At 71.8% G+C, this 57,271-nt stretch carries 49 protein-coding genes, 1 tRNA gene and 1 pseudogene (1 of these 51 cut by a window edge); 23 read left to right on the top strand and 28 right to left on the bottom strand.

Annotated features, from left to right (window positions below):
* The 5 genes from ACWFR1_RS25000 to ACWFR1_RS24980 form a co-directional block, all read right to left on the bottom strand.
* Positions 1-372: the 5' portion of a 3-keto-5-aminohexanoate cleavage protein gene (locus ACWFR1_RS25000; RefSeq protein WP_453554714.1), read on the bottom strand. The gene continues 267 nt to the left of window position 1, outside the view; the window shows 372 of its 639 coding nt (coding positions 1-372); the start codon lies at positions 370-372; its stop codon lies beyond the left edge, outside the window.
* A 119-nt stretch (positions 373-491) separates the two neighbouring features.
* Entirely contained in the window at positions 492-1,109 is a 618-nt protein-coding gene (locus ACWFR1_RS24995) for a hypothetical protein (RefSeq protein ID WP_453554712.1), read from the bottom strand.
* A gap of 146 nt (positions 1,110-1,255) precedes the next feature.
* On the bottom strand, positions 1,256-2,536 hold the full coding sequence (locus tag ACWFR1_RS24990; RefSeq protein WP_453554764.1) for a serine-threonine protein kinase: 1,281 nt from the start codon (positions 2,534-2,536) through the stop codon (positions 1,256-1,258).
* A gap of 142 nt (positions 2,537-2,678) precedes the next feature.
* Positions 2,679-4,034 (bottom strand): erythromycin esterase family protein, encoded by a 1,356-nt coding sequence (locus ACWFR1_RS24985; protein WP_453554710.1) that lies wholly within the window; start codon positions 4,032-4,034, stop codon positions 2,679-2,681.
* Positions 4,035-4,108: 74 nt separating this feature from the next.
* Positions 4,109-5,368: an exo-beta-N-acetylmuramidase NamZ family protein gene (locus tag ACWFR1_RS24980; RefSeq protein ID WP_453554708.1), complete on the bottom strand. Its 1,260-nt coding sequence runs from the start codon at positions 5,366-5,368 to the stop codon at positions 4,109-4,111.
* Between the two features lie 241 nt (positions 5,369-5,609).
* Between ACWFR1_RS24980 and ACWFR1_RS24975 the strand changes: the two genes are divergently transcribed.
* Positions 5,610-6,347, top strand: a complete 738-nt coding sequence (locus ACWFR1_RS24975) for an SDR family oxidoreductase (protein ID WP_453554762.1) — start codon at positions 5,610-5,612, stop codon at positions 6,345-6,347.
* 84 nt (positions 6,348-6,431) lie between these two features.
* Positions 6,432-7,025: a TetR/AcrR family transcriptional regulator gene (locus ACWFR1_RS24970; RefSeq protein ID WP_453554706.1), complete on the top strand. Its 594-nt coding sequence runs from the start codon at positions 6,432-6,434 to the stop codon at positions 7,023-7,025.
* 37 nt (positions 7,026-7,062) lie between these two features.
* On the opposite strand, the gene ACWFR1_RS24965 is transcribed toward ACWFR1_RS24970, so the two are convergent.
* On the bottom strand, positions 7,063-8,277 hold the full coding sequence (locus tag ACWFR1_RS24965) for an acyl-CoA dehydrogenase family protein (RefSeq protein ID WP_453554704.1): 1,215 nt from the start codon (positions 8,275-8,277) through the stop codon (positions 7,063-7,065).
* Positions 8,278-8,283: 6 nt separating this feature from the next.
* A complete protein-coding gene (locus tag ACWFR1_RS24960; protein ID WP_453554702.1) occupies positions 8,284-9,306 on the bottom strand; it encodes a phosphotransferase family protein in 1,023 nt (340 codons plus the stop codon).
* Between the two features lie 131 nt (positions 9,307-9,437).
* Here ACWFR1_RS24960 and ACWFR1_RS24955 point away from each other — a divergent pair, with 131 nt between their 5' ends.
* A complete protein-coding gene (locus ACWFR1_RS24955) occupies positions 9,438-10,751 on the top strand; it encodes a glucarate dehydratase family protein (protein ID WP_453554700.1) in 1,314 nt (437 codons plus the stop codon).
* Between the two features lie 52 nt (positions 10,752-10,803).
* Here the strand turns inward: ACWFR1_RS24955 and ACWFR1_RS24950 are convergent, their stop codons facing one another.
* The 6 genes from ACWFR1_RS24950 to ACWFR1_RS24925 form a co-directional block, all read right to left on the bottom strand.
* Entirely contained in the window at positions 10,804-11,715 is a 912-nt protein-coding gene (locus ACWFR1_RS24950) for an MBL fold metallo-hydrolase (RefSeq protein WP_453554698.1), read from the bottom strand.
* A 115-nt stretch (positions 11,716-11,830) separates the two neighbouring features.
* The gene (locus tag ACWFR1_RS24945) at positions 11,831-12,172 is read right to left on the bottom strand and encodes a DUF202 domain-containing protein (RefSeq protein ID WP_453554696.1); all 342 of its coding nucleotides are present in this window, start codon (positions 12,170-12,172) and stop codon (positions 11,831-11,833) included.
* Entirely contained in the window at positions 12,169-12,564 is a 396-nt protein-coding gene (locus ACWFR1_RS24940) for a YidH family protein (RefSeq protein WP_453554694.1), read from the bottom strand. The genes ACWFR1_RS24945 and ACWFR1_RS24940 overlap by 4 nt, the downstream gene beginning before the upstream one ends.
* A 9-nt stretch (positions 12,565-12,573) precedes the next feature.
* The gene (locus ACWFR1_RS24935) at positions 12,574-13,086 is read right to left on the bottom strand and encodes an NUDIX domain-containing protein (protein WP_453554692.1); all 513 of its coding nucleotides are present in this window, start codon (positions 13,084-13,086) and stop codon (positions 12,574-12,576) included.
* A gap of 27 nt (positions 13,087-13,113) precedes the next feature.
* A complete protein-coding gene (locus ACWFR1_RS24930; protein WP_453554690.1) occupies positions 13,114-13,878 on the bottom strand; it encodes a glucose 1-dehydrogenase in 765 nt (254 codons plus the stop codon).
* 38 nt (positions 13,879-13,916) lie between these two features.
* The gene (locus ACWFR1_RS24925) at positions 13,917-14,546 is read right to left on the bottom strand and encodes a TetR/AcrR family transcriptional regulator (protein WP_453554689.1); all 630 of its coding nucleotides are present in this window, start codon (positions 14,544-14,546) and stop codon (positions 13,917-13,919) included.
* A gap of 163 nt (positions 14,547-14,709) precedes the next feature.
* On the opposite strand from ACWFR1_RS24925, the gene ACWFR1_RS24920 reads away from it, so the two are divergent.
* Complete coding sequence (locus tag ACWFR1_RS24920) at positions 14,710-16,365, top strand: FAD-binding dehydrogenase (RefSeq protein ID WP_453554687.1); 1,656 nt, start codon at positions 14,710-14,712, stop codon at positions 16,363-16,365.
* A 16-nt stretch (positions 16,366-16,381) separates the two neighbouring features.
* Here the strand turns inward: ACWFR1_RS24920 and ACWFR1_RS24915 are convergent, their stop codons facing one another.
* The 3 genes from ACWFR1_RS24915 to ACWFR1_RS24905 all read right to left on the bottom strand — a co-directional run bounded on the left by ACWFR1_RS24915 (position 16,382) and on the right by ACWFR1_RS24905 (position 18,860).
* Entirely contained in the window at positions 16,382-16,813 is a 432-nt protein-coding gene (locus tag ACWFR1_RS24915) for an ASCH domain-containing protein (RefSeq protein ID WP_453554685.1), read from the bottom strand.
* Between the two features lie 62 nt (positions 16,814-16,875).
* The gene (locus ACWFR1_RS24910) at positions 16,876-18,273 is read right to left on the bottom strand and encodes a GntP family permease (RefSeq protein ID WP_453554683.1); all 1,398 of its coding nucleotides are present in this window, start codon (positions 18,271-18,273) and stop codon (positions 16,876-16,878) included.
* Between the two features lie 56 nt (positions 18,274-18,329).
* A complete protein-coding gene (locus ACWFR1_RS24905) occupies positions 18,330-18,860 on the bottom strand; it encodes a gluconokinase (protein WP_453554681.1) in 531 nt (176 codons plus the stop codon).
* 147 nt (positions 18,861-19,007) lie between these two features.
* Between ACWFR1_RS24905 and ACWFR1_RS24900 the strand changes: the two genes are divergently transcribed.
* The 4 genes from ACWFR1_RS24900 (at position 19,008) to ACWFR1_RS24885 (ending at position 23,201) form a co-directional block, all read left to right on the top strand.
* Positions 19,008-19,709, top strand: coding sequence for a FadR/GntR family transcriptional regulator (locus ACWFR1_RS24900; protein ID WP_453554679.1), 702 nt, complete (start codon positions 19,008-19,010; stop codon positions 19,707-19,709).
* A 193-nt stretch (positions 19,710-19,902) separates the two neighbouring features.
* Positions 19,903-21,363: an amino acid permease gene (locus ACWFR1_RS24895; protein WP_453554677.1), complete on the top strand. Its 1,461-nt coding sequence runs from the start codon at positions 19,903-19,905 to the stop codon at positions 21,361-21,363.
* 123 nt (positions 21,364-21,486) lie between these two features.
* On the top strand, positions 21,487-22,572 hold the full coding sequence (locus ACWFR1_RS24890) for an S-(hydroxymethyl)mycothiol dehydrogenase (protein ID WP_453554675.1): 1,086 nt from the start codon (positions 21,487-21,489) through the stop codon (positions 22,570-22,572).
* Positions 22,572-23,201, top strand: coding sequence for an MBL fold metallo-hydrolase (locus ACWFR1_RS24885; RefSeq protein WP_453554673.1), 630 nt, complete (start codon positions 22,572-22,574; stop codon positions 23,199-23,201). Before ACWFR1_RS24890 ends, ACWFR1_RS24885 begins: the two co-directional genes overlap by 1 nt.
* On the opposite strand, the gene ACWFR1_RS24880 is transcribed toward ACWFR1_RS24885, so the two are convergent.
* Together ACWFR1_RS24880 and ACWFR1_RS24875 are read right to left on the bottom strand one after the other, a co-directional pair.
* Positions 23,185-24,111 carry a pseudouridine synthase gene (locus ACWFR1_RS24880; RefSeq protein WP_453554671.1) on the bottom strand — a complete coding sequence of 309 codons (927 nt, stop codon included), beginning with the start codon at positions 24,109-24,111 and terminating at the stop codon, positions 23,185-23,187. The genes ACWFR1_RS24885 and ACWFR1_RS24880 overlap by 17 nt on opposite strands.
* A 52-nt stretch (positions 24,112-24,163) precedes the next feature.
* Positions 24,164-24,251 (bottom strand) — tRNA-Leu (locus ACWFR1_RS24875).
* 207 nt (positions 24,252-24,458) lie between these two features.
* Here ACWFR1_RS24875 and ACWFR1_RS24870 point away from each other — a divergent pair.
* From ACWFR1_RS24870 to ACWFR1_RS24860, 3 genes are all read left to right on the top strand, one after another.
* A complete protein-coding gene (locus ACWFR1_RS24870; protein WP_453554669.1) occupies positions 24,459-25,784 on the top strand; it encodes a M20/M25/M40 family metallo-hydrolase in 1,326 nt (441 codons plus the stop codon).
* Positions 25,785-25,913: 129 nt separating this feature from the next.
* The gene (gene chpH / locus ACWFR1_RS24865; protein ID WP_030218232.1) at positions 25,914-26,147 is read left to right on the top strand and encodes a chaplin ChpH; all 234 of its coding nucleotides are present in this window, start codon (positions 25,914-25,916) and stop codon (positions 26,145-26,147) included.
* A gap of 153 nt (positions 26,148-26,300) precedes the next feature.
* Positions 26,301-27,152: a chaplin gene (locus tag ACWFR1_RS24860; RefSeq protein WP_453554667.1), complete on the top strand. Its 852-nt coding sequence runs from the start codon at positions 26,301-26,303 to the stop codon at positions 27,150-27,152.
* A gap of 61 nt (positions 27,153-27,213) precedes the next feature.
* On the opposite strand, the gene ACWFR1_RS24855 is transcribed toward ACWFR1_RS24860, so the two are convergent.
* The gene (locus ACWFR1_RS24855; RefSeq protein ID WP_453554665.1) at positions 27,214-27,402 is read right to left on the bottom strand and encodes a DUF5703 family protein; all 189 of its coding nucleotides are present in this window, start codon (positions 27,400-27,402) and stop codon (positions 27,214-27,216) included.
* A gap of 47 nt (positions 27,403-27,449) precedes the next feature.
* On the opposite strand from ACWFR1_RS24855, the gene ACWFR1_RS24850 reads away from it, so the two are divergent.
* Complete coding sequence (locus ACWFR1_RS24850) at positions 27,450-28,133, top strand: hypothetical protein (RefSeq protein WP_453554663.1); 684 nt, start codon at positions 27,450-27,452, stop codon at positions 28,131-28,133.
* A gap of 66 nt (positions 28,134-28,199) precedes the next feature.
* Here ACWFR1_RS24850 and ACWFR1_RS24845 read toward each other — a convergent pair whose 3' ends face one another.
* Positions 28,200-30,506, bottom strand: a complete 2,307-nt coding sequence (locus ACWFR1_RS24845) for a helix-hairpin-helix domain-containing protein (protein ID WP_453554661.1) — start codon at positions 30,504-30,506, stop codon at positions 28,200-28,202.
* Complete coding sequence (locus tag ACWFR1_RS24840) at positions 30,503-31,480, bottom strand: aldo/keto reductase (RefSeq protein WP_453554659.1); 978 nt, start codon at positions 31,478-31,480, stop codon at positions 30,503-30,505. Before ACWFR1_RS24840 ends, ACWFR1_RS24845 begins: the two co-directional genes overlap by 4 nt.
* Before the next feature lie 129 nt (positions 31,481-31,609).
* On the opposite strand from ACWFR1_RS24840, the gene ACWFR1_RS24835 reads away from it, so the two are divergent.
* Positions 31,610-32,659, top strand: coding sequence for an LLM class F420-dependent oxidoreductase (locus ACWFR1_RS24835; RefSeq protein WP_453554657.1), 1,050 nt, complete (start codon positions 31,610-31,612; stop codon positions 32,657-32,659).
* 312 nt (positions 32,660-32,971) lie between these two features.
* A complete protein-coding gene (locus tag ACWFR1_RS24830; RefSeq protein WP_453554655.1) occupies positions 32,972-33,757 on the top strand; it encodes a ferritin-like domain-containing protein in 786 nt (261 codons plus the stop codon).
* A 16-nt stretch (positions 33,758-33,773) separates the two neighbouring features.
* Here ACWFR1_RS24830 and ACWFR1_RS24825 read toward each other — a convergent pair whose 3' ends face one another.
* Positions 33,774-34,766, bottom strand: coding sequence for a magnesium and cobalt transport protein CorA (locus tag ACWFR1_RS24825; RefSeq protein WP_453554760.1), 993 nt, complete (start codon positions 34,764-34,766; stop codon positions 33,774-33,776).
* 51 nt (positions 34,767-34,817) lie between these two features.
* On the opposite strand from ACWFR1_RS24825, the gene ACWFR1_RS24820 reads away from it, so the two are divergent.
* The 5 genes from ACWFR1_RS24820 to ACWFR1_RS24800 all read left to right on the top strand — a co-directional run bounded on the left by ACWFR1_RS24820 (position 34,818) and on the right by ACWFR1_RS24800 (position 41,704).
* Positions 34,818-35,507, top strand: a complete 690-nt coding sequence (locus ACWFR1_RS24820; protein ID WP_453554653.1) for a histidine phosphatase family protein — start codon at positions 34,818-34,820, stop codon at positions 35,505-35,507.
* Between the two features lie 67 nt (positions 35,508-35,574).
* A complete protein-coding gene (locus ACWFR1_RS24815; RefSeq protein ID WP_453554651.1) occupies positions 35,575-36,165 on the top strand; it encodes a DUF3090 domain-containing protein in 591 nt (196 codons plus the stop codon).
* Positions 36,129-36,968 carry an SCO1664 family protein gene (locus ACWFR1_RS24810; protein ID WP_453554758.1) on the top strand — a complete coding sequence of 280 codons (840 nt, stop codon included), beginning with the start codon at positions 36,129-36,131 and terminating at the stop codon, positions 36,966-36,968. The genes ACWFR1_RS24815 and ACWFR1_RS24810 overlap by 37 nt, the downstream gene beginning before the upstream one ends.
* A gap of 325 nt (positions 36,969-37,293) precedes the next feature.
* Entirely contained in the window at positions 37,294-38,523 is a 1,230-nt protein-coding gene (mshC, locus tag ACWFR1_RS24805) for a cysteine--1-D-myo-inosityl 2-amino-2-deoxy-alpha-D-glucopyranoside ligase (RefSeq protein WP_453554649.1), read from the top strand.
* Between the two features lie 115 nt (positions 38,524-38,638).
* Entirely contained in the window at positions 38,639-41,704 is a 3,066-nt protein-coding gene (locus tag ACWFR1_RS24800) for an NPCBM/NEW2 domain-containing protein (protein WP_453554647.1), read from the top strand.
* 104 nt (positions 41,705-41,808) lie between these two features.
* Here ACWFR1_RS24800 and ACWFR1_RS24795 read toward each other — a convergent pair whose 3' ends face one another.
* The 6 genes and pseudogenes from ACWFR1_RS24795 to ACWFR1_RS24770 form a co-directional block, all read right to left on the bottom strand.
* A complete protein-coding gene (locus ACWFR1_RS24795; protein WP_453554645.1) occupies positions 41,809-42,906 on the bottom strand; it encodes a PAC2 family protein in 1,098 nt (365 codons plus the stop codon).
* A gap of 141 nt (positions 42,907-43,047) precedes the next feature.
* A pseudogene (locus tag ACWFR1_RS24790) lies at positions 43,048-43,758 on the bottom strand (LLM class flavin-dependent oxidoreductase).
* 100 nt (positions 43,759-43,858) lie between these two features.
* Positions 43,859-45,463, bottom strand: a complete 1,605-nt coding sequence (locus ACWFR1_RS24785; RefSeq protein WP_453554643.1) for an FAD-dependent oxidoreductase — start codon at positions 45,461-45,463, stop codon at positions 43,859-43,861.
* Positions 45,464-45,468: 5 nt separating this feature from the next.
* Positions 45,469-46,995 carry a glycerol kinase GlpK gene (gene glpK / locus ACWFR1_RS24780; RefSeq protein WP_453554641.1) on the bottom strand — a complete coding sequence of 509 codons (1,527 nt, stop codon included), beginning with the start codon at positions 46,993-46,995 and terminating at the stop codon, positions 45,469-45,471.
* A gap of 34 nt (positions 46,996-47,029) precedes the next feature.
* Positions 47,030-47,788 carry an MIP/aquaporin family protein gene (locus tag ACWFR1_RS24775; protein WP_453554639.1) on the bottom strand — a complete coding sequence of 253 codons (759 nt, stop codon included), beginning with the start codon at positions 47,786-47,788 and terminating at the stop codon, positions 47,030-47,032.
* Between the two features lie 377 nt (positions 47,789-48,165).
* Positions 48,166-48,930, bottom strand: a complete 765-nt coding sequence (locus ACWFR1_RS24770) for an IclR family transcriptional regulator (RefSeq protein WP_453554637.1) — start codon at positions 48,928-48,930, stop codon at positions 48,166-48,168.
* A 243-nt stretch (positions 48,931-49,173) separates the two neighbouring features.
* On the opposite strand from ACWFR1_RS24770, the gene metH reads away from it, so the two are divergent.
* From metH to ACWFR1_RS24750, 4 genes are all read left to right on the top strand, one after another.
* Positions 49,174-52,686 (top strand): methionine synthase, encoded by a 3,513-nt coding sequence (metH, locus tag ACWFR1_RS24765; protein WP_453554635.1) that lies wholly within the window; start codon positions 49,174-49,176, stop codon positions 52,684-52,686.
* 141 nt (positions 52,687-52,827) lie between these two features.
* Complete coding sequence (locus tag ACWFR1_RS24760) at positions 52,828-53,526, top strand: HAD family hydrolase (RefSeq protein WP_453554633.1); 699 nt, start codon at positions 52,828-52,830, stop codon at positions 53,524-53,526.
* A 461-nt stretch (positions 53,527-53,987) separates the two neighbouring features.
* The gene (locus tag ACWFR1_RS24755; RefSeq protein WP_453554631.1) at positions 53,988-55,577 is read left to right on the top strand and encodes an ABC transporter substrate-binding protein; all 1,590 of its coding nucleotides are present in this window, start codon (positions 53,988-53,990) and stop codon (positions 55,575-55,577) included.
* A gap of 80 nt (positions 55,578-55,657) precedes the next feature.
* Positions 55,658-57,238, top strand: a complete 1,581-nt coding sequence (locus tag ACWFR1_RS24750) for an ABC transporter substrate-binding protein (RefSeq protein WP_453554629.1) — start codon at positions 55,658-55,660, stop codon at positions 57,236-57,238.
* The last annotated feature ends 33 nt before the right edge of the window (positions 57,239-57,271 follow it).

Here is a 57,271-nt window from a genome sequence, read left to right as displayed (position 1 = left end):
CGCCAGGGGCGAGCGTGCGAACCGCGCCGGCCCGGCCGTGCCCGACCGCACCCCGGCCTCCACGCCGACGCCGTGCTCCAGGAGCGCCGCCGCCACGTCCTCCGCGCCCGGCTCGTGCCAGTCGACCGAGGCGTAGTCGGGCGGTTCCGGCAGGACGGCCCAGGACCGCACCCGCTCCACCCGCCGCCCGGGGTCGGGCTCGGCGGGCGCGCTCGCCGACACCCCCACCGGTACGGCGACGGCCGCCCGGACCGCTGTCAGGACCGGGGCGAGCACCCGCGGCGAGAGGGACTCCGCACCACAGGGCGTCCTCGGGTGCACGGACACGTCCCGAGCGCCGGCCGCCACCGCCAGGGCAGCGGCCTCGGCCATCGACTCCGGCGACCTCGGCACCCCGGCGGCCTCCCAGGCGGCCTCCCCGGCCCCCCGTGACCCGTTGAGGCACACCTGAAGCGCGGGAGGCGCCCCAGGCCGGCCGACCCCGCCCGGCCTCACGCCGCCGGAGCCAGCGGCCGCCGCAGCTCCCCACGGGCGCGGGCCAGCGCACTGGAAGTGAGCACCGCGTGCGGGACGCCGACGCCGCAGTCCCCGCACACCGGACCGAGCCACGGCTCGTACGTGTCCCCCGACCCCGCCCGCCACTCGATCCGCGGCCCCGCGCAGACCGGGCAGCGCTCGCCCGGGCCGTCCTCCAAGGCGGCGATCAGCCGGTGCAGCACCTCCGGCAGCGGGTCCGACGGGTGCACCGCCGGATCACCGCACCGCACCACGCCGTTGCCGCCCCAGACCCGCCGGTGCCAGACGTCGAGCGCCCCGAGCCCGCGCAGCCCGTCGTGCTTCTCGCGCCGCCGCCGGGCGGCGAACCGCTCCTCGTACGCGAGCCACACGGCCCGCGCCTCCTCCAGCTCGTCGAGCGCGGCCACCAGCCGCCCCGGGTCGAGCTCCCGGTCCTCGGGGCCGAACCTGTGCCGGCGGCACAGATGGTCCCAGGTCGCCCTGTGTCCGTACGGCGCGAACCGCTCCAGGCACTTGCGCAGCGAATACCTGCGCAGCGCCGTGTCGCACCCGGGATCGCGCACCTGTCTCGCGAGACTCCGGAAACCGGCCATCTCTCGCCACCTCCGTCGCTGGTCCTACCGCGCTATCAGAGGGACGAACGAGTGGCCCGCCGTGTTCCATCGACTTGCGGACGGCAGTCGTCAGCGGTGCGGAAGCGACCCCTGGAGCGCAGGGCAACCCGCGGGTCCGGTGGGGTTCACGGGCGGTTCGCCCGGGCCGCCGACACCACCACCCGGGCCAGCTCGGGACGGCGGATGTCGCTGTGCGAGCGGACCGCCTCCGCCGCGTCCACGCTCACGCACCCCGAGCCCGGCACCCCCTGGCGCAGCACGTCCCCCAGGGTCCGCTCCGCCGTGCCCGGCACCGCCTGGAAGCCGTCGTGCCCGATCGCGCCCCAGCGCGGGTCCCCCGAGCCCGGCAGGGCGCCGGGCGGGCCGGTCAGCGACGCGGAGTCGCCCGCGAGCCGGGACGCCAGCGGGTACATCACCGCGAGCGCCGTGTCGTGCCGCGAGTAGCAGGCCACCACGGGACCCCGCACCCGGTGCTGCATGTCCCGCAGCGCGCCGGACCGCCGGGCGTCGTGCGGCAGCCGGGCGGCGAAGGCGTAGTGCGAGAAGGCACCCTGAAGCAGGGTCACGGAGGCCACCGGCCGCGCCCCCGCGGGAAGACCGCGCAGCGCGTACGCGACGAGCCGGGCGCCCATGCTGTGGCCCACGAGATGGACGCGCAGACCGGGGGCCGACCGTGCGACCTCGCCGAGCAGCGGCCCGAGCCCGGACTCGCCGACCTTCCCGGCCCGCCGCTTCATCACGTAGTACGTGGCCTGCCGCAGTGCCTCCCTGGCCCCCTTCCAGTACCGCTTGAGCCCCTCCCCGAAGCCGGCACCGTCGCCCTCCCCGAGGCCCACCCCGTCGCCCGGTCCGTCGCCCTCCCCGAGGCCCATCCCGGCATCCGCCCCCGTACGGCCGCCCTCCAGGGCCTCCGTGAACAGGGCGCAGACCTCCACCGGATCCGCGACCAGGAACGCCGGTACGGGCTCCGCGAACCCGGCGGCACCCACCGCGCCCCTGGGCACGTCGGCCAGCTCCCGCAGGAGCTCCCCGAACTCGGCGAACGCGGCCTCGTCCGCCGGGGCGAGCGCCAGCAGCTCCACGAGCCGCCCGAGGACCGGCTCCTTCTCCGGAAGGACCGTCACGAGCGCCCGGTAGTCGCGCACCGGCTCGTCCGCGAACATCATCGAGGGCCAGATCACCCCCGCGTACCCCGCCTCGACCCCGGGCCCGAAGAGCCCGGGGAAGGGGGCGAAGAAGTCCGAGCAGAGGCGGGTGGCGCCGGACGGGGAGCTGTTCCAGCCGTGGGCGAGCAGCACCAGGTCCGTCACCCCCTGCCGGGCCAGTGCCGCGAGGGCCGCGGACTGGCCCGCCGGCCCGTCGCCGTCCTTGTCGAAGGTGATCTCCCGATACGGCTCCACACTCATCCCGGTCACGGCCCGACCGTCCCTCCCCGTCGAGGTGGCCGCCGCGCCGAGGGCGCGCGGGTGCGCGGGCAGCGGCTCCACGGCCAGCATGCCCGCGCGGGGACCGGTCCAGACGTGCGGCCCGCCTCCAGGTGTCACGCCGTCAGCGCAGCCGCGCCGCCGAGACCCGGGGGAAGTGGATCAGCAGGTCGTACGAGTCGGGGAGCCGGAAGGGCACGGCATCGCCCGGCCAGGGGTACACCGTCCCGATGTGCCGGGCCGGCCGGGGCACGGCGAGCCAGTCGCGTGCCGCCGGGGTCTTCCGGCGCAGGTCCAGGTAGAAGGCGCCGGGCGAGACCCGGTCCAGGGTGGCGGCGTGACTGTCGGGACCGAGCGGGCCGACGGTGAAGGCCCGCAGCGGCTCGCCCGGGGCCTCGGTGTCGTGCGCGTTGAACGAGCCCTGCCCGAAGGACGCGCCGACGCTCACGTAGTCCCGGCCGAGGGCGTCCCGCAGGAATGCGCCCTGGATCCGCGGGTACTGGTCCGGCTTCGGCGTCACGTACCCGACGTGACCGTTGTGCGCGGAGAGCAGGATCCGGTCCCCGGTCTGCCGCTGCCACCACACGGTGTTCTCCGCCATGACCCGGTCCCGGTAGAGCATCGCCTCGGCGGCGCCGGCGTCCGTCAGGTCGTGCGAGAACTCGGTGCCGACCTGGGCGATGGCGCGTGCGTGCTGGACGGCCCAGGTGTGCGCCTCCCGCGCCTCGGTGCCCTCGCCCGGCCGCTGCCGCTCCAGGAGGGCGAGGGCACGGTTCACGTCCTCGGCCATCCGCCGCCGCTCGGGCAGCGGCTTGACCAGGTACGCCTTCATCCAGGCCTCGACCTCGCCGGAGGGCCGCGACGCCCGGTACAGCTCCCGGAAGCGGGGGAGGAGTGCGGGGCTGGTGCGGGCCACGTACGAGGTGACGGCGTCGAAGAGGTTCGGTCCCGCGTACCCGAGGTCGTTGCCCATGAACCGGACCTGGCGCCCGGGGTGGGTCTGGTTGTACTTCCGCATCCACCGGAACAGGTCGAGGTACTCCTCGGTGTTCCAGAGGCGGTACGACTCCTGGAACTCGTCCCGCATGATCGCCCGGATGTCGCCCCGCCCCGTGCGGACCCACTCGTCGACGAGCAGCCCGGTCGACCAGTTGGCCTCCAGGGCGAAGGTGGTGAACCCCTGCCGCTCCACGAGGTGTTCGAAGATGCGGTGCTTGGCCTCGAAGAACTCGCCCGAGCTGTGGGTGGCCTCGCCGATGCCGACGACCTTGGCCGAGCCGATCATCCGGTCGAGCGGGCGCAGGTCGGTCAGAGGGGCGGCGGTGCGGGCGAGTTCGCGCGCGGGGTCGGGAGCCGGCCGGCCGGCCGCACCGGCGGCGGGCGCGAGGGTGCCGAGACAGGCGGCGACCAGCACCCCGACGAGCGGCAGCCGGCCGCCACGGGAGGAACGGCGTCGTAAGGAGAGGTTCTTGAGGTTCATGGGGCAAGCCTCGTCGCCGGGACGCCCGCGGGACATCCCGGCCGCCCCCGTACCGACAGGGGGGTCAACCCCCGTCAGCGGTAGAGCAGATGCTCCCGCCGCACCGCCCGGAAGGCCGTCAGGTCCGCCTCCCACGCGCCGACGACCTCGTCGGTGTCCGCGCCCGCGTCGATCAGGGTCCGTACCCGGGCCGAGCCGGTCAGCTTGTCGATCCAGTTGTCCGCGCGCCAGGCGAAGCCGGACCACGACCTCCGGGCGGTGACCAGGAGTGCGATCCCGGTCCGTACCGGATCGAAGGCCGCGCGGTCGTGGACGTGCAGCTGCACCCCGCCCACGGTCTTCCCCTGGAACTTGGAGAAGGTCGGGGCGAAGTACGCCTCGCGGAAGCGGACCCCGGGCAGGTCGAGGGCGTTCGCCGCCTCCGCCCACCGCCGGTCGACCCCCTCGGCGCCGAGCAGCTCGAACGGGCGGGTCGTGCCCCGGCCCTCGGAGAGGTTCGTCCCCTCGAAGAGGCAGGTGCCCGCGTAGACGAGCGCGGTGTCGGGCGTCGGCATGTTCGGGCTCGGCGGCACCCAGGGCAGCCCGGTCGCGTCGAAGAACTCGTCGCGCCGCCACCCCGTCATGCGGACGGTCTCCAGGGCCACGGGCGCGGCCAGGAACTCCGCGTTGAAGAGCAGTGCCAGCTCGGCCACCGTCATGCCGTGCGCCTGCGCGATCGGCTCGCGCCCGACGAAGGTCGCGAAGGCCCGGTCGAGGACGGGGCCGAGCGCCGCCCGCCCGGTCACCGGGTTCGGCCGGTCGAGGACGACGAACCGCTTCCCGGCGAGCGCGGCGGCCACCATGCAGTCGTACAGCGTCCAGATGTACGTGTAGAAGCGCGCCCCGACGTCCTGGATGTCGAAGACGACCGTGTCCACCCCGGAGGCCGTGAAGACGTCCGCCAGCGGCTGCCCGCTCTTCAGGTACGTGTCGTAGACCGGCAGCCCGGTCGCCGGGTCGTCGTACCGCCCCTCGGAGCCGCCGGCCTGGGCGGTGCCGCGGAAACCGTGCTCGGGGCCGAAGACGGCGACCAGGTCGACCCGTTCGTCGGCGTGCATGACGTCCACGACGTGCCGGGCGTCGGCGGTGACGCCGGTCGGGTTGGTGACGACGCCGACCCGCTCGCCGGCCAGCAGGGCGTACCCGTCCGCCGCGAGCCGCTCGAAGCCGGTCCGCACGCGGCCGTGGCCGGAGGCGGGGACGGGAGCGGCGGCGGCCGCGGCGGTGGACGCGGTGACCGCCACCGCCCCGACGGCCCCTCCGGCGGCCAGCAGACTCCGTCGGGACAGGCTCATGGAACCTCCTCGGGGTGATCGGGATGACATGGGCACGCACGCTAGCGCTCCCGACCGCCCCGGGGAACGAGGCGTGCGGAACGGGTCTTCCGTCTCTCCATACCGACTGGTTAGTCTGTCCCGGTCGTCACAGCCGAGAGGTGGGTCCATGAACGCGGTGAGCGCCGAGAACCCTGAGAACGCCGAGAACGCCGGGAACGCCGGCAGCGCGGGTCCGAACGACCTCCGGGGCGCCGGCGTGGTGGTCACGGGAGCCGGCGGCGGGATCGGCGCCGCCCTCGCCCGCCGCTTCGCCGCCGAAGGGGCCCGGGTCGTCGTCAACGACCTCGACCCCGTCCGCACGAAGGCCGTCGCCGAGGAGATCGGCGCCCTCGCCGTCCCCGGCGACGCCTCCGCCGTCGTCGACGAGGCCCGCGAGGCCCTCGGCGGCACCATCGACGTATGGTGCGCCAACGCCGGACTCTCCTCGCCCGGCGACGCCTTCGCCGACGAGGACGTCTGGGCGGCCGCCTGGGACGTCAACGTCATGGCTCACGTCCGGGCGGCCCGCGCCCTGCTCCCCGACTGGCTGGAGCGCGGCAGCGGCCGCTTCGTCTCCACCGTCTCCGCCGCCGGACTGCTCACGATGATCGGCGCGGCCCCGTACAGCGTCTCCAAGCACGGCGCGTACGCCTTCGCCGAGTGGCTCTCCCTCACCTACCGCCACCGCGGCCTCAAGGTCCACGCGATCTGCCCGCAGGGCGTCCGTACGGACATGCTGACCGCCGCCGGATCGGCCGGCGATCTCGTCCTCGCCCCCACCGCCATCGAGCCCGAGGACGTCGCCGACGCTCTCCTCGACGCCATCGGCGCCGACCGGTTCCTCGTCCTGCCGCACCCCGAGGTCGCCGGCTACTACCGCAACCGCGCCGCCGACCCCGAGCGCTGGCTCGGCACCATGAACCACGTCCAGCGCACGTGGGAGACGGGCGCCCGCTAGCAGGCGGCCCGGCGGATGGGAAGATCTACGGAGGGGAACGGCGTTCCCCCGACCAGGAACGATCACGAGGGAAGGTGGCGGCGCATGGCCAGGACGACGGACGAGAGCGGGGCACCGGTCCCCCAGAGGCTCCTCGCCGCCGCCACCCGGCTCTTCGCGGAGCAGGGCTACGACCGCACCTCCGTCCAGGAGATCGTCGAGGCCGCCGGGGTCACCAAGGGCGCCCTCTACCACTACTTCGGCTCCAAGGAGGACCTCCTCCAGGAGGTCTACGCCCGGGTCCTGCGCCTCCAGCAGGAGCGGCTCGACGCCTACGCGGACGCCGACGCGCCCGTCGAGGACCGGCTGCGCGGGGCCGCCGCCGACGTCGTCGTCACCACCATCGAGAACCTCGACGACGCCGCCATCTTCTTCCGCTCCATGCACCACCTCAGCCCCGAGAAGAACAAGCAGGTCAGGGGCGAGCGGCGGCGCTACCACGAGCGGTTCAGGGCCCTGATCGAGGAGGGCCAGCAGGCCGGGGTGTTCTCCCGCTCGACCCCCGCCGACCTGGTCGTCGACTACCACTTCGGCTCGGTGCACCACCTGTCGACCTGGTACCGCCCGGACGGCCCGCTCACCCCGCAGCAGGTGGCCGACCACCTGGCCGACCTCCTGCTGCGGGCCCTGCGGCCTTAGGGCCTGATCCGCCGGACAGGCCCTAACCGGCGCACCGCTACAGGTACTTCTTCAGCTCCCGGCGGGCCAGCGACCGCTGGTGCACCTCGTCAGGACCGTCCGCGAGCTTCAGTGTCCGCGCCGCCGCCCACAGCTCGGCCAGCGGGAAGTCCTGCGAGACCCCGCCCGCGCCGTGCGCCTGTACCGCCTTGTCGATGATGTCGACGACCGCGCGCGGGGTCGCGATCTTGATGGCCTGGATCTCGGTGTGGGCGCCCCGGTTGCCGACGGTGTCCATGAGCCAGGCCGTCTTGAGGACGAGCAGCCGCAGCTGCTCGATCGTCACCCGGGCGTCCGCGATCCAGTTCTGTACGACGCCCTGCTGGGCGAGCGGCTTGCCGAACGCGGTCCGGGTGACGGACCGCCGGCACATCAGCTCGACGGCCCGCTCGGCCATGCCGATGAGCCGCATGCAGTGGTGGATGCGGCCGGGGCCGAGCCGGGCCTGCGCGATGGCGAAGCCACCGCCCTCCTCGCCGATCAGGTGCGAGGCCGGGACGCGGACCCCGTCGAAGATCACCTCGGCGTGGCCGCCGTGGGAGTGGTCCTCGTACCCGTACACCTGCATCGCGCGCCGCACCTCGACGCCGGGGGTGTCGCGCGGCACGAGGATCATCGACTGCTGGCGGCGGATGTCGGTTCCGTCGGGGTCGGTCTTGCCCATCACGATGAAGACCCTGCAGTCGGGGTTCATCGCCCCGGAGATGTACCACTTGCGGCCGTCGACGACGTACGAGTCACCCTCCCGCCGGATCCGCGTCTCGATGTTCGTCGCGTCGGAGGAGGCCACCTCGGGCTCGGTCATCGCGAACGCCGAGCGGATCTCACCGGCGAGCAGCGGCTCCAGCCACTGCTTCTTCTGCGTCTCGTCGCCGAACTGCGTGAGCAGCTCCATGTTCCCGGTGTCCGGGGCCGCGCAGTTGAGGGCGGTGGGGGCCAGGTGCGGGCTGCGGCCGGTGATCTCGGCGAGCGGCGCGTACTGGAGGTTGGTCAGCCCGGCACCGTACTCCGCGTCGGGAAGGAAGAGGTTCCACAGGCCCTGCCGCTTGGCCTCGGCCTTGAGCTCCCCGACGACCGCCGGGGTGTCCCACGGCGAGGCGAGCAGCGCGCGCTGCTCCTCGGCGACGGCCTCGGCCGGGTACACGTGCTCGTCCATGAAGGCGAGGAGCTTCGCACGGAGCTCCTCGGTGCGGGCGTCGTACGCGAAGTCCATGGCGGTTCAGCCTTCCTGAAGGGTGGTGAGGCCGTGCTCGATGAAGACGGGGACGAGTTCGCCGATGCGGTCGAAGCCGGCGCCGACGGTCTGCCCGAGGGTCCAGCGGTAGTGGATGCCCTCCAGGATCACGGCGAGCTTGAACCAGGCGAAGGCCGTGTACCAGGCGAGGGCGGCGGTGTCCCGGCCCGAGCGGGCCGCGTAGCGCTCGACCAGCTCGGCGGAGTTCGGGTGCCCGGGGGCCGTGGCGGTCGTGGAGATGGGGGAGTCCGGCAGGTCCAGCGGCGTGCTGTACATGACGAGCAGGCCGAGGTCGGTGAGCGGGTCGCCGAGCGTGGACATCTCCCAGTCGAGGACGGCCCGGATGCGGTCGTCCCCGCCGATGAGGACGTTGTCGAGGCGGTAGTCGCCGTGGATCACGGTCGGCGGGGGAGAGGAGGGAAGCGCGCGGCCGAGGGCGGCATGCAGCTCCTCGATGCCGGGCAGCTCGCGGCCGCTCGAGGCGGCGAGCTGCTTGCCCCAGCGGCGCAGCTGCCGGTCGAGGAAGCCCTCGGGGCGGCCGAAGTCGCCGAGCCCGGCGGCCGCCGGGTCGACGGCGTGCAGGTCGACGAGGGTGTCGACCAGACCGAGGACGGCGGCGCGGGTGCGCTCGGGGCCGAGCGGAGCGAGCTCCCGGGCCGAGCGGAACGGCGTCCCCTCGACGAACTCCATGACGTAGAACGGCGACCCGAGGACGGACTCGTCCTCGCAGAGCAGCACGGTCTCGGGGACGGGCACGTCCGTCGTGTGCAGGGCGCTGATGACGCGGTGCTCACGCCGCATGTCGTGCGCGGTGGCGAGGACGTGGCCCAGCGGCGGGCGCCGGACGACCCAGCGGCCGGTGCCGTCGGTCACGACGTACGTCAGGTTCGACCGGCCGCCCTCGATCAGCCGGGCTTCGAGGGGGCCGGACACCAGGCCGGGCCGCTCCCGGTCGAGGAACCGGCGCAGCTTCTCGGGGTCGAGACCTGGTGGCGGGGCGGAACTCATGGTGCGTACCTCCGGATCGGCTTCGGTCGGCGTTCATGATGACCGACCAGTCGGTATGTCGTCCAGAGGGGTGCCGGGAAACCCTCTTCCGTGCTCTGGCCCTGGATCTCATCCCTGAATAGGGTTCACATATGGATGCGATGAAGCTGCTCGTCGACGAAGTCCGGCTCACCCCGATCCTCATCTCCGACCCGCCCCTTCTCAACGTCCAGGGCGTCCACCAGCCCTACACGCCGCGGCTCGTGGTGGAAGTGATCACCAAGGGCGGGGTGAGCGGCCTCGGCGAGACCTACGGCGACGGCGTCTACCTGGACATCGCCCGACCGGTCGCCGAGGCCCTGCCCGGCCGATCGGTCACGGATGTGAACGTCCTCTTCGCCCTGGCGGCGGCGGCCGATCCCGACCTGCCGGAGCCCGAAGGAGGCCGCACGGACGTCGACGCGGGCGGCCTGCGGGGCGTCAGGACCGCCGACAAACTCCGCCTCTCCGTCGTCTCCGCCTTCGAGACCGCCTGCCTCGACGCCCTCGGCAAGACCCTCGGCCTGCCCGTCCACGCCCTGCTCGGCGGCAAGGTCCGCGACAGCGTCGAGTACAGCGCCTACCTCTTCTACCGCTGGGCGGCCCACCCAGGCGACAGCCCCGCGGGCGGCCCGACGGACGGCTGGGGCGCGGCTCTCGACCCCGCCGGGATCGTCGCCCAGGCCCGCCGCTTCGACCGCCTGTACGGCTTCCGCTCCTTCAAGCTCAAGGGCGGGGTGTTCGAGCCCGAGCAGGAGATCGCCACGATCCGCGCGCTCGCCGAGGAGTTCCCCGGCCGCCCGCTCCGCCTCGACCCCAACGGCGCCTGGTCCGTGGAGACCTCCCTCTCCGTCGCGCGCGAGCTCGAGGACGTCCTCGAGTACCTGGAGGACCCGGCGAGCGGCACCGGCGCCATGGCCGAGATCGCCGCCCGTACGGACGTGCCGCTCGCGACCAACATGTGCGTGACCACCTTCGAGGAGGTCCCGGAGGCCTTCGCGAAGGGAGCGGTACGGATCGTCCTCTGCGACCACCACTACTGGGGCGGCCTCCACCGCACCCGCGAACTGGCCGCGCTCTGCCGCACGTACGGCGTCGGGCTCTCCATGCACTCCAACACCCACCTGGGCATCAGTCTCGCCGCCATGACCCAGGTCGCCGCCACGTTGCCCGAGCTCCACCACGCCTGCGACACCCACTACCCCTGGCAGACCGAGGACGTCGTCACCACCCGGCCCGTCTTCCGCGCCGGCCGGCTCACGGTCTCCGACGAGCCCGGCCTCGGCATCGAACTCGACCGGACCGCGCTGGCCGCCCTGCACCGCCGCTGGCTCGACGACGACGGCACCTGGCGGGAGCGCGACGACGCGGCGGCGATGCGGGTCGCGGACCCGGACTGGTGCACGCCCCGCGTCCCACGCTGGTGAGGCGCCCGCCCCGGGCCGACGTGGGCGAGGCGTACGCCCCGGGGCCGGGGGTTCAGGCGTGGCAGGCCACCGGCACCCCGCCGTTCATCGCCGCCATGTCACCGAAGACCACCGCCGGGTCCAGCGGCGAGCCCTCCGGCAGACCGGCCAGCTCCGCGTACGCCCGGTGCAGGTTCGCGACGAGCCGCTCGCTCTCCTGCCACGCGGCGAACTCCCCGAGCTCCGCGCCCCGCGCCGTCTCCAGCGGCGTCGCCCCCTTCGCGTACCCCGCGGCGGCCAGCTCCCGCACCCACAGCAGATACCGCTCCGTCGTGTCGTACGCCGAGGGGTCGGTCACCCGCCCGTGTCCCGGCACCACCGTCGGCGCGTCGAGGGAGCGCAGCAGTTCGAGCGCGCGCAGCGAACCGGAGAGCGTTCCCATCGGCAGGAAGGGCGTCCCGCCGTGGAAGACGAGGTCGCCGGTGAAGACCACGCCCTGCTCCGGCAGGTGCACGATCGAGTCGCCCGTCGTGTGCGCGGGCCCCGGGTGGATCACCCGCACCTCGATCCCGCCGACGTACAGCGTCAGCCGCTCGCGGTAGGTCACGGACGGCGGCAGGATGTCGACCTGCCCGAAGTCGGTCCGCGGCCACAGCAGATGGAGCTGGTGCCCGGCGGCGAGCTGCTCGGTCCGGCAGTTCTCGTGCCCGACGATCCGCGCCTCCGGCCGGAACACCCCGTTGCCGTAGGTGTGGTCGCCGTGGTGGTGCGTGGTCACGATGGTCCGGGGGAGCGGCAGGCCCTCCGCGAGGACCGCCTCGCGCAGCAGCCGCGCCCGCCGCTCGGTGGCCGCGGTGTCGATGAGGAGGGACTCGCCGGCGTCGCCGAGGAAGCCGGCGTTGTTCAGACACCAGCCGCCGTCGGGCTGGACGAAGGCGTGGACGTTCGGCGCGAGCGTGACCACATAGGGGTCGGTGGCAGACAAAAGGGATTCCCCCGGCTGAGAGCTCAACTGGACAGGGGAAGCGTGCCAGTCGGCCGGATCCGGGGGAAACCGGCCGGGTCGGGGCTCACCCCCCTGGAGGCGACGCTCCCATGGGTCACCAGATCAGCGCCGCCCCGAAGAGGGCCAGCGCGACCGTGCAGCCCGCCGCGAGCAGCGCGCCCCGGTGGGAGAGCGGTTGCGGCCGGGCGGTGCTCAGGGAGTGGATCCGGCCGTGGGCGACGGCCAGGAAGCCGATCCAGACCAGCGCCGACAGCGCGAGCGCGGCCAGCCCCCTCGCCGTGGTGTCCTCGCGGAGGGCCAGCTTGACGGCGAGGACCGCCACCACCGTCCACGACAGGGTCGTACGCCGCCACGCGAGCCGCGTCCGCTCCGGCTGGAGCCCGGGGTCACGGGCCTCCGGGTCGGGGGCCGCCCCGCCGCTACGGGCCTCCGTCACCGCCCCGTCCAGCCGAAGACCACGACCACCACCATCGCGAGCGCCACCACGGCCACCGCGATGCTCAGCACTGCGGGGAACCGGGACGCCGGCAGGTCCTCGCCGCGCCGCATCGCCCGCTCGCAGCGCACCCAGTGGTTGACCGCGCGCAGCGCGCACAGCACGCCGGCCGCCAGCAGCGCGAGCGCGAGCCCGACCCGGACACCCCAGCGCAGGTCCGGCAGGAACTGGTCGACGGCGAAACCGCCGCCGACCAGGGCGAGCGCGGTCCGGATCCAGGCCAGGAAGGTCCGCTCGTTGGCCAGGGAGAAGCGGTAGTCCGGCGTCTCCCCCTCGTCCCGGATCCGCTGCGGCGCGAACCACAGCCGCAGGCTCTGCACGAAATCGCTCACACGTGCACCCTAGCTCCCGTGCGCCCGCAGCCGTTCGTACGCGGCCAGGCCGTCGGGCACCCACTCCCAGTCGCCGAGCCGCGCGGTCAGCTCCTCGTCCGTCAGGAAGGTGTGCCAGGCGACCTCCTCGACCTGCGGGTCCACCTGCAGCTCGCACCGGACCTCGTACACCGCCGACCACCACTTCCCGGCCACGCCGCCGGAGTCGTAGAGGAACTTCAGCACCGGTTCGGGCCGCGGCAGTCCGGAGACGCCCAGCTCCTCCTCGGCCTCGCGGAGCGCGGCCTCGTCGTAGGACTCGCCCGCCCCGACGACGCCGCCGACGAACATGTCGTACAGGGAGGGGAAGAGGAGCTTGTCCGGCGTCCTGCGGTGGACGAAGATCCGGCCCTCGGCGTCCCGGACCCGGACGAAGACACAGCGATGGATCAGGCCACGCGCGTACACCTCACCGCGCGGGGCCTGTCCGATCACCCGGTCGTGCTCGTCGACGACATCGTGAATCTCTTCAGCGGCACTCATGACCGCCATCCAAGCAGGGCCGCGTGGTCACTGCCCCATGACGTACTTGACCGTCGGACCGGTGGTCCAGCCGCCGTCCACCGCCAGCTCCGCACCCGTCACGTACGAGGCGGCGTCCGAGAGCAGGAAGACGACCGCGCCGGCGATCTCGTCGGCCTCGCCGACCCGGCCCATCGGCGTGTTCGGGTACTTGCCCTCGCCGCGCTCGATGCCGACCGAGGCCGTCATCGGGGTGTACGTCATGCCCGGGTGGACGGAGTTGACCCGGATCTTCGCCGTGCCGAGCTCCACCGCGCCGATCTTCGTCAGCCCGCGCACGCCCCACTTGGAGGCGCCGTAGCCCGCGGTCAGGGCCAGGCCCATCAGGCCGGCGGCCGAGGAGATGTTGACGATCGAGCCGCCGCCCGCCTCCTTCATCGCGGGGATGGCGGCCTTCATGCCGATGAAGACACCGGTCAGGTTGATGTCGAGGACCTTGCGGAAGTGCTCGACGGACTCCGTCTCCAGGAAGGCGCCGGTGGAGATGCCCGCGTTGTTCACCAGCCCGTGCAGGCCGCCGAACTCCGCCACGGCGTACGCGACGGCCTCCGCCCAGCCCTCCTCGGAGGTCACGTCGTGGTGGAGGAAGCGCGCCCGGTCGCCGAGCGACTCGGCGGTCGCCTTGCCGTCCTCGTCCAGGACGTCGGTGATGACGACGTCGGCGCCGGCGGCCACGGCCTGGCGGGCGGCCTCGGCGCCCAGGCCGCGGGCACCGCCGGTGATGAGCACGGTCTTGCCGGTGAGGTCGTTCATGAGGGGATCCCTTCGGGTCTTCGGAAACGCGGTGCTTCTCAGACGCTCCGGGGCTGTGCGGCCCGGAGGAGCGCGGTGGTCGTCTCGACCAGGTCGGCGAGGAAGAGCGCCTCGCAGGTGAGCGGCTCGGCGCCGTCGAGGTACTGCCGGGCCCGGTCCGCCATGGCCGCGCCGACCACGGTCAGCGCCAGGTCGAGGCGCTCCAGGAGCAGGGGCTCGGGCAGTCCGGAGGCGGCGAGCCGGTCGGCCATCCGCTCGATGAGGTGCCAGTAGACGGTGCCGTCGAGCGTGGGGTGCGGTGTGCGGGTGCGGATCCCGCTCTCGTGGCTGAGCTGCGCGGAGATCCGCAGGCAGCGGCGGCCCCGGTCCGTGCGGAGCTCGCTCGCCTCGGCCGTGACGAGGGCGGCGACGAGCTCCCGCAGGTCGTCGCCGGCGGCGTCGAGCAGCGGAGCGAGCACCTGGCGCGTACGGGCCTGGCGACCGGCCATGACCGCGTCGAGCAGCCCGCCGCGCGAGCCGAAGTGGTACTGCACCGCGGAGGGATTCGCCTGTCCGGCCAGGGCCACGACGTCCCGCAGCTGCGCGCCGTCGACGCCCTGGGCGGCGAAGAGCTCCTCCGCCGCGCGGATCAGTTTGTCCCGGGTCGCGGGGCCCGACGTTCTCGCCATACGAACACATTAATGCCCGGCATTAGAAAACGGGAGAGCCGGGGAGGGGGCGAGGAAACGACGGGAGAAGGGGCAAGGAAACGACGGGAGGAAGAGCCGGAGGAGCGAGACGGGACCGACGAAACAGTTGACTCGATACATTCGTGTATCCAAGATGCGACCCATGTCCTACGACGCTGATGTGATCGTGATCGGGGCCGGCCTCGCCGGGCTCGTCGCCACCGCCGAGCTGGTCGAAGCCGGCCGCACCGTGATCCTCCTCGACCAGGAACCCGAGCAGTCCCTCGGCGGCCAGGCCCACTGGTCCTTCGGCGGCCTCTTCCTCGTCGACTCGCCCGAACAGCGCCGGATGCGCGTCAAGGACAGCCACGCCCTCGCCCTCCAGGACTGGTACGGCACCGCCGGCTTCGACCGGACCGAGGACCACTGGCCGAGGAAGTGGGCCGAGGCGTACGTGGACTTCGCCGCCGGCGAGAAGCGTTCCTGGCTCCACGCGCGCGGGGTGCGGTTCTTCCCCGTCGTCGGCTGGGCCGAGCGCGGCGGTTACGACGCCAACGGCCACGGCAACTCCGTCCCCCGCTTCCACATCACCTGGGGTACGGGCCCCGGCCTCGTCGCCCCCTTCGAGCAGCGGGTCCGCGAGGGCGTCGCGCGCGGCCTCGTCCAGTTCCGCTTCCGCCACCGCGTCACCTCCCTCGGCCGGACCGCCGGCGCCGTCGACACGGTCACCGGCGAGATCCTGGAACCCTCCACCGCCGCCCGGGGTACGGCCAGCACCCGCACGTCCACCGGTACCTTCGAGCTCCGCGCCCAGGCGGTGATCGTCACTTCCGGCGGCATCGGCGGCAACCACGACCTCGTACGCGAGCAGTGGCCGGAGAGGCTCGGCACCCCGCCCGCCCGCATGCTCTCCGGCGTCCCCGCGCACGTGGACGGCCTCATGCTCGGAGTCGCCGAGAAGGCCGGCGCGCACCACATCAACCGCGACCGGATGTGGCACTACACCGAGGGCATCGAGAACTGGAACCCGATCTGGGCCCGGCACGGCATCCGCATCCTGCCCGGCCCGTCCTCCCTCTGGCTGGACGCGACGGGCAAGCGGCTGCCCGTCCCGCTCTTCCCCGGCTTCGACACCCTCGGCACCCTCGAACACATCATGCGGACCGGCCACGACCACACCTGGTTCGTCCTCGACAAGCGGATCATCGGCAAGGAGTTCGCCCTCTCCGGCAGCGAACAGAACCCCGACCTGACCGGCAAGTCGATCCGCGACGTCATCGGCCGCGCCCGCGCCGACGTCCCGGGACCCGTCCAGGCCTTCATGGACAAGGGCGCCGACTTCGTCGTCGAGGACGACCTCTCCGCCCTCGTCCGCGGCATGAACGCGCTCACCGACGAACCGCTCATCGACGAGGCCGCCCTCCGCCGCGAGATCACCGCCCGCGACCGCGAGATCGCCAACCCCTTCACGAAGGACCTCCAGGTCACGGCGATCCGCGGTGCCCGCAAGTACCTCGGCGACAAGCTCATCCGCACGGCCGCCCCGCACCGCATCCTCGACCCCAAGGCCGGCCCGCTGATCGCCGTCCGCCTCAACATCCTCACCCGCAAGTCCCTCGGCGGCCTGGAGACGGACCTCTCCTCCCGCGTCCTGACGGAGACCGGCGAACCCCTGGAAGGCGTGTACGCGGCGGGCGAGGCAGCCGGCTTCGGCGGCGGCGGAGTCCACGGCTACCGCTCCCTCGAAGGCACCTTCCTCGGCGGCTGCATCTTCTCGGGCCGGGCGGCGGGCCGGGCGGCGGCCCAAGCGGTCGGCTGACGTCGGGTCCGACCCCTCACCCCTCCTGAAGCGACTCCACCACCCGGAACCGCTCCGCCACCACCATCGTCCCGTCGTCCACCACGAAGTCCGGGTCCCCAAGACCCTCGCGCATCTCCTCGCTGTGCCAGAAGCTCTCGTGGGCCGTCCGCCAGGCCGCCACCGACAGGTACCCCTCGCCCTCGTCGAGCGCGTGGCGCAGGTCGACCTCGCCGAGCGGCAGGACCCGGACCTCCGTGACCTCCACGACCGCGACCTCGCGTCCGTCCGAGTCGATGAGGGCCGAGCGCTCGCCCACCTCGGGCAGCTCCTCGTTCTCGACCTGCCACTCCACGAGGAGGCCCGTCGTGGACACCTTCTCGCCGGCGAGCACCGCCGCGACGAGCTGGTCCCGCAGGGGTCCCGGGTAGGCGAGCAGGAAGGGCTTGAGCGCGTGAGGGCCGGTCATGGCCGACAGTCTGTCAGCCATGACCGGCCCAGGGGGCGTTCCGCCGCCGGGTCCGCCCGGCGCTACAACACCAGGGACAGCAGCAGCACGAAGACGATGCCCACGACGGAGATGATCGTCTCCATCACCGACCAGGTCTTGATCGTCTGGCCGACGTTCATCCCGAAGTACTCCTTCACCAGCCAGAACCCGGCGTCGTTCACATGGCTGAAGAAGAGCGAGCCCGCACCGATCGCGAGCACCAGCAGCGCCGTCCCGGTCGTCGACATGCCCTCCGCGAGCGGAGCCACGAGCCCCGCCGCCGAGATCGTCGCCACCGTCGCGGAACCGGTCGCGAGCCGGATCGCGACCGCGATCAGCCAGGCGAGCAGCAGCGCGGGGATGGACCAGTTCTTGGAGAAGTCCAGGATCATCTGGCCGACGCCGATGTCGATCAGGGTCTGCTTGAAACCGCCGCCCGCGCCGACGATCAGCAGCACGCCCGCGATCGGGGCGAGCGACTTCTCGACGGTCGAGGAGATCCGCTCCTTGGTGAAGCCGGCCGCCCGGCCCAGGGTGAACATGCCGACTATGACGGCGGCGAGCAGCGCGATCAGCGGCGAGCCGATGACGTCGGTGACCTTCTGGACACCGTTCTGCGGGTCGTCGACGACGATGTCGACGAGTGCCTTGACCAGCATCAGGACGACGGGCAGCAGGATGGTCGCCACGGTGGCGCCGAAGCCGGGACGCTTCTCCAGATCCTCGGAGGGCCGGACCGGGACCATGTTCTCCGGGACGGGGATGTCCACCCAGCGGGCCGCGTACCGGGAGAAGACCGGCCCGGCGATGATCACGGTCGGGATGGCGACGACGAGACCGAGCGCGAGCGTGACGCCCAGGTTGGCGCCGAGCGCGTCGATCGCGACGAGCGGCCCGGGGTGCGGCGGGATGAGCCCGTGCATCACCGAGAGGCCGGCGAGGGCCGGAATGCCGATCCGCATCAGGGAGTGGTTGCCGCGCTTGGCGACGAGCAGCACGACCGGGATCAGCAGCACGATGCCGACCTCGAAGAAGAGCGGCAGACCGATCACGGAGGCGATGAGGACCATCGCCCAGGGCATGGCCCGCCCGCTCGCCCTCGCCAGGATCGTGTCGACGATCTGGTCGGCGCCGCCCGAGTCGGCGAGGAGCTTGCCGAGGATGGCGCCGAGCGCGATCAGCACGCCCACGCCGGCGACGGTGTTGCCGAGGCCGGTCGTGAAGGACTTGATGGTGTCGGCGAGCGGCGCACCCGCGAACGCGCCGAGCGCGAGCGACCCGATGGTCAGCGCCAGGAACGCGTGCAGCTTGAACTTGGTGATGAGCAGGACGATCAGGGCGATGCCGGCGAGCACGGCGATGCCCAGCTGGGCGTTGCCTGCCGAGGTGATGGGTTCGGCGGCGTCCGCTGCCAGGATCTCGACGCTGAGACTGGTCACGGTGGAGTCCTTCTACGAGTACGAGGGGGAGGGGCGACGGTCGGCGAGCGGCGGGGTCAGCGCGCGGCGAGGCCGCGCAGCGCGGCGACGGCCCGGTCGGCGATCTCCTCGGGGGTGCCGGAGACGTCGACGGCGACACCGGCCTCGTCCTCCTGCAGCGGCTGCAGGGTGGCGAACTGGGAGTCGAGCAGCGCCGTCGGCATGAAGTGGCCCTTGCGCGCGGCCATCCGCCCCTCGATGAGCTCCCGGTCGCCGGTCAGATGCAGGAAGACCACGCCGGGGGCCGCCGCGCGCAGCCGGTCCCGGTAGACCCGCTTCAGCGCGGAGCTGCTCACGACGCCGCCGAGGCCGGCCCGGCTGTGTGCCCACGCCCCGATGGCGTCGAGCCACGGCTCCCGGTCGGTGTCGTCCAGCGGGACGCCGGCGGACATCTTGGCGACGTTGGCCGCCGGGTGGAAGTCGTCGCCTTCCGCGTACGGGAGGTCCATCGCCTGGGCGACCAGCGGGCCGATGGTGGTCTTGCCGGTCCCGGCGACGCCCATCACGACGACGACTGTCCTCGCCCGGGGCTGGGGGGTGGTGCTCATGGGTGGTGCCTCGCTGTCTTCTTCGACATCGATCCGTCGCGCCCATGAAACCCATTGGGTACGACGTATTCAAGAGGCTGTGACATAAAAGTAGTACTTTTAATTCCCGACGTGATCATCCGCGCGAGCGCGCATAGGCTTGCGAGCATGACGACACCGGCCCAGGGGCTTCATTCGCACGTCCTCGCCACCCTGGGTCTCGCGATCACCGCGGGGGAGTACCCGCCGGGCACCGTGCTGCGCACCGACGAGCTCGCCCAGCGCTTCGACGTCTCCCGGACCGTGGTCCGCGAGGTCGTGCGCGTCCTGGAGTCCATGCACCTCGTCGAGTCCCGCCGCCGCGTCGGCGTGACCGTGCTCCCCACCGCCAGCTGGAACGTCTACGACCCCCAGGTCATCCGCTGGCGCCTCGCCGGCGCCGACCGCCCCCGCCAGCTCCGCTCCCTCACCGTCCTCCGCTCGGCCGTCGAACCCGTCGCCGCCGGCCTCGCCGCCCTCCACGCCACCCCCGAGCAGTGCCGTGAGCTCACCGAGCAGGCCCTCGGCATGGTCGCCACCTCGCGCGGCCGGCGCCTGGAGGAGTACCTCGTCCACGACATCGCCTTCCACCGGGTCGTCCTCAACGCCTCGGGAAACGAGATGTTCGCCCGCCTCGGCGACGTCGTCGCCGAGGTCCTCACCGGCCGCACCCACCACCACGTGATGTTCGAGGACCCGGACCCGGCCGCCGTCACCCTCCACGTCCAGGTCGCCGAGGCCGTACGGGAGCGGGACGCGTCCCGCGCCGAGGAGCTCACCCGCCAGATCGCGGTCGGCGCCCTCCAGGAGCTGGACGTCCTCGCCCCCTGAGTGCGCCAAGTCCCGTTAAGGACGCAAAGTCCGCCGACAAGCTCTGAACTAGCTCAAATATGGGCGTTCGGTGACATGCGCCACAGTCAGCGGGCGCTCCTTACCGTGAGGATGTGCGCTGGCCGTGCCGGGGAGACCCCCCAGGAGGCACGGCCGGGTACCGCACAGCCCCCTCACGAAGGCGAACAACTCCATGAGTGACCGCGTCACCGCGGCCGAGCCGCTGTCCGCCGTTCCGGCGAGCCCGGCCGCAACCCCCCACGTCGACGCAGGCGACGCCGGATACCGCAAGGACCTCAAGTCCCGGCACATCAACATGATCGCGATCGGCGGCGCCATCGGCACCGGCCTCTTCCTCGGCGCCGGCGGCCGGATGTCCCAGGCGGGACCCTCCCTCTTCATCGCCTACGCCGTCTGCGGCGTCTTCGCCTTCTTCGTGGTGCGGGCCCTCGGCGAGCTGGTGCTCTACCGCCCCTCGTCCGGCGCCTTCGTCTCGTACGCCCGTGAGTTCATGGGCGAGAAGGGCGCCTACACGGCCGGCTGGCTGTACTTCCTCAACTGGTCGACCACCGCCGTCGCCGACATCACCGCGGCCGCGACCTACGCCCACTTCTGGGCCATGTTCAGCGACGTCCCGCAGTGGGTCCTCGCCCTGATCGCCCTCGCGGTCGTCCTCGCCGCCAACCTCATCTCGGTGAAGTACTTCGGCGAGATGGAGTTCTGGTTCGCGATCATCAAGGTCGGCGCCCTCGTCGCCTTCATGCTGATCGGCATCTTCCTCATCGTGACCTCGCACGACGTCGGCGGCCACACCCCGGGCCTTGGCAACATCACCGACAACGGCGGCATCTTCCCCAACGGCATGATGCCGATGCTGCTGCTCATCCAGGGTGTCGTCTTCGCCTACGCCTCCGTCGAGCTGTGCGGCGTCGCCGCCGGCGAGACCGAGAACCCCGAGAAGATCATGCCGAAGGCGATCAACTCGATCATGTGGCGCGTCGGCCTCTTCTACGTCGGCTCCGTCGTCCTGCTCGCGCTGATCCTCCCGTACACCGCGTACACCGGCGACCAGAGCCCCTTCGTCACCGTCTTCGACAAGCTGGGCATCCCCGGCGCCGCGGGCGTGATGAACCTCGTGGTCCTCACCGCCGCCCTCTCCAGCCTCAACTCGGGCCTCTACTCCACCGGCCGCATCCTGCGCTCCATGTCGCTCGCCGGCTCCGCGCCCAAGTTCACCGGTGTCATGAACAAGGGCGGAGTCCCCTACGGCGGCATCCTGCTCACCGCGGGCTTCGGCGTCCTCGGCGTCGTCCTCAACTACGTCATGCCCGGCGAGGCGTTCGAGCTGGTCCTCAACTTCGCCTCGATCGGCATCATCGGCACCTGGGCCATGATCATGGTCTGCTCGCTGCTCTTCTGGCGCAGCGCCCAGCAGGGCAAGCTGACCCGCCCCGGCTACAACCTGCCCTGGGCCCCGTACACCCAGATCGTCACCCTGGTCTTCCTCGCCTCCGTCCTCGTCCTCATGTGGATGGACGAGGGCATCAGCCGGACGACCGTGAACTGCCTCCCGCTCATCGCGGCCGCGCTCGTCGGCGGCTGGTTCCTGGTCCGCCGCCGGGTCCGTACGACCGCCGCGACGCGACAGCACTGAGCCTCCCCCCACGGGAACGGGCGAGTCCCCCACAGGCACCGCCTGCGGGGGACTCGCCTTTTGTCAGGAGATAGTGGTACGCAAGAGCCTTACAAGATCCGGTCGGAGGAAGGGAAGTTCGCGATGCCGCAGCACGTCCAGGGGGTCATCGCCCCCGGCAGGAACGAACCGGTACGGGTCGAGACGATCGTCATCCCCGATCCCGGGCCCGGCGAGGCCGTCGTGAAGATCCAGGCCTGCGGCGTCTGCCACACGGATCTCCACTACAAGCAGGGCGCGATCAACGACGAGTTCCCCTTCCTGCTCGGCCACGAGGCCGCCGGAATCGTCGAGTCGGTCGGCGAGGGCGTCACCGACGTCGAACCGGGCGACTACGTGATCCTCAACTGGCGCGCGGTGTGCGGCCAGTGCCGCGCCTGCCGGCGAGGCCGCCCCTGGTACTGCTTCGCCACCCACAACGCCAAGCAGAGGATGACGCTCCTCGACGGTACGGAGCTCTCCCCGGCGCTCGGCATCGGCGCCTTCGCCGAGAAGACCCTCGTCGCCGCGGGCCAGTGCACCAAGGTCGACCCCGCCGTCGCACCCGAGGTCGCGGGCCTCCTCGGCTGCGGCGTCATGGCCGGCATCGGCGCCGCCATCAACACCGGCGACGTCGGCCGCGGCGACACCGTCGCCGTCATCGGCTGCGGCGGCGTCGGGGACGCGGCGATCGTCGGCTCCCGCCTCGCCGGAGCGGCGAAGATCATCGCCGTCGACATCGACGACCGCAAGCTGGAGACGGCGAAGGCGATGGGCGCCACCCACACCGTCAACTCCCGCTCCACCGACGCCGTCGAGGCGATCCGCGAACTCACCGGTGGCTTCGGCGCCGACGTCGTCATCGAGGCCGTCGGCCGCCCCGAGACGTACCAGCAGGCCTTCTACGCCCGCGACCTCGCCGGCACCGTCGTCCTCGTCGGCGTCCCCACCCCCGAGATGAAGCTGGAACTGCCGCTCCTCGACGTCTTCGGCCGCGGCGGAGCCCTCAAGTCCTCCTGGTACGGGGACTGTCTGCCCTCCCGCGACTTCCCGATGCTGATCGACCTGCACCAGCAGGGCCGCATCGACCTCGCCGCCTTCGTCACCGAGACCATCGGCCTCGGCGACGTGGAGAAGGCCTTCGCCCGCATGCACGAGGGCGACGTCCTGCGCTCGGTCGTGGTCCTCTGATGGCCGCCCGCATCGACCACCTCGTCACCTCCGGCACCTTCAGCCTCGACGGCGGCACCTGGGACGTCGACAACAACGTCTGGATCGTCGGCGACGACACCGAGGCGATCGTCATCGACGCGGCCCACGACGCCGAGGCCATCCTTGCCGCCCTCGACGGCCGCGCCCTGCGCGCCATCGTCTGCACCCACGCCCACAACGACCACGTCGACGCGGCCCCGGCGCTCGCGGCCGCCACCGGCGCCCGCATCCTGCTCCACCCCGCCGACCAGCCGCTGTGGAAGCAGACCCACCCCGATCACAGCCCGGACGGCGAACTCGCCGACGGCCAGGTCCTCACGATCGCCGGTACGGACCTCACGGTCCTCCACACCCCCGGCCACGCCCCCGGCGCGGTGAGCCTGCACGCCCCCGAGGTCGGCACGGTCTTCACGGGCGACACCCTCTTCCAGGGCGGCCCCGGAGCGACGGGCAGGTCCTTCTCGGACTTCCCGACGATCGTCGACTCGATCCGCGAGAAGCTCCTCACCCTGCCCCCGGAGACCGTCGTCCGCACCGGCCACGGCGACTCGACCACGATCGGCGCCGAGGCCCCGCACCTCCAGGAATGGATCAAGCGAGGCCACTGAGAGCCGCCCGGCTCTCGAAGCACCTCGCCACACCCGTGAACGGGTCGGTGAACTCCAGCGTCCGCGCCAGCAGCTGAAGCGGCCGCGTGAAGTCCTCCGACCCGTCCTCACGCACGACGGGATAGACCGGATCGTGCAGGATCGGCAGCCCCAGCGCGTTCATGTGCACCCGCAGCTGATGCGTCCGCCCGGTGACGGGCACGAGCCGGTACGACCCCAGCCCTCCCGAGTGCCGGAGGAGCTCGACCCGGCTCTCGCTGTTCGGCTCGCCCGGCACCTCCCGCGCGGCCATCACCCCGCGCTCCTTCTCGATCCGGCTCCGCACGGTCACCGGCAGCTCCACCGCCGGGTCGTACGCCGCCACCGCCTCGTACTCCTTGCGCACGAGCCGGTCCCGGAACAGCGTCTGATACGCCCCCCGGTCCTCCTCCCGCACGACGAACAGCACGAGCCCCGCCGTCAGCCGGTCCAGCCGGTGCGCGGGCTGGAGAAGCGGCAGCCCCAGCTCCCGCCGCAACCGCGCCATGGCGGTCTCGGTCACATGCCGACCCCGGGGCATGGTCGCCAGGAAGTGCGGCTTGTCCACGACCAGGATCCGCTCGTCCCGGTGGACGATCCCGATGTCGAAGGGGACCGGCGTCTCGACGGGGAAGTCCCGGTGGAACCAGAGGTAGCGCCCCACGGCGTACGGCTCGTCCCCGCCGAGGGGACCGTCCGTGCCCACGAAACGGCCGGTCAGCAGCATGTCCTCGACCTGACCCGCACCGATGGCACCCGCGTACCGGTCGAGCAGATGCTCCCGTACGGTTCCCCAGACCCCGTCGGGATCCTCCGGCAGCCGCACCCGCACCGGATCGATCCCGTCCCGCTGGGGGAGGGGTGAAGAGGGGGCCTTGGCTCTGCGTCTCACCGGGTCCTACCGCCGTAACAAGAAAGACCCCACATGATGTGGGGTCTTTCGCTGGTGTCCGAGGGGGGACTTGAACCCCCACGCCCGATAAAGGGCACTAGCACCTCAAGCTAGCGCGTCTGCCATTCCGCCACCCGGACAAGGTGTCTGTCTTCCTGGCCGCTGGGCCCTTCCGACGAGGAAAACCATAGCAAACATTCGGGGTGGTCGATCACCACCCCCGTCAGCCCCCCGACGTGTGACGGCCGCATGTCGGGCGACGGTCGCCCTTGGGCCGGAGGGGCCCACGCGGGAGGATGGGGGAGATCGCAAGGAACCACGTGGGGCACGTAGTGGGAGGAAGCAGCGTGAGCGAGTCGAACAGCGCCCGGAGCGTCACCGGCGAGAGTGAGGTCGTCGATCTGTGTCGCGACCTCATCCGCATCGACACCAGCAACTACGGCGACCACTCCGGCCCGGGCGAGCGGGGGGCGGCCGAGTACATCGCCGAGAAGCTCGCGGAGGTCGGACTCGAGCCGCAGATCATCGAGTCGCACAAGGGGCGGGCCTCCACCGTCGCCCGCATCGAGGGCGAGGACCCGTCGCGTCCCGCCCTGCTCATCCACGGCCACACCGACGTGGTTCCGGCCAACGCCGAGGACTGGACCCACCACCCCTTCTCGGGCGAGGTCGCCGACGGCTGCGTCTGGGGGCGCGGCGCCGTGGACATGAAGGACATGGACGCGATGACCCTCGCGGTCGTCCGCGACCGGATGCGCAGCGGCCGCAAGCCCCCGCGTGACGTCGTCCTCGCGTTCCTCGCCGACGAGGAGGCCGGCGGCACCTACGGCGCCCGGCACCTGGTCGACAAGCACCGGGGCCTCTTCGACGGGGTCACGGAGGCGATCGGCGAGGTCGGCGGCTTCTCCTTCACCGTCAACGAGAACCTGCGGCTCTACCTGGTCGAGACGGCCCAGAAGGGCATGCACTGGATGCGGCTGACCGTCGAGGGCACGGCCGGCCACGGCTCGATGACCAATGACGACAACGCGATCACGGAGCTCTGCGAGGCTGTCGGCCGCCTCGGCCGCCACCAGTGGCCGGTCAGGGTGACCAAGACCGTACGGTCCTTCCTCGACGAGCTCTCGGACGCGCTGGGCACCCCGCTCGACCCCGAGGACATGGACGGCACGCTCGCCAAGCTCGGCGGCATCGCCAAGATGGTCGGCGCCACCCTCCGTAACTCGGCCGCCCCGACCATGCTCGGCGCCGGATACAAGGTGAACGTCATCCCCGGCCAGGCCACGGCGCACGTCGACGGCCGCTTCCTGCCCGGGTACGAGCAGGAGTTCCTGGCCGATCTCGACCGGATCCTCGGCCCGAAGGTGAAGCGCGAGGACGTCCACGGCGACAAGGCCCTGGAGACGAGCTTCGACGGCGCCCTGGTCGATGCCATGCAGGTGGCCCTGCGGGCCGAGGACCCGATCGCCCGAGCCGTGCCGTACATGCTGTCCGGCGGCACCGACGCCAAGTCCTTCGACGACCTCGGCATCCGCTGCTTCGGCTTCGCGCCGCTCCAGCTGCCGCCGGAGCTCGACTTCGCCGGCATGTTCCACGGCGTCGACGAGCGCGTGCCGGTCGACGGCCTGAAGTTCGGCGTCCGCGTTCTGGACCGCTTCCTCGACGCGTGCTGAATTCGACCGCCCGTCCCATGTGTGACCGGAAAGAGTGAATGACCTCGGGGGCTCGTAGCCCCCTCCATTCCCCCTCGTTACAGGTGGTGCGGTCCGCGGCTGGGATCGCATTGGCAACTAGGAGGAATAATGATCAAGAAGGTCGTCGCTGCTGCGGCTGCCACTGGCGGTCTCGTTCTCGCGGGTGCGGGCATGGCCGTTGCCGACGCGGGTGCCCAGGGTGCCGCCATCGGTTCCCCCGGCGTGCTCTCGGGCAACGTCGTCCAGGTTCCGGTTCACGTCCCGGTGAACCTGTGCGGCAACACGGTCTCCGTGATCGGCCTGCTGAACCCCGCCTTCGGCAACACCTGCGTCAACGCCTGACGCTGTGCCTCGCCCGTGAGGGCGTGAGCCGGTCCGGCCCCGGAGTGCGTGCCATGCACTCCGGGGCCGGTGGCGATTTCCGCCCCGGGTGTTCCACCCGGTGGCCCTTTTTCGAAGCCGAGAAGGCGAGAGCCGAAAAGGCAGGGAACAGCTATGCGACAGGTCACGCGTAAAGGTCTCATCACCGTCGCGGCCGCGGGAGGCGTTTTCGCCGCCGTCGGCGGCGGTTACGCGCACGCCGATTCCGGCGCGAGCGGTACGGCCACGAATTCCCCGGGCGTCGCGTCCGGGAACACCGTCCAGGTCCCGGTGCACGTCCCGGTGAATGCCTGCGGGAACACCGTCAACGTCGTCGGACTGCTGAATCCGGCGATGGGCAACAAGTGCGCCAACACCTCCGGGCCGGCCAAGCCGGGCGGCGGATCCTCCGCCGGCGGGCACACGAGCGACTCTCCCGGTGTGGGCTCCGGCAACACCGTGCAGGTGCCGGTCGACGTCCCGGTGAACGTGTGCGGCAACAGCGTCACGGGCATCGGCCTGGGCAACGCCGCCGCGGGCAACGACTGCGGCAACGGCATCGAGTCGACGCACCCGGGCAACCCCGGTAACCCCGGCAACCCCGGCAACCCCGGCAACCCTGGGAATCCCGGTAACCCGGGCAACCCCGGCAACCCTGGGAATCCCGGTAACCCAGGCAACCCTGGCACGCCCGGTAACCCTGGCACGCCCGGCAACCCTGGCACGCCCGGTAACCCGGGCAACCCCGGGACGCCCGGCAACCCCGGCACCCCGGGCACTCCCGGTAACGCCGGAACGCCGGGAAGCGAGGGCGGTCCGCACACCCCCGGAGCGAACACTCCCGATACGCACGGCCTCACGCCGCCGCGCGCCGTCGAGGAGCTCGCCGAGACCGGATCCGGTCCGCTCGGCGTGATCGTCCCCGCGGGCGCCGGTCTGCTGCTCGCCGGTTCGCTGATCTACCGCCGAGCCCGCAGCGCGGCCTGATCCCACCGCACCACGCACAGGGGCCCCGCACACGGCGGGGCCCCTTCTCGTCTTCCGTCGCCTACCAGGTCGCCCGGACCTGGCGGATGATCCGCCGCTTCAGCCGCACCCTGCGGCTCCCGTCCCGGTGCAGGCTCAGGCGCTCCAACTCCCAGTGTCCGTACTCGGCATGGTCGGTCAGCAGCCGCGTCGCCTCCTTGCGGGAGACACCGCGCGGCACGTACACGTCGACAAATTCGTATTCCGGCATCGCATCTATTGTGCGGGCACCGGCCCGCTACGGATAGCGTGCGTCCCATGTCTGATGCTGCGCAGCCCACCGCTGCCGAGGTACGCTCCGCCGCCGAGGCGGTGAAAGCCGCACTGGACCGTCACCTCGCGGCGGTCGAACGTCGCACGGGGGACGACGACACGGCCGTCTACGAGGCCTTCAACGCCCTCGCGGCGGCAGCCGAGGAGTACGACGAACTCCTCTACGACCGCTACGACGAGGTCACCCCCTTCGAGATCCCCGGAGCGGACGGCGCCCTGCCGCCCTACGCCGGACCCGACGAACCCCACGCCCTCAGCCTCCTGATCCGCCGCGACTACGCCGTGGTGGAACCGCAGCGGCTGTTCGCCCAGGCGCGGCGCGTCGCCGAGCTCGACGGCGAGGCGGACACGACCGGGGCGGCGGCCAAGGCCGACGTCTCCCCCCTCGCCGCGCTCGGTGTGCTCTTCGGCGAGTACGAACCCGACGAGATCGCCTCCCGGCACAAGGAGTTCGGCCTGGAGGAGGGCGACTCCACGCTCTGGGTCACGGCGGCCGAGGAGCTCCCGGAACCGGGTGAGTGGCTCAACGCCCCCTTCGAGCACGCCGATCCGGAGCGGATCATCTGCCGCTTCGACGTGAGCTCCGTCTTCGACGAGCACGAGGAGGGCGACGACGACACCGCCGGAGTCGCCGGGGACGGTCCCGTGGCCGTGGGCGACGGCTCCTGACGGGACGGCGGAGGGCCGGGACACCACACGGGTGTTCCGGCCCTCCGCCGCTTCTCGCGTCCGTTCCTACTCCTCGGGCGTGGCGAGGAGGCCCTCCAGCAGGGGACGCAGCCGCGTCGTACGCTCCGGGGCGACCCCCTCGGCCACCGCGCGGGCAAGCGCCTGGTCCACGCCGTGCACGACCGACAGATGGCGCTCGGCCCGGCCGAAGGCCGTGTACACCCACGCCCGGCTCAGGCCCGCCGCGGCGTCCCCGGGGAGCACCACGACCACCGCGGGCCAGCGCGCCCCGGCCGCCTGGTGCGCCGTGAGCGCCCAGCCGTGCCGCAGCGCCGACTCCACGCGCTCCTTCGGTACGAGGAGCTCGTCGCCGCCGCTCCGCAGCCGCAGGCCCTCGGCGTCGGCCGACACGACCGTCCCCGTCACCGTCCGGCCGGGCACCGGCGCGTACGCCACCCGGTCCCCGGGGTCGTAGCCGCCGAAGCGGCCGGGGCCGGGGTTGAGCCGCTGCTTGAGGGCCGCGTTCAGCGCGCGCGTCCCCGCCGAGCCGCCGTGGCCGACCGTGATCACCTGGGTCTGCTCGGACGGCACCCCGATCGCCCGGGGCACCGAGTCGGCGACCAGCTGGACCGTACGGTGCACGGCCTCGCCGGCGTCCCGCACGGGCACGATCACGACCTCCTTGCCGGGGGCCTCGACCTGGTTCAGTTCGCCGACGCCGATGCCCGACACGAGCTCGCCGAGCGGCCCCGGGTCGGGCACGCGCGAGGCGATCCGCGGGCACACCCGGGCGGCGAGCGCGTCGGTGAAGACGCGGCCCGCGCCCGGCGCGCCGAGGACCTCCGGGTCGCCGCTCAGCACCAGCCGGCAGCCGTCCGGCAGCGACTCCACGAGGATCGCGGCCGCCTCCACGTCGAGCTGCGGCGCGTCGAGGACGGCCAGCAGGTCGAGGGCGAGGGAACCCTCCTCGTCGCGGCCGGGACCGGTGGCCCCGGAGAGCAGCGCGGCCACCGTCACCGCGTCCGCCCCGGCGTCGCCGAGCGCCCGCCGCCCGTCCTCCGCGTGGACCGCGAGCAGCGCGCGCAGGCCCCGCTCGCGGGCGGCCGCGACGAGCGCGACCGGTTCGGCACGGGCCGCCTCGCCGCCGGTGTGCAGGACGAGTCCGTGGGCCCCGGCGGCGCGCTCGAGCTCGGAGCCCTCCCAGGTGTCGGCGGTAGCTGTCCTGACGAGCCGGGCGAGACCGTCGGCGAGGCTCTCCTCCGCCAGCGCGTACCGGTCGAGCCCGAGGAGAACAGGCGTTTCCGGCTCCTCGGGCGCCTCGGCCTCCGCTGCCTCGTCCAGGTCCTCCTCGTCCGTTCCGCGCTCCTCGGCCGTCTCCTCCTGGAAGACGAGGACGGCCCCCTCGGAGACGGCCACCTCGACGGCCTTCTCCGGATCGGGCACCGAATGCCGGGCGAGGCCGGCGTGCACGGCCTGGAGCTCCAGAGCGGTGTGGCCCTGGAGCGCGGCCTGCTCAAGGAGCCAGACGGTCAGGGCGACGGTCCGGCGCGGGTCGTCGGGCCCGCATTCGGCGCCGAGCAGCGCCCGCGCGAATCCGTCGGCCTGCTCGGGCCGCACCCCGGGTACGGCGAGGAGCTGCCACGGGTCCTCGCGCAGCGCCCCGGCGGCACCCTCGCCGAGCACGGCGGCGACCTGTCCGGCCAGCGTCTCGGGCGCGCCGCCCCGGGCCAGTACCTCCCGGACGGCCGCCGTGGTGCCCGGCGCCGGAACCGGCGCCGGGCCCCGGGCGGGGGGCCGTACGGTCATGGCGGGGGCGGCCCCGGGAGCCGGGCGCCGGGGCGCGGGCTCCGGCGCCTCGTAGAACGCGCCGGCCGCGGCCGCGCCGCCCTCCACGGCCCGGACGGCCGCGAGGAGGTCGGCCGCCGTGCCGCTCAGCTTGGCGCCACTCGCCACAGGCCCCTCCTTCTCGGCCTTCCGCGCCTCGATCCTGGCCCGCAGCTCACGCTGCGCGGCGAGCTCCGCCTGCGCGTCGCTCAACTCGGGCGTGTCGGAACCCTTGGCGGCCTCGCTCTCGGCTTCGGCCCCGGCCTCGACGCCGGTCTCGTCCTCGGTTTCGGCGCCGGTGACGACGGCTTCGGACCCGGCTTCGGCCTCGGTCTCCGCCCCGGCCTCGGCGGTAGCGGCTTCCCCCGCCGCCGCCTCGGCCTCCTCCTGGGCCCCTGCGGCAGGCGTCTCCGGCTCGGTGGCTTCGACGGCCGTGGCGTCCTCTCGTACGTCCTCGGCGGGCTCCTCGGCAGGCTCCACGACGGGCTCCTCGATGGGGGCCTCGGCCTCGAACGCCTCGGGCGCGGTCTCCCCGGCAGGCTCGGTCACAGGGTGCTCCAGTCGTGATCCGGATAACGGTGCACAGGCGCCGACACATCGTCCAGCGCCCGGCAGATCTCGTCAGGAAGACTAAGGCTCTCCACCGACAACGCGGCCGTGAGCTGCCGCGCCGTGCGCGCGCCGACGATCGGCGCGGTCACTCCCGGCCGGTCGCGTACCCAGGCGAGCGACACCTCGAGCGGGGTCGTGGCGAGCCCGTCGGCGGCGGTCGCGACCGCGTCCACGATCCGGCTCGCCGCCTCGTCCAGGTACGGCTCGACGAAGGGCGCCATGGTCTCCGACCCGCCCCGCGAGTCCGTCGGGGTCCCGCTGCGGTACTTGCCCGTCAGAACCCCGCGGCCGAGGGGCGAGGAGGGCAGCAGACCTATTCCGAGGTCCAGGGCGGCCGGGAGCACCTCGCGCTCCACGCCCCGCTGGAGCAGCGAGTACTCCAGCTGCGCGCCCGCGAGCCGCGTCCGGTCCCCGGCCAGCTGCCAGGTGCCCGCCTTGGCCAGCTGCCAGCCGCAGAAGTTCGCCACGCCCGCGTACCGCGCCCGCCCGCTCCGTACGGCGATGTCGAGGGCCTGCAGGGACTCCTCCAGGGGCGTGCACGGGTCGAAGGCGTGCAGCTGCCACAGGTCCACGTGATCGGTGCCGAGCCGGGCGAGGGAGGCGTCGAGCGCGGCGAGCAGATGCCCGCGCGAGCCGTCGGTCCGCCGGTCGGGGTCCGCCACGCTGCCCGCCTTGGTCGACAGGACGAGGTCATGCCGGGGCACGAGGCGCTCCATCAGCCGCCCGAGCAGGTACTCCGCCTCGCCCCCGCCGTACACGTCGGCGGTGTCCACGAGCGTGCCGCCCGCGTCCCAGAACGCCTTCAACTGCTCGGCGGCGTCGTGCTCGTCGGTGTCCCGCCCCCAGGTGAGCGTGCCGAGTCCGATGCGCGACACGCGCAGGCCGGTACGTCCGAGATGCCTCTGCTCCATGGGCGCGAGATTACTGGCCAGGGCACCACGCGGAGAGAGCCTGTGGACAACCGGACCCTGACGGATGTCGGAACCGCGCGCTAGAGTCCCGCTCACAGGGACGTTACCGATGGGTAAGGGGTGTGTGGCATGCGGCTCGGCATCAACCTCGGCTACTGGGGCGCCGGCATGGACGGCGACAACCTCGCCGTCGCCCAGGAGGCGGACCGCCTCGGCTACGACGTGTGCTGGGCCGCCGAGGCCTACGGGTCGGACGCCCCCACGGTCCTCGCCTGGGTCGCGGCGAAGACGGAACGGATCGACGTCGGCTCCGCGATCATGCAGATCCCCGCGCGTCAGCCCGCCATGACGGCGATGACCGCCGCCACCCTCGACTCGCTCACCGGCGGCCGGTTCCGCCTCGGCCTCGGCGTCTCCGGCCCGCAGGTCTCCGAGGGCTGGTACGGCGTGAAGTTCGACAAGCCGCTCGCCAGGACCCGCGAGTACGTCGAGATCGTCCGCAAGGCCATGACCCGCGAGCGCCTCAGCTACGAGGGCGAGCACTGGACCCTGCCGCTGCCCGACGGCCCCGGCAAGCCCATCAAGCTCACCGTCCACCCGCAGCGCGAGCACATCCCGCTCTACATCGCCGCCATCGGCCCCAAGAACCTGGAGCAGACCGGCGAGATCGCGGACGGCGCGCTGCTGATCTTCCCCTCCGCCGAGCACTTGGAGGAGACCGCGCTCCGGCACCTGCGCGCGGGCCGCGAGAAGGCCGGCCTGACGATGGACGGCTTCGACGTCTGCCCGACGCTGCCGCTCGCCCTCGGTGAGGACGTGAACGCCCTCGCCGACGTCTTCCGGCCGTACACCGCGCTGTACGTCGGCGGCATGGGCAGCCGCAAGCAGAACTTCTACAACCAGCTCGCGCAGCGCATGGGCTACGAGAAGGAGGCCGCCGAGATCCAGGACAAGTACCTGGCCGGCGACAAGGCGGGCGCCGCGGCCGCCGTGCCCCAGAGCCTGATCGACCAGACCGCGCTGCTCGGTTCCGTCGAGCGGATCGCCGAGCGGATGACCGCCTACGCGGAGGCCGGGGTCACGACCCTCACCCTCGCCCCGGCCGGCTTCACGCTCGACGAGCGGCTGACGGCCCTGCGGGCGGGCGTCGAGGCGATGGAGCGCGCGGGACTCGCGTAACCCTGAGGGGTGCGGCGCCGGACTCGGCGGACGGAGTCCGGCGCAGGCGGTCGACGCCCGTGAGGCCCGCAGGGGCCGATCGGTGCGAGAACGCCCGTGGAGAAGGAGTCTGCGGCCGTGGTGGGGGCTCGGGGGTCTTCCCCGCCACGGCCGTCACGCAGCACAACGGCTCCACAAGGCCACCGGTTACGCCCCCGGCCCTCACTCTTTCGGCCGAGTCGCCCGGCCCTCCTGTTGCCGCTCGCCCCGGACCGCACTTGACTCGTTGTTCCGGGGGCGACGAAGTGCGGTGACCGCACGGAGGTGGCAGCGATGCTCACGGCCAAGAGCCTGTTCCAGGAAATCATCGACGACGACGAGTCCTTCCAGCTCTTCTGCTCCATCGCCGCCAGCGGCGAGTCCCAGGGCGGCTGGGAGAACGCACGGATCGCCGCTCTCGTCGCGCCCGGCATGCGCGAACTCGCGCCCAAGATCACCCGTCACGGCGCCGACGAGGACAAGCACGGCCGCATCTTCAACGCACTCATGAAGAAGCGCGGCCTGGAACCCGTACCCGTGCCGCACGAGGCCGACTACACGATGCTCCTCGAACAGCGCGGGATCGGCCTCGCCCACGACAGGCTGCGCCGCGACGAGCCCCTGACCGAGTCGGACATCGTCGTCTACCTCTCCCACAGCCGGGTCACCGAGCAGCGGGCCGCCGACCAGATGGACATGCTCGTCACGTACTTCGGGGACCATCCCGAACTGGGCAGGGCCATCCACATGATCGACAACGACGAGGCGAACCACCTCGCCTACTGCCACGAGGAACTGCTCCGACTGGCCCGCGAGGGCCACGGCCGGCTCATCCAGCGCACCCTGCGCGAGTCCGCGCTCGCCGAGATCCAGGTCTACCGGGACGTCAGCCTCGCCGTCATGAGCCACATGGGCCGCATCCTGCGCTGGCCCAAGCCCAAGGCAGCCGCCCTCGCCGCCGGGATCCGCGGCATGTATGTGTACGAGCGCGCCGCCGGCTGGCACAGGATGGTCGACCTGAGGATGCCCGAGCGGCGCGACGCCCTCGGAGGGCCCATGACCGCCGCCCCCGCCTTCTGACACGCGGGGCCCCCGTTCACAGCCAGCCGCGCCGCTTGAACAGCCGGTACAGCCCGGCGACGAACCCCGCCATCAGGACGATCAGCGCCGGGTACGACCAGGTCCAGCCCAGCTCGGGCATGTGGTCGAAGTTCATGCCGTAGATCCCCGCGATCATCGTGGGGACCGCGGCCATGGCCGCCCACGCCGAGATCTTCCGCATGTCGTCGTTCTGCCGCACGCCCATCTGCGCGAGATGGGCCGAGAGCACGTCGGACAGCAGCCGGTCGAGCCCCTCCACCTGCTCGTTGGAGCGCAGGAGATGGTCGTTGACGTCACGGAAGAAGGGCTGGGCGTGCTCGTTCACGAACGGCACCGAACCGGCCGTCAACCGGGCCAGCGGCCCCGCCAGCGGGCCGCTCGCCCGCCGGAACTCCAGGACCTGCCGCTTCGCCGTGTAGATCCGCTCCGCGGTGTTCGACGGATTGCCGCCGGTCGGCGCGAACACGTCGGCCTCCAGCTCCTCCAGGTCCACCTGCAGCTCGCCCGCCACGTCGAGGTAGTGGTCCACGACCGCGTCGCTCACCGCGTACAGCACGGCCGTCGGCCCGTGCCTCAGCACCGCCGGCTCGGCCTCCAGCCGCTTCCGCACCGCAGCCAGCGCGGCGCCCTCGCCGTGCCGGACCGTCACGACGAACGAGTCGCCGACGAAGAGCATCAGCTCGCCGGAGGAGACCCGGTCGCTCTCCGGCTCGTAGACGACCGGCTTCAGCACCACGAACAACGAGTCGTCGTAGACCTCCAGCTTGGGCCGCTGGTGGGCCTTCAGCGCGTCCTCGACGGCCAGCGGGTGCAGCGCGAACTCGGCGGCGACATGGGCGAACTCCGCCTCCGACGGCTCGTGCAGTCCCACCCAGAGGAAGGCGTCCCCCCTCGTCCGCGCCTCGTCCAGTGCGTCGGACAGGTCGGCGGGCCCGGCGGTCCGGCGCCCGTCCCGGTAGATGGCTGAGTCCACGATCACGCGCCGTATTCTCCCCTGCAGTCCGCCACCACGCACGCGCGTGCGCCTAGGCTGGCCGGCATGGCCACGTTGATCCTCGTCCGGCACGGACGCTCCACCGCGAACACCTCCGGGGTCCTCGCCGGGCGCACGCCCGGGATCGCGCTCGACGAGCGCGGCGCGGCGCAGGCCGCCGCGCTCCCCGGGCGTCTCGCGGGCGTTCCGATCGCCGCCGCCGTCTCCAGCCCCCTCCAGCGCTGCCGGGAGACCCTGCGGCCGCTCCTCGACGCCCGCCCGGAGCTTCCGCTCCATGTCGAGGAGCGGATCAGCGAGTGCGACTACGGCGACTGGTCCGGCCGCAAGCTCGCCGAGCTCGGCGACGAACCCCTCATGGAGATCGTCCAGTCCCACGCCTCCGCGGCGGCGTTCCCCGGCGGCGAGTCCATGCGCGCCATGCAGACCCGCGCCGTCGAGGCCGTACGGGACTGGAACGCCCGGATCGAGGCCGAGCACGGCGAGGACGCCACGTACCTCATGTGCTCGCACGGGGACATCGTGAAGTCGATCGTGGCGGACGCCCTCGGCCTCCACCTCGACCTCTTCCAGCGCATCCACGTCGATCCGTGCTCGGTCACCGTCATCCGCTACACGCGGCTGCGCCCCTTCCTGTCCCGTCTCGGCGACACCGGCGACTTCGCCGGACTCGTCCCCCGCGAGGCCCCCGACAGCGGTGGCGCGGCGGAGGTCGGGGGCGGTGCGGGCGCACCGTGATCCCTTCGCGCAGTAGGGTGGACGCGCCGCTGTAGTAGCACTGTCGAGACCTTAGGGAGCCGGGAACGTGTCGCGTCAGGTGTTCCTTTACGACCCACCGGAGCGTTTCGTGGCCGGCACGGTCGGACTGCCTGGCCGCCGTACGTTCTTCCTCCAGGCGTCCGCGAGCGGCCGGGTCACGAGTGTCTCCCTGGAGAAGGCTCAGGTCACCGCGCTCGCCGAGCGCATAGACGAACTGCTGGACGAGGTCGTGCGGCGCACCGGCGGCAACGCCCCCGTGCCCTCGATCGCCCCCACCGACACCGCGGACACCGCCCCGCTCGACGCCCCCGTCGAGGAGGAGTTCCGGGTCGGCACCATGGCGCTCGCCTGGGACGGCGAGGAGCAGCGCCTGATCGTCGAGGCGCAGGCGCTCGTCGAGCTCGACGTGGAGTCCGAGGAGGACCTCGCCGAGGCCGAGGAGCGGATGCTCCAGGACGAGGAGAACGGTCCGCCGATGCTCCGCGTCCGGCTCACCGGCGCCCAGGCCCGGTCCTTCGCCAAGCGGGCCCTGGACGTCGTCAACGCCGGCCGGCCGCCGTGCCCGCTGTGCAGCCTGCCGCTCGACCCCGAGGGGCACGTCTGCCCGCGCCAGAACGGATACCGCCGCGGAGCATGAGCAGCAGCCCCGAGACCCTGCCGGCCGCCGAGCTGCTCGCCCACGGTGAGCTCACCGTGCGCGGCCGGGTCGGCGAGGCGTCCAACGCCGTGCTGTACTGCTCCGTCGCGTACGAGGGCCGCGAGGCGGCCTGCGTGTACAAGCCGGTCCAGGGGGAGCAGCCCCTGTGGGACTTCCCGGACGGCACCCTCGCGCAGCGCGAGGTCGCCGCGTACGAGATCTCCGAGGCCACCGGCTGGGGCCTGATCCCGCCGACGGTGCTCCGTGAGGGCCCGTACGGGGAGGGCATGGTCCAGCTGTGGATCGAGTCCGACCCGGAGGCGCGGCTTCTCGCGCTCACCGAGGACGAGGAGGCCGGGGAAGGCTGGAAGGCCGTCGGGCCCGCCCAGATCGCCGAGGACCGCACGGCGCTCCTCGTCCACGCCGACACCCCGGAGCTGCGGCGCCTCGCCGTCCTGGACGCCGTCATCAACAACGGCGACCGCAAGGGAGGGCACCTGCTCCCGGCGCCCGACGGGCACCTGTACGGCATCGACCACGGCGTCACCTTCCACGTCGACGACAAGCTGCGCACGCTCCTCTGGGGCTGGGCGGGCGAGGAGCTGCCCGCCGAGTCGGTCGCGGTCCTCGACGGCCTCGACCGGTCCCTGGCGCCCGGAGAGCCGCTCGCGACCCGTCTGGCCGAGCTGCTGACCGGGGCCGAGGTGACGGCGGTACGCGCGCGCGTGGCCGCGCTGCGGGCGAGCGGGCGGCACCCGGAGCCCTCCGGGCTGTGGCCGGCGATCCCCTGGCCGCCGGTCTGACGTACGGCCGGTCTGACGTACGGCCGGTCAGGTCCGGTCAGACGTACCGGCGACCTGACGTGCCGGGACGTGAGGGGCCGGCGACCTGACGAACTACCGGTCCGGTGAACCACCCGTCCGACGTACCCGCGGACCGCCGTATCGGCGGTGAGGACCGGCCTTCGGGCCTTCGTGGGCGGACCGAAAAGTTCCGGCCACCACCCGCGGAACGGGCCTGCACCCCTGGGGGGTATGCACGCGCGCCTCCGACCCGCAAGAGCGCCTAATCGGTCAAGATCCCGGATCCGGTTCGTATCCGGAACACCTGTCCGGTTACGCTCGGGTCATGCATGCCTGGCCCGCTTCTGAGGTCCCCGCCCTTCCCGGCAAGGGCCGCGACCTCCGGATCTACGACACCGCGACCGGCGGACGAGTCACCCTCGCCCCCGGCCCCGTCGCCCGTATCTACGTATGCGGCATCACGCCGTACGACGCGACCCACATGGGTCACGCGGCGACCTACAACGCGTTCGACCTCGTTCAGCGCGTGTGGCTCGACACCAAGCGGCAGGTGCACTACGTCCAGAACGTGACGGACGTGGACGACCCGCTGCTGGAGCGAGCCATCCGTGACGGCATCGACTGGGTCGGCCTCGCCGAGCGGGAGACCGCCCTCTTCCGCGAGGACATGACCGCCCTGCGGATGCTGCCCCCGCAGCACTACATCGGCGCTGTCGAGGCCATACCGGGCATCGTCCCGCTCGTCGAGCAGCTCCGGGACTCCGGGGCCGCGTACGAGCTCGAAGGCGACATCTACTTCTCCGTCGACGCCGACCCGCACTTCGGTCAGGTCTCGAACTACACCACCGAGCTGATGCGCCACCTCTCCGCCGAGCGCGGCGGAGACCCGGAGCGCCCCGGCAAGAAGAACCCGCTCGACCCGATGCTCTGGATGGCCGCCCGCGAGGGCGAGCCGAGCTGGGACGGCGCCAGCCTCGGCGCCGGGCGTCCCGGCTGGCACATCGAGTGCGTCGCCATCGCCCTCGACCACCTCGGCATGGGCTTCGACGTGCAGGGCGGCGGATCCGACCTGATCTTCCCGCACCACGAGATGGGGGCGTCCCACGCCCAGGCCCTGACCGGCGAGTTCCCCATGGCCAAGGCGTACGTCCACGCCGGCATGGTCGGCCTGGACGGCGAGAAGATGTCCAAGTCCCGGGGCAACCTCGTCTTCGTCTCGCGGCTGCGCCGTGACGGCGTCGACCCGGCCGCCATCCGGCTCGCGCTCCTCTCCCACCACTACCGCGCCGACTGGGAGTGGACCGACCAGGTCCTCCAGGACGCCGTGGAGCGCCTCGACCGCTGGCGTGCCGCGGTCTCCCGCCCCGACGGGCCGTCCGCCGACGCGCTCGTCGAGGAGCTCCGCGAGGCCCTCTCCGACGACCTCGACGCCCCGGCGGCCCTGGCCGCGGTCGACCGCTGGGCCGCGCTCCAGACCGCCGAGGGCGGCACGGACGAGTCCGCCCCCGGTCTCGTCTCCCGCGCCGTCGACGCGCTCCTGGGCGTCGCCCTGTAGCGAGCGCCGCGGTGCAACTCCCGTGAGTGCAACCGCCCTTGGACTTCTTGACGAAGTCCGGGGGCGGTTCCTTTTTGTCCTGTCGTGATGCTCGAATCTGCGCTAAATAGGCCTCATGCAATCATCAATGCGCATGAGAGCTGCAGTCGCCGGTGCACTGCTCGGGTTGCTCACCGCCTTCGCGGGACCCGGTGGCAGTGCTCGGGCGAACCCCACCGAAAACGCGGACACCACGGTCGGCGACGTCACCGGATTCGCCGCCGACGGAGCCGTCTACCGCCTGACCGCGGGCCAGGCGGAGGCCCGCGTCTCCTTCGTCACCGCCGACACCTTCCGCATCGAACTCGCCCCCGACGGCAGGTTCACCGACCCCACGGGCACCGACATCGTCCTGCCCCAGGGACCGCCCCCGGCCACCCGCTGGAGCGACCTCGGCGACCGGTACGAGCTCGGCACCGCCGACGTGACCCTGCGCGTCACCAAATCACCGCTGCGCTTCTCGGCCGTACGTGCCGACGGCACCCCGCTCTGGTCCGAGTCCCAGGGCCTCACCTGGAACCAGGACCGCACCACACAGACCCTCGCCAGGGGCGCCGACGAGCAGTTCTACGGCGCCGGCATGCAGAACGGCCGCGGCAACACCACCCACCGCGACAAGACGGTCGAGGTGGGCGTCGACTACAACTGGAACGACGGCGGCCACCCCAACTCCGTCCCCTTCTACCTCTCCTCCGCCGGGTACGGCGTCTACCGCAACACCTACGCGCCCAACACCTACGCCTTCACCGAGCCCGTCACCACCACCGCGAAGGAACAGCGCTTCGACGCCTACTACTTCGCCGGCACCGGCCGCGACGCCCTCAAGGACGTCATCGGCCAGTACACCCGCCTCACCGGCAAGCCCTTCATGCCGCCCGTGTACGGCCTGGAGATCGGCGACGCCGACTGCTACCTCCACAACGCCAACCGCGGCGAACGCCACACGCTCGACGCGCTGAAGGTCGCCGACGGCTACGTCGAGAACGACATGCCCAACGGCTGGATGCTCGTGAACGACGGCTACGGCTGCGGCTACGAGAACCTCGCCGAGGCCTCCGCCGGGCTCGGCGAGCGCGGCATGAAGCTCGGCCTGTGGACCGAGGACGGCATCGGGCAGCTCGAAGAGCAGGTCAAGGCCGGCCAGCGGGTCGCCAAGCTCGACGTCGCCTGGGTCGGCGCGGGGTACAAGTTCGCCCTCGACGGCTGCAAGGACGCCCACGCCGGCATCGAGGCGTACAGCGACGCCCGCGGCTTCACCTGGGCCCCCGAGAGCTGGTCCGGCGCCCAGCGCTGCGGCGTCCAGTGGTCCGGCGACCAGTCGGGCACCTGGGAGTACATCCGCTGGCAGATCCCGACCTACGCCGGCGCCTCCATGTCCGGCCTCGCCTACACCACCGGCGACGTCGACGGGATCTTCGGCGGCAGCGCCAAGACCTACACCCGCGACCTCCAGTGGAAGACCTTCCTGCCGGTCACGATGACCATGGACGGCTGGGCGGCCAACGACAAGCAGCCCTTCCGGTACGGCGAGCCGTACACCTCGATCAACCGCGCCTCCCTCAAGCTCCACGAAGCCCTGCTCCCGTACATCTACAGCCACGCCCACCGGGCGACGAAGACCGGCGTGGGCCTCGCCAGGCCGCTCGCCCTCGAATACCCGGACGACCCGAAGGCCGCGAGCGAGGCCGCGAAGTACGAGTTCCTCAGCGGCGAGGACTTCCTCGTCGCCCCCGTCTACCAGGACGCCGTCGAACGCGACGGCATCTACCTCCCCAAGGGCACCTGGATCGACTACTGGAGCGGCCGCACGTACGAGGGCCCGCTCACCCTCGACGACTACAGCGCCCCGCTCGACACCCTGCCCCTCTTCGTCCGGGCCGGGGCCACCGTCCCCATGTGGCCGGGCGACATCCGCTCGTACACCGACCGCGCCCCCGGCGACCCGATCGCCTGGGACGTGTACCCGAAGGGCAGCTCCTCCTTCGAGCTGTACGAGGACGACGGCGTCACCCGCGAACACCGCGGCGGCCTGTACGCCACCCAGCGCGCCGAGGTCCGCGCCCCGAACGGCGGCCCCGGCGACGTGACCGTCCGCATCGGCGCGAGCCAGGGCTCGTACACCGGAAAGCCCACCGCCCGGCCGTACGCCTTCACCGTCCACACCGGCGACGCCCCCGGCGCCGTCCGGCTCGACGGGACCAGGCTGCCCGCCCTCACCTCCCGAGCCGCCTTCGACGCCGCCGCCCAGGGCTGGTGGTACGACCGCGACGAGCGCGGGGGAGTGGTCCGGGTCAAGACCGCCGCCCTGCCCACCGACCGCGGCTTCGATCTGCGGCTGACCGAGACCAGCGCGGTCGGCGGCGCCGTACCGGGCGCGTCCGCCGCCCTCGCCGCACCCACCGGGCAGGAGCTCGGCGCGGGCGCCCCGGGCACGGTCGCCGTGGACGTCACCGCGGGCGACCGCGACGCCACCGACGTCCGCGTCACGCTCGGCGCCCCGGCCGGCTGGCAGGTCACCCCGGCCGCACCGATCGGCCGGATCCCGGCCGGCACCACCCGGCGCGTCGAGGTCGCCGTCACCCCCGCCGCGGACGCGAAGCCCGGCGAGGCCGCCCTCACCGCGACCGCCCGCCACCGCGCGGCCGGTACCGACCGCACCGCCACGCAGCGGTTCGCGGTCGGGGTGATGCCCCCGCCGCCGGCGGCCGACGCCTGGGCGAGCGACCTGGTCTGGCTGCGCGCCACGAACGGCTGGGGACCGCCCGAACGCGACCGCTCCAACGGCGAGTCCGGCGCCTCCGACGGCCGGACGCTCACGCTGGCCGGGAAGACCTACGAGAAGGGGATCGGTGCTCACGCCGACTCCGACATCGAGGTCTACCTCGGCGGGCGCTGCACCGCCTTCACCGCCGACGTCGGCATCGACGACGAGATCAACGGCTACGGGGACGTGGCCTTCTCCGTCGAGGCGGACGGCAAGGTCCTGTGGACCTCACCGCGGCTGACGGGCGCCTCCGCGACGCTGCCGGTGGACGTCGACGTGACCGGCGCCCGGCACGTCCGGCTGCGGATCACGGACACCAACGGGTCGAAGAGCGGAGACCACGGGGACTGGGCGGCGGCCCGGTTCACCTGCGCGTGACCGCGAGTCCGGGCCTGACGGCGTGAGCGCCTGACGGCCTGACACGCGTACGGGAGGGGCGCCCTGGGGCACCCCTCCCGTACCGATGTCCACCGGCTCGACGTCTACTGCTCGGACTCGCCGGTCCCGCTCTCACCGGAAGAGTCCTCGGCGGAAGACTCCTCGGTGGTTCCTTCGGCGGTTCCCTCGGCGGATTCCTCGGGAGCGGGAGTCGCTTCCGGTGCGGACCCCGGCTCCGGTACCGATCCCGGCTCCGGTCCCGGGCGCTCCGGCTTCGGCGGCCTCGGCCGGCCGCTCCCGGTGTCCCGCAGGAAGTCGCCCCCCTCCGTCGCCACCCCGGGGCCGCCCCCGGGCCCGGTGCCCGGCTCACGCCGCCGCAGATAGCGCTCGAACTCGCGGGCGATCGCCTCGCCCGAGGCCTCCGGCAGCTCGGCCGTGTCCCTGGCCTCCTCAAGCGTCTGCACGTACTCGGCGACCTCGCTGTCCTCGGCGGCCAGCTGGTCCACGCCCAGCTGCCACGCCCGCGCGTCCTCGGGCAGCTCGCCCAGCGGGATGCGGAGACCGATCAGGTCCTCCAGCCGGTTGAGGAGCGCGAGCGTCGCCTTCGGGTTCGGCGGCTGCGACACGTAGTGCGGCACCGCCGCCCAGAGGCTCACCGCGGGCACGCCCGCGTGGGTGCACGCCTCCTGGAGGATGCCGACGATGCCCGTCGGGCCCTCGTACCGCGTCTCCTCCAGGTCCATCGTCCGCGCCAGGTCCGGATCGGACGTCACCCCGCTGACGGGGACCGGCCGGGTGTGCGGGGTGTCCCCGAGCAGCGCGCCCAGGATCACGACCATCTCCACCCCCAGCTCATGGGCGAAGGCGAGCAGCTCGTTGCAGAAGGAGCGCCAGCGCATCGAGGGCTCGATCCCGCGCACGAGCACCAGGTCACGGGGCTTGTCGCCGCCGATCCGGACCACGGAGAGCCGGGTCGTCGGCCAGGTGATCTTCCGGACGCCGTTGTCCAGGAAGACCGTCGGCCGGTTGACCTGGAAGTCGTAGTAGTCCTCGGCGTCGAGCGCCGCGAAGACCTCGCCCTTCCATTCCCGGTCCAGATGGGCGACCGCGGTGGAGGCGGCGTCGCCGGCGTCGTTCCAGCCCTCGAACGCGGCCACCATGACCGGGTCGATCAGCTCGGGTACCCCCTCGAGCTCGATCACCCAGCGCCTCCTTTTCGAAGTTCCTGTCGTACGGACCAACCTTACGGCTTTCCGGCGGTCCGCCCGCAGCCCCCGGACATCCCCGAAAACCCGTGCGGCCTTGATCGACTACCCAGGAACTCACCTCCGCACACGGCGGTCTCACTCCTCCCAGAGCGTGCTCGGCGCCTCCCTCCGGACGACCGGCGCGATCTCCTCGGCGAAGCGCTGGAGCGTCTCGGTCTGCTCGGCCGTGGACTGCGGGCGACCGCGCGCTCGGCGGTGTCGGCGATGAGCAGCCAGCCCGAACCGGCCGCCACGCGCGCGTGGGCCGGGTCGTGCCCGTACTCCTCGAACTTCTCGCGGTAGTGGGCGACGGCACGGTGGTGACGTTCTTCAGCGGCGGCCGGAACTCGCCCTCCCAGTCGACGCCCTCCTCCGACCAGAGGCGGCGCAGCAGCTCCTACTTCTCCTTCTGGAGGTCCCACTGCCGCTCCTCGTCCAGGCCGAAGAGGGCGAAGTGACCCGCCTCCGCGCCCTTTCCGACGACGAGTTCGAGCCGGCCGCGGGAGAACTGGTCGAGGGTGGCGCAGTCCTCGGCGACCCGGACGGGATCGAGGATCGCGACGACGGTGACGCCGGTGAGCAGCCGGATCCGGGTGGTACGGGCGGCCAGGGTGGCGAGCAGCACGGCGGGGCCGAGGAGAGGAACGGGCCCGCGTGGCGTTCGCCGATCGCGTACGCGTCGAAGCCGAGGCGTTCGGCGGTCTCGCCGGGCGTGACGACCTGCTCCAACCGGTCGGCGGCGGTGAGCAGTTCTTCGGTGAGCGGGTGCGGGGTGTGGTGGACGATCGAGAGGACCTGGAATTTCATGCGTCCACTCTGCGCGCGGAGTGTTGCGGCGGTGCGGACGGAGCGTGGCACGCCTCAGGGGCGGCCCCTCGAAGAGGAACCGCCCCTGTGCGTACGCGAGTTACCTGCCCAGCATCGATTCGACGCCGGCGCGGACCTCGTCCGTCGCCAGGCCTCGTATCGTCAGCGTCGTACGGCGGCGCAGCACGTCGTCCGCCGTCTCGGCCCACTCGTGGTCGCGGGCGTAGGCGACCTGCGCCCAGATCTCCGGGGCGTCCGGGTGGATCCGCCGGGCGAGCTCCGGGTTCTCGTTCGCCATGCGGGCGATGTCGAAGGAGAGCGAGCCGTAGTGCGTCGCGAGGTGCTTGGCGGTGTCGGCGGCCATCCGCGGGCCGGGCGCCGGACCGTCGGAGAGCAGCCGGTGCGCGACCGCGTTCGGGTTGGCGATGCCGGGCAGCGGGAGCCGCTTCGGCAGCGTGGAGACCGATTCGTAGTCGTCGCCCAGTGGGTGGCCCGGGAGGGCCTCCAGCTTCTTCATCACCGTACGGCCGATGTGGCGGAAGGTCGTCCACTTGCCGCCGGCCACCGACAGCATGCCGCCGCGGCCCTCGGTGACGACCGTCTCGCGCTTGGCCTTCGAGGTGTCGCCGGGACCGCCCGGGAGCACCCGCAGGCCCGCGAAGGCGTAGGTGATCAGATCGCGGTCGAGCTGCTGGTCACGGATGGAGAAGGCGGCCTCGTCCAGGATCTGGGCGGTGTCCTTCTCGGTGACCTCGACCTGGCCGGGGTCGCCCTCGTACTCCTCGTCGGTCGTGCCGAGGAGCAGCATGTCCTCCCAGGGGAGGGCGAAGGTGATGCGGTACTTGTCGATCGGGGTGGCGAGCGCGGCCTTCCACGGCGAGGTCCGCTTGAGGACCAGGTGCGCGCCCTTGGAAAGGCGGATGGAGGGCGCCGCGTTCGGGTCCTCCATCTTGCGCAGGTGGTCGACCCACGGGCCGGTCGCGTTCAGCACCAGCCGGGCGGTGACGCCGAACTCGTCGCCGCTCGTGCGGTCCTTCAGCTCGGCGCCCGTGACCCGGCCGCGGGTGAAGCGCAGGCCGGTGACCTCGGCGTGGTTGAGGACGGTGGCCCCGGCGTCGACCGCGGCGCGGACCGTCATCAGCGCCATGCGGGCGTCGTTCATCTGGTCGTCGCCGTAGACGGCCACGGCCTTCAGGTTGTCCGTCCGCAGCTCCGGCACGTCCTGCGCGGCCTTGGCGGGGGAGAGCAGGTGCCCGACACCGTCACCGAAGGCGGACAGGGCGGAGTACGCGAAGACACCGGCGCCCAGCTTGGCCGCGCCGTGCGGGCCGCCCTTGTAGACGGGCAGGTAGAAGGTGAGGGGGTTGGCGAGGTGCGGTGCCACCTGACGGGAGACCGCACGCCGCTCGAAGTGGTTCTCCGCGACCAGCTTCACCGCGCCGGTCTGCAGGTAGCGCAGACCGCCGTGGAGAAGCTTGGAGGAGGCGGAGGAGGTGGCGCCGGCGAAGTCGCCGGCGTCCACCAGGGCCACCCGCAGACCGGACTGCGCGGCGTGCCAGGCGGTGGAGATGCCCAGGATGCCGCCGCCGATGACCAGGAGGTCGTACGTCGCCTTGGAGAGCTGCTCCCGGGTCTCGGCGCGGCTCGGGAGGGAGCCGGACGCCGGGTGCGTCCCAAGGGCAGGGACGCTCTGCAGGGTGGTCATGTGTCTTACTCCTCGTCCTCGATCCAGCCCATGGTCCGCTCCACGGCCTTGAGCCAGCTCTTGTACTCGCGGTCGCGCTTGTCGGCGTCCATGCGAGGGGTCCATTCCGCGGCGCGGCGCCAGTTGGCGCGCAGCGCGTCGGTGTCCGGCCAGAAGCCGACGGCCAGGCCGGCGGCGTAGGCGGCACCGAGGCAGGTCGTCTCGGCGACCATCGGACGCACGACCGGCGCGTCCAGGAAGTCCGAGAGGGTCTGCATCAGCAGGTTGTTGGAGGTCATGCCGCCGTCGACCTTGAGCGCGGTCAGCTCGACGCCGGAGTCCTTCGTCATGGCGTCGGTGATCTCGCGGGTCTGCCAGGCGGTGGCCTCCAGGACGGCGCGGGCGATGTGCGCCTTGGTGACGTACCGGGTCAGGCCGGCGATCACACCGCGGGCGTCGGAGCGCCAGTACGGGGCGAACAGACCGGAGAAGGCCGGGACGAAGTAGGCGCCGCCGTTGTCCTCGACCGAGGACGCGAGGGTCTCGATCTCGGCGGCCGACTTGATGAGGCCCATCTGGTCGCGCATCCACTGCACCAGCGAACCGGTGACGGCGATCGAGCCCTCCAGGGCGTAGACCGGCTTCGCGTCGCCGATCTGGTAGCCGACGGTGGTCAGCAGGCCGCTGTAGGAGTTGATGATCTTGTCACCGGTGTTCATCAGCATGAAGGTGCCGGTGCCGTACGTGGACTTGGCCTCGCCCTCGGCGAAACAGGTCTGGCCGAAGAGGGCGGCCTGCTGGTCGCCGAGCGCGGAGGCGACCGGGACGCCGGCGAGGACGCCGTCCTTGACGTTGCCGTACACCTCGGCGGAGGACCGGATCTCGGGGAGGACGTTGAGGGGGACCCCCATCGACTCCGCGATCTTCTCGTCCCAGGCCAGCGTGTGCAGGTTCATCAGCATGGTGCGCGAGGCGTTGGTGACGTCGGTGACGTGCACGCCGCCGTCGGGGCCGCCCGTGAGGTTCCAGATGACCCACGAGTCCATGGTGCCGAAGAGGATGTCGCCGGCCTCGGCGCGCTCGCGCAGGCCCTCGACGTTGTCGAGCATCCAGCGGATCTTCGGGCCGGCGAAGTAGCTCGCCAGGGGCAGGCCGGTCTCGCGGCGGAAGCGGTCCTGGCCGACGTTGCGGCCGAGCTCCTTGCAGAGGGCGTCGGTGCGGGTGTCCTGCCAGACGAGAGCGTTGTGGACGGGCTCACCGGTGTTCTTGTCCCAGAGCAGCGTGGTCTCGCGCTGGTTGGTGATGCCGACGGCCTTGACGTCGGAGGCGGCGATGCCGCCCTTCTCCAGGGCGCCGGCGACGACCTCCTGGACGTTGGTCCAGATCTCGGCGGCGTCGTGTTCGACCCAGCCCGGCTTCGGGAAGATCTGCTCGTGCTCCTTCTGGTCGACCGAGACGATCCGGCCGTCCTTGTCGAAGACGATGCAGCGCGAGGAGGTGGTGCCCTGGTCGATGGCCGCGATGAAGGGGCCGGACGTGTGTGCGTCGGTCACGGTGTGCTCCAAGGAAGTCTGGAAGAAGGACGGCTCAGGCGAACGCGATGTTGTAGATACCCGCGGCGATGGCTCCACCGATCAGCGGACCGGCGACCGGGATCCAGGCGTAGCTCCAGTCGGAGCCGCTCTTGTTCGGCAGCGGGAGCAGGGCGTGCACGATGCGCGGGCCGAGGTCGCGGGCCGGGTTGATGGCGTAGCCCGTCGGGCCGCCGAGCGAGAGGCCGATGGAGACGACGACGAACGCGGTGATGAGCGCGCCTATGACGCCGAGGCCCTTGCCGCTGTCGTTGAGGCCCTGGGTGAGCACGGCCAGGACCAGCACGACGGTGCCGATGATCTCGGTGGCGAGGTTCTGCCAGGTGTTCCGGATCTCGGGGCCGGTGGAGAAGATGCCGAGCACCGGGCCGGGGCCCTCGATCGGCTTCTCGCCGACGGTCTCCGGGTCCGTGAGATGGGCCTGGAACTGTCCGTAGTAGGCCACCCAGACCAGCGCCGCGCCGATCATCGCGCCGAGCAGCTGGCCGGCGAGGTAGACGGGGACGTTGCCCCACTCCCCGTCCTTGATCGCGATTCCGACCGTGACGGCGGGGTTCAGATGGGCGCCGGAGAGGGAAGCCGTCATGTAGACGGCCGTCATGACGGCGAAGCCCCACCCGAAGGTGATCGCGAGCCAGCCCGCGTTGCGGGCCTTCGAGCTCTTGAGTGTGACGGCGGCACAGACACCGCCGCCGAGCAGGATGAGTACGGCGGTACCGATGGTCTCGCCGAGGAAGATGTCGGAGCTGGACACCCGCGACTCCTTTGTCCTTCGTCCAGGGGAAGGCGAACCCCGGGTCCCACCGGTGGTCCGCGCCCTCGTGTGAGGGCGTTACCGGCCCTTGGCACTGCCACACTCTAGCGCGTATTGCCGTTAGGTGTTCGGCAATGCCGACCGGTGAACGGAAGTTTTGCCCCCGGGTTAACAGCGCGTCAAGGGCCGAGGATGCGAAAAACCCGCCGATAACGGGATCGTTACCGACGGGTTCGGTCGTACGGGCTCGGGTTCGGTGGTGCGGGCCCGGTGGTGCTGGCCCGGTCGTACGGGCTTGGTCGTACGGGTTCGGTGGTGCGGGTTCGTCCGTGCGGCGGTGGATGCCCCCGTGCGGGGGCGGGTACCGCCCCGTGTTGTCAGAAGCGGCCGGCGCCCAGGTCCCGGGACACCGCGCGGGCGCAGTCCCGTACCGCAGCCACCAGCTCCGGCCGCAGCTCCCCGCCCGGGCAGATCCGCTCCACCGCGCCCGTGACCGCCACCGCGCCCACCGGCATGCGCCGCCGGTCGTGGATCGGCGCCGCCACCGAGGCCACGCCCTCCCAGGTCTCCTCCACGTCATCCGCCCAGCCCTTGGCCCGCGTGAGGTCGAGCAGCGACTCGAAGGCGCCGAGCTCCGTGGTCGTCCGCGGCGTGAACGCCTCCCGCTCGACCTCCAGCACCTCGCTGTGGGCCACCGGGTCGTAGGCCGAGAGGACCTTCCCGAGCGCGGTGGAGTGCAGCGGCTGCATGGCCCCCACCTCCAGGACCTGGCGGCTGTCGTCCGGCCGGAAGACGTGGTGCACGATGAGGACGCCCCGCTGGTGCAGCACCCCCAGGTGCACGCTCTCGCCGCTCGACCGCGCGAGGTCGTCCGTCCAGACGAGGGCCCGGGCCCGCAGCTCGTGCACGTCGAGATAGCTGTTGCCGAGCCGCAGCAGCTCCGCCCCCAGCTGGTAGCGGCCCGAGGTCGCCTCCTGCTCCACGAAACCCTCCGCCTGGAGGGTGCGCAGGATCCCGTGGGCCGTGCCCTTCGCGAGTCCCAGCGAGGACGCGATGTCGGACAGGCCGAGCCGGCGCTCGCCGCCCGCGAGCAGTCGCAGCATCGCGGCCGCCCGTTCAAGCGACTGGATGTTCTTCGCCATCGCCCGACCCTTCTCCCTCTTACGCTGTTCGACAATGCTGAACACTATCGGTCGATGCCGACCTTGGCTCACACATGACAGTGTCGGCCAAGAACAGGCAGTACCGGGAGTCCCCGCACACAGGATGCCGTCCGCCCCGTGGGACACCATGTCCACCCCGGGGCAACCACGGTTACGCTGGCCCCGTGCACCCTCCACCGAGAGTGCAAAGCCGACAGCCGTCGCATCCCAGGGAGCTCATCCATGGCCTCGTTGCCGACCCCTTCCGCTGACAGCCGGAACCGCACCGCAGCCCTCCGTGAGGCACTCGCCACCCGAGTGGTCGTCGCCGACGGAGCGATGGGCACCATGCTCCAGGCCCAGGACCCCACCCTCGAGGACTTCCAGAACCTCGAAGGCTGCAACGAGATCCTGAACGTGACCCGGCCCGACATCGTCCGCTCGGTCCATGAGGCGTACTTCGAGGTCGGCGTCGACTGCGTCGAGACGAACACCTTCGGCTCCAACCACTCCGCGGCCGGCGAGTACGAGATCGCGGACCGTATCTTCGAGCTCTCCGAGGCGGGCGCCCGGATCGCCCGCGAGGTCGCCGACGAGTTCGGCGCCAAGGACGGCCGTCAGCGCTGGGTGCTGGGCTCCATCGGCCCCGGCACCAAGCTGCCGTCGCTGGGCCACATCGCGTACGACGTGCTGCGCGACGGCTACCAGCAGAACGCCGAGGGCCTGCTGGCCGGCGGCGCGGACGCCCTGATCGTCGAGACGACCCAGGACCTGCTGCAGACCAAGTCGAGCCTGATCGGCGCGCGCCGCGCGATGGACGCCCTGGGTGTGGACGTCCCCCTGATCTGTTCGCTCGCCTTCGAGACCACGGGTGTCATGCTGCTCGGCTCCGAGATCGGCGCCGCGCTGACCGCCCTGGAGCCGCTCGGCATCGACATGATCGGCCTGAACTGCTCGACGGGCCCGGCCGAGATGACGGAACACCTCCGCTACCTGGCCCGCCACTCCCGTACGCCCCTGATGTGCATGCCGAACGCCGGCCTGCCCGTGCTGACCAAGGACGGCGCGTACTTCCCGCTGACGCCGCCCGAGATGGCCGACGCGCAGGAGAACTTCGTCCGCGACTACGGCCTGTCGCTCATCGGCGGCTGCTGCGGCTCGACGCCCGAGCACCTGCGCCATGTCGTCGAGCGGGTGCGGGGCACCACGCCTCCCGAGCGCACCCCCCACCCCGAGCCCGGCGCCGCCTCGCTCTACCAGACCGTGCCGTTCCGCCAGGACACCGCGTACATGGCGATCGGTGAGCGGACGAACGCCAACGGCTCGAAGAAGTTCCGTGAGGCCATGCTCGAAGGCCGCTGGGACGACTGCGTCGAGATGGCCCGCGACCAGATCCGCGAGGGCGCGCACATGCTCGACCTGTGCGTCGACTACGTCGGCCGCGACGGCGTCGCCGACATGGAGGAGCTGGCCGGCCGCTTCGCCACCGCCTCCACCCTGCCGATCGTCCTCGACTCCACCGAGGTCGATGTCATCCGCGCCGGCCTGGAGAAGCTCGGCGGCCGGGCCGTCATCAACTCGGTCAACTACGAGGACGGCGACGGCCCCGAGTCCCGCTTCGCGAAGGTCACCCGGCTGGCGCAGGAGCACGGTGCCGCGCTCATCGCGCTGACCATCGACGAGGAGGGCCAGGCCCGTACCGTCGAGCACAAGGTCGCCATCGCCGAGCGGCTCATCGAGGACCTCACCGGCAACTGGGGCATCCACGAGTCGGACATCCTCATCGACACCCTGACCTTCACGATCTGCACCGGTCAGGAGGAGTCCCGCAAGGACGGCATCGCCACGATCGAGGCGATCCGCGAGCTGAAGCGACGCCGCCCGGACGTGCAGACCACGCTGGGTCTGTCGAACATCTCCTTCGGCCTCAACCCGGCCGCGCGCATCCTCCTCAACTCCGTCTTCCTCGACGAGTGCGTGAAGGCCGGTCTCGACTCGGCGATCGTGCACGCCTCGAAGATCCTGCCGATCGCCCGCTTCGACGACGAGCAGGTCACGACCGCCCTCGATCTGATCTACGACCGTCGCGCCGAGGGCTACGACCCGTTGCAGAAGCTGATGGCGCTCTTCGAGGGCGTCAACACCAAGTCGATGAAGGCCGGCAAGACCGAGGAGCTGCTCGCGCTGCCGCTCGACGAGCGGCTCAAGCGCCGGATCATCGACGGCGAGAAGAACGGCCTGGAGGCGGACCTCGACGAGGCCCTGACGGCCCGGCCCGCCCTCGACATCGTCAACGAGACCCTTCTCGACGGCATGAAGACCGTCGGCGAGCTCTTCGGCTCCGGCCAGATGCAGCTGCCGTTCGTGCTCCAGTCCGCCGAGGTCATGAAGACCGCCGTGGCGTACCTCGAACCGCACATGGAGAAGTCCGACGCCGACGGCAAGGGCACGATCGTCCTGGCCACGGTCCGCGGCGACGTCCACGACATCGGCAAGAACCTCGTCGACATCATCCTCAGCAACAACGGCTACAACGTCGTCAACATCGGCATCAAGCAGCCGGTCTCCGCGATCCTGGAAGCCGCCGAGGAGCACCGTGCCGACGTCATCGGCATGTCGGGCCTCCTGGTGAAGTCCACCGTGATCATGAAGGAGAACCTCCAGGAGCTGAACCAGCGCGAGCTGGCCGCCAAGTACCCCGTGATCCTCGGCGGCGCGGCCCTCACCCGGGCGTACGTCGAACAGGACCTGTACGAGATCTACCAGGGCGAGGTGCGGTACGCCCGCGACGCCTTCGAGGGCCTGCGCCTCATGGACGCCCTCATCTCCGTCAAGCGCGGTGTCCCCGGAGCGACCCTCCCCGAGCTCAAGCCGCGCCGCGTCGCCAAGCGGGACACTCCCGTCCTCCAGGTGGAGGAGCCGGAGGAGCCCGGCGGCCGCTCCGACGTCGCCGTCGACAACCCCGTCCCCACCCCGCCGTTCTGGGGCACCCGCGTGGTCAAGGGCATCCCGCTCAAGGACTACGCCTCCTGGCTGGACGAGGGCGCCCTCTTCAAGGGGCAGTGGGGCCTCAAGCAGGCGCGCGCGGGCGGAGCCACGTACGAGGAGCTCGTCGAGAGCGAGGGCCGGCCGCGCCTGCGCGGCCTCCTCGAGCGGCTGCACACCGAGAACCTGCTCGAAGCGGCCGTGGTCTACGGCTACTTCCCCTGTGTCTCCAAGGGCGAGGACCTGATCATCCTCGACGAGGCGGGCAACGAGCGGACCCGCTTCACCTTCCCGCGCCAGCGCCGGGGCCGCCGCCTGTGCCTCGCGGACTTCTTCCGCCCGGAGGAGTCCGGCGAGACCGACGTCGTGGGCCTCCAGGTGGTCACCGTCGGGTCGAAGATCGGCGAGGCCACCGCCAAGCTGTTCGCGTCCGACTCCTACCGCGAGTACCTGGAGCTGCACGGCCTGTCCGTCCAGCTCGCCGAGGCGATGGCCGAGTACTGGCACGCCCGGGTCCGCTCCGAGCTCGGTTTCGGCGGCGAGGACCCGGCGAAGGTCGAGGACATGTTCGACCTCAAGTACCGGGGTGCGCGCTTCTCCCTCGGGTACGGCGCCTGCCCCGATCTGGAGGACCGCGCGAAGATCGCGGACCTGCTGCAGCCGGAGCGGATCGGGGTGCACCTGTCGGAGGAGTTCCAGCTCCACCCCGAGCAGTCGACCGACGCCATCGTGATCCACCACCCGGAGGCGAAGTACTTCAACGCACGGTGACCGCCACGGCGGCCACCAGGGGTAAATCTCGGCGTTCCCGCTGACCGAGACGTACACTTGTCGGTCCAGTGCAGGCCGGTCCTCCTCCCCGTACCGGGGAGGGTGGCCGGCCTTCTCGTCCCTCCATGGAAGGTGTGCCGGATGACCAGTACGGTCCCAGCGTCCCTGTTCCGCACGAACGGAAGCTCCACGCTGCAGGCGGTCTTCCTCGACATGGACGGGACCCTCGTCGACACCGAGGGGTTCTGGTGGGACGCCGAGGTCGAGGTCTTCGCCGACCTCGGGCACCGACTGGACGAGGCCTGGCGGGACGTCGTCGTCGGCGGCCCGATGACCCGCAGCGCGGGCTACCTCATCGAGTCCACCGGCGCCGACATCACCCTCGCGGAGCTGACCGTCCTGCTCAACGAGAAGTTCGAACAGCGCATCGGGCAGGGTGTCCCGCTCATGCCCGGCGCCGAGCGCCTCCTCGCCGAGCTGGCCCGGCACAACATCCCCACCGCCCTGGTCTCCGCCTCGCACCGGCGGATCATCGACCGGGTCCTCGCCTCCCTCGGCCGGGACCGCTTCACGCTAACCGTCGCCGGGGACGAGGTCGTCCGCACCAAGCCGCACCCCGAGCCCTATCTGACGGCCGCGCGCGACGTGGGCGCCGACCCGGCCCTGTGCGCCGTCATCGAGGACACGGCGACCGGTGTGGCGGCCGCCGAGGCGGCCGGCTGCCGGGTCGTCGCGGTGCCCTCCGTCGCCCCGATCGCGCCCTCCCCGGGCCGGATCGTGGTGCGTTCCCTCGAAGAAGTCGACGTGCCCTTCCTGCGCACGCTGATCACCGGAATCTGAGCTTCTTCTGAGCTTTCTCCGCTGAATGCGCTTTCGCGCGCGAGAACGACCCAGGCCATTCGCCGGAAAAGCCTCCGCGTGACCTTCGTCACCCAGAGTGCCCACCGGTGGGTGGCCTGGCTGCGTTTCGTGCCCGGAATCCGCCGGTTTCGTCGATCCCATGTGTCCCGGTTCGATGGCCCTGGTCCGCATCGCGGCACCGCATGACTATCGAGCCCTCCGTATTCATGATCACCCTGCGATTACCCCGAGCCTGCCCGCGGTCGGGCAATAGCGGCGGCGCCCACTAATCTTTCGCGAGTACTTCGCCGCATAACCGCGTGCACCGGCGCACACCCAAGTCGCCGTGAACACAGGACCGATCGCAACACCCGGCCCGATCGCTCCCGCCCCGACCGGGCGGCCGGCGGCGGAGTTCCCCAGACCGCTGCATCCCAGGCCGGATGAGGAGAACGTCCCTGATGAACCGCAAGACCCTGGTGCTGCCCGCCGCGGCCGTACTGCTGACCCCCCTGCTGGCCGCCTGTGGCGGAGCGGAGGACGGCAGAGCCATCGTCGTCGGCACCACGGACCAGTTCATCGCGACCGCGGACGCCCCCGCGCCCCTCGACCCGGCCTTCGCCTACGACACCGGCGCCTGGAACATCCTGCGGCAGACCGTCCAGACCCTGCTGCACGTGCCCCGCGGCGGCGGCGAGCCCGTCCCCGAGGCCGCCCAGAGCTGCGGCTTCTCCGACAAGGCCAGCGAGAGCTACCGCTGCAAGCTCCGCTCCGGCCTCACGTTCGCCGACGGCACGCCGGTCACCGCCGAGGACGTCAAGTACTCCGTCGAGCGCGTCCTGAAGATCAAGTCGGACAACGGAACGGCCGCGCTGCTCGCCAACGTCGACACCGTCGAGACCAAGGGCACCGACGAGGTCGTCTTCCACCTCAAGTCGCCCGACGCCACCTTCCCGTACAAGCTCTCCACCCCGGTCGCCGGCATTCTCAGCAAGGACAAGTACGCCGCCGGGAAGCTCCGCGACGGCTTCGACGTCGACGGCTCGGGCCCGTACACCATGAAGGTCGAGCGCGAGGGCGACAAGGCCGCCCGCTTCGTCTTCACCAAGAACCCGAAGTACAAGGGCGACATCGTCCCGCGCAACGACAAGGTCGAGCTGCGCGCCTTCGCCGACGCGGGCGCCATGGGCAAGGCCCTGGAGAGCGACGACATCGACATGATGGCCCGCTCCCTGTCGCAGCAGCAGATCAAGAACCTCACGGAGACCCCCAAGGAGAGCATCCGGGTCACCGAGGTCCCCGGCCTGGAGATCCGCTACCTCGGCTTCAACACCAAGGCCCCCTCCGTCAAGGAGAAGGCCGTCCGCCAGGCCATGGCCGCCGTCATCGACCGCGGCGCCCTCGTCAACCTCGTGTACGGCCCCACCGCCGAGCCGCTCTACTCGCTGATCCCGTCCAGCATCACCGGCCACGCGACCCCCTTCTACGACGCGTACGGCGAGCCCGACACCGACCGCGCCGCCAAGATCCTCAAGGACGCCGGCGTCGAGATCCCGGTCAAGGTGACCCTGAACTACACCACCGACCACTACGGCGCCGAGACCGCCCAGGAGTTCGAGGCGATCAAGAAGCAGCTCATCGCCAGCGAACTCTTCGACGCCGACACCCGCGGCACGGAGTGGTCCTCATTCCGCCCGGCGCAGAAGCGCGGTGACTACGCCGTCTACGGCCTCGGCTGGTTCCCGGACTACCCGGACCCGGACAACTACATCGCGCCCTTCCTGGACAGCGACAACTTCCTCAACACCCCGTACGTCAACAAGGTCGTCCGCGACCAGCTCATCCCGCGGTCGCGCCGCCAGGCCGACCGCACCGCCGCGAGCCCCGTCTACGAGCAGATCCAGAAGATCGTCGCCGAGGACGTACCCGTCCTGCCGCTGTGGCAGGGCAAGCAGTACGTCGCCGCGCGCGACGACCTCACCGGAGTCGAGTACGCGCTCAACACGTCGTCCGACCTGCTGCTCTGGGAACTGGGCCGCGGCTCCGCATAACCCCCCCCTCGACTGGATCGGTTACACCGGCCGCGCACCAGCGCGCGGCCGGCCTGGCAAGAGATCAAGAGGCAAGTTCTGTGAAGGCACACAACAAGTGGCTGACGGCCCCGCTCGCCGCGGGGCTGTCCGCCGCCCTCCTCAGCGGCTGCGGCACCGAGCAGGGCGGGGGCGCCGGCTCGGGCGACGGCATACGCGTCGGCATGTCCGACGAGATCCTCGCCACCGACCCGGCGGCCGGCTACGACCCTGGCTCCTGGCTGCTGTTCAACAACGTCTTCCAGTCCCTGCTGGCCTTCCCCAAGGGCGGCTCGGAGCCCGAGCCCGAGGCCGCCGACAAGTGCGGCTTCTCCGGGGGCAGCAAGGTCTACACCTGCACCCTCAGGGACGGCCTCACCTTCTCCAACGGCAACCCGCTCACCTCGAAGGACGTCAAGTTCTCCTTCGAGCGGGCCCTCAAGATCGCCGACCCGTCCGGCCCCGCGCCGCTGCTCTCCACCATCGCCTCCATCGAGACCCCCGACGAGCGGACCATCGTCTTCCGCCTCAAGGTCCCGGACGCCACCTTCCCCAGCAAGATCGCCTCCGGCGCCGGCTCCATCGTCGACCACCGCGACTACCCCGCCGACGCCCTGCGCACCGACGGCAAGGCCACCGGCTCCGGCCCGTACAAGCTGGACTCCTTCAGCGACACCGAGGCCGGCTTCTCCGCCAACCCCGGCTACAAGGGCACCGCCAACGCCAAGAACGGCGGCGTCACCCTCAAGCTCTACAACGGCGACCGCGCCGCTCTCTCCAAGGCCCTCGCCGACGGCGAGATCGACGTCGCCTACCGAGGCCTCTCCGCCGACGACATCGCCGCCCTCGAAGCCTCCGACACCACCGACGACCGGGGCATCGAGGTCACGCAGGGCAGCAGCGCCGAGGTCCAGCACCTCGTCTTCAACGTGAAGGACCCCGTCGTCGGCAAGCTCGGCGTCCGTCGCGCCATCGCCCACCTCGTCAACCGCGAGGCGCTCGTCGAGGACGTCTACAAGTCGACGGCCACGCCGCTCTACTCGATCGTCCCGGCGGGCATCGCCGGCCACAACACCGCCTTCTTCGACACCTACGGCAGCCCCGACAAGGCCAAGGCGAAGAAGGCCCTGCGCGACGCCGACATCACCGGCAAGGTGAAGCTCACCCTCTGGTCCACGCCCAGCCGCTACGGCCCGGCCACCGACCAGGAGCTCAAGGCCATCGCCGGCCAGCTCAACGCCAGCGGCCTCTTCGACGCCGACGTCAAGTCCATCCCCTTCGACCAGTACGAGAAGGACATCGCCGCCGGCAAGTACGGCGTCTACGTCAAGGGCTGGGTCCCCGACTACCCCGACGCCGACAACTTCACCGCCCCCTTCTTCGGCGAGGGCAACGTCCTCGACAACCACTACGAGAACCCCGCCATCACCGACGGCATCCTCCCGAAGACCGCCGCCCTCGCCGACCGGGCCGCCACCGCCGACGAGTACGGGCAGCTCCAGGACCTCGTCGCCGAGGAACTCCCGGTCCTCCCGCTCTGGCAGGGCAAGCAGTACGCCGTCGCCCGCGACGACGTCACCGGCCTCGAATGGACCCTCGACTCCTCCACCGTCTTCCGGTTCTGGGAGCTCAAGAAGGGCTGAGGCAGCCCGGTGAAACGGTGGAGGGGCCCGGCG

It is taken from the genome of Streptomyces sp. NPDC055103 (assembly GCF_053607625.1).
The sequence above is the reverse complement of the archived record's forward strand: the minus strand, read 5'-3'. Positions and strand labels throughout refer to the sequence as shown.

Coding starts and splice junctions, on each gene's coding strand:
- ACWFR1_RS24840 (WP_453554659.1), bottom strand. CDS start 31,480: ATGGAGCAGAGGCATCTCGGACGTACCGGCCTGCGCGTGTCGCGCATC.
- ACWFR1_RS24960 (WP_453554702.1), bottom strand. CDS start 9,306: ATGAGTTCCGCCCCGCCACCAGGTCTCGACCCCGAGAAGCTGCGCCGG.
- ACWFR1_RS24800 (WP_453554647.1), top strand. CDS start 38,639: ATGCAATCATCAATGCGCATGAGAGCTGCAGTCGCCGGTGCACTGCTC.
- ACWFR1_RS24935 (WP_453554692.1), bottom strand. CDS start 13,086: ATGAGTGCCGCTGAAGAGATTCACGATGTCGTCGACGAGCACGACCGG.
- ACWFR1_RS24965 (WP_453554704.1), bottom strand. CDS start 8,277: ATGGACTTCGCGTACGACGCCCGCACCGAGGAGCTCCGTGCGAAGCTC.
- ACWFR1_RS24925 (WP_453554689.1), bottom strand. CDS start 14,546: ATGGCGAGAACGTCGGGCCCCGCGACCCGGGACAAACTGATCCGCGCG.
- metH (WP_453554635.1), top strand. CDS start 49,174: ATGGCCTCGTTGCCGACCCCTTCCGCTGACAGCCGGAACCGCACCGCA.
- ACWFR1_RS24930 (WP_453554690.1), bottom strand. CDS start 13,878: ATGAACGACCTCACCGGCAAGACCGTGCTCATCACCGGCGGTGCCCGC.
- ACWFR1_RS24760 (WP_453554633.1), top strand. CDS start 52,828: ATGACCAGTACGGTCCCAGCGTCCCTGTTCCGCACGAACGGAAGCTCC.
- ACWFR1_RS24830 (WP_453554655.1), top strand. CDS start 32,972: ATGCTCACGGCCAAGAGCCTGTTCCAGGAAATCATCGACGACGACGAG.
- mshC (WP_453554649.1), top strand. CDS start 37,294: ATGCATGCCTGGCCCGCTTCTGAGGTCCCCGCCCTTCCCGGCAAGGGC.
- ACWFR1_RS24890 (WP_453554675.1), top strand. CDS start 21,487: ATGCCGCAGCACGTCCAGGGGGTCATCGCCCCCGGCAGGAACGAACCG.
- chpH (WP_030218232.1), top strand. CDS start 25,914: ATGATCAAGAAGGTCGTCGCTGCTGCGGCTGCCACTGGCGGTCTCGTT.
- ACWFR1_RS24770 (WP_453554637.1), bottom strand. CDS start 48,930: ATGGCGAAGAACATCCAGTCGCTTGAACGGGCGGCCGCGATGCTGCGA.
- ACWFR1_RS24980 (WP_453554708.1), bottom strand. CDS start 5,368: ATGAGCCTGTCCCGACGGAGTCTGCTGGCCGCCGGAGGGGCCGTCGGG.
- ACWFR1_RS24820 (WP_453554653.1), top strand. CDS start 34,818: ATGGCCACGTTGATCCTCGTCCGGCACGGACGCTCCACCGCGAACACC.
- ACWFR1_RS24920 (WP_453554687.1), top strand. CDS start 14,710: ATGTCCTACGACGCTGATGTGATCGTGATCGGGGCCGGCCTCGCCGGG.
- ACWFR1_RS24885 (WP_453554673.1), top strand. CDS start 22,572: ATGGCCGCCCGCATCGACCACCTCGTCACCTCCGGCACCTTCAGCCTC.
- ACWFR1_RS24785 (WP_453554643.1), bottom strand. CDS start 45,463: ATGACCACCCTGCAGAGCGTCCCTGCCCTTGGGACGCACCCGGCGTCC.
- ACWFR1_RS24895 (WP_453554677.1), top strand. CDS start 19,903: ATGAGTGACCGCGTCACCGCGGCCGAGCCGCTGTCCGCCGTTCCGGCG.
- ACWFR1_RS24755 (WP_453554631.1), top strand. CDS start 53,988: ATGAACCGCAAGACCCTGGTGCTGCCCGCCGCGGCCGTACTGCTGACC.
- ACWFR1_RS24900 (WP_453554679.1), top strand. CDS start 19,008: ATGACGACACCGGCCCAGGGGCTTCATTCGCACGTCCTCGCCACCCTG.
- ACWFR1_RS24955 (WP_453554700.1), top strand. CDS start 9,438: ATGGATGCGATGAAGCTGCTCGTCGACGAAGTCCGGCTCACCCCGATC.
- ACWFR1_RS24855 (WP_453554665.1), bottom strand. CDS start 27,402: ATGCCGGAATACGAATTTGTCGACGTGTACGTGCCGCGCGGTGTCTCC.
- ACWFR1_RS24995 (WP_453554712.1), bottom strand. CDS start 1,109: ATGGCCGGTTTCCGGAGTCTCGCGAGACAGGTGCGCGATCCCGGGTGC.
- ACWFR1_RS24905 (WP_453554681.1), bottom strand. CDS start 18,860: ATGAGCACCACCCCCCAGCCCCGGGCGAGGACAGTCGTCGTCGTGATG.
- ACWFR1_RS24835 (WP_453554657.1), top strand. CDS start 31,610: ATGCGGCTCGGCATCAACCTCGGCTACTGGGGCGCCGGCATGGACGGC.
- ACWFR1_RS24860 (WP_453554667.1), top strand. CDS start 26,301: ATGCGACAGGTCACGCGTAAAGGTCTCATCACCGTCGCGGCCGCGGGA.
- ACWFR1_RS24985 (WP_453554710.1), bottom strand. CDS start 4,034: ATGAACCTCAAGAACCTCTCCTTACGACGCCGTTCCTCCCGTGGCGGC.
- ACWFR1_RS24850 (WP_453554663.1), top strand. CDS start 27,450: ATGTCTGATGCTGCGCAGCCCACCGCTGCCGAGGTACGCTCCGCCGCC.
- ACWFR1_RS24915 (WP_453554685.1), bottom strand. CDS start 16,813: ATGACCGGCCCTCACGCGCTCAAGCCCTTCCTGCTCGCCTACCCGGGA.
- ACWFR1_RS24990 (WP_453554764.1), bottom strand. CDS start 2,536: ATGAGTGTGGAGCCGTATCGGGAGATCACCTTCGACAAGGACGGCGAC.
- ACWFR1_RS24970 (WP_453554706.1), top strand. CDS start 6,432: ATGGCCAGGACGACGGACGAGAGCGGGGCACCGGTCCCCCAGAGGCTC.